46 protein-coding genes are annotated in these 49,872 nt (G+C 40.3%); 32 read left to right on the forward strand and 14 right to left on the reverse strand.

Annotated features, from left to right (window positions below):
• Positions 1-163: 163 nt before the first annotated feature.
• From topA to ASE55_RS07160, 5 genes are all read right to left on the reverse strand, one after another.
• The gene (gene topA / locus ASE55_RS07140) at positions 164-2,758 is read right to left on the reverse strand and encodes a type I DNA topoisomerase (RefSeq protein WP_056217138.1); all 2,595 of its coding nucleotides are present in this window, start codon (positions 2,756-2,758) and stop codon (positions 164-166) included.
• A gap of 49 nt (positions 2,759-2,807) precedes the next feature.
• Positions 2,808-3,956 carry a hypothetical protein gene (locus tag ASE55_RS07145; protein ID WP_128414520.1) on the reverse strand — a complete coding sequence of 383 codons (1,149 nt, stop codon included), beginning with the start codon at positions 3,954-3,956 and terminating at the stop codon, positions 2,808-2,810.
• A 138-nt stretch (positions 3,957-4,094) separates the two neighbouring features.
• Positions 4,095-7,613 carry a T9SS type A sorting domain-containing protein gene (locus ASE55_RS07150; RefSeq protein ID WP_056217145.1) on the reverse strand — a complete coding sequence of 1,173 codons (3,519 nt, stop codon included), beginning with the start codon at positions 7,611-7,613 and terminating at the stop codon, positions 4,095-4,097.
• A 321-nt stretch (positions 7,614-7,934) separates the two neighbouring features.
• Positions 7,935-9,074, reverse strand: coding sequence for an EpsG family protein (locus ASE55_RS07155; RefSeq protein ID WP_056217148.1), 1,140 nt, complete (start codon positions 9,072-9,074; stop codon positions 7,935-7,937).
• 2 nt (positions 9,075-9,076) lie between these two features.
• Entirely contained in the window at positions 9,077-10,078 is a 1,002-nt protein-coding gene (locus tag ASE55_RS07160; protein ID WP_056217151.1) for a hypothetical protein, read from the reverse strand.
• A gap of 176 nt (positions 10,079-10,254) precedes the next feature.
• Between ASE55_RS07160 and ASE55_RS07165 the strand changes: the two genes are divergently transcribed.
• The 24 genes from ASE55_RS07165 to ASE55_RS07280 all read left to right on the forward strand — a co-directional run bounded on the left by ASE55_RS07165 (position 10,255) and on the right by ASE55_RS07280 (position 30,671).
• Complete coding sequence (locus ASE55_RS07165; RefSeq protein WP_056217154.1) at positions 10,255-13,908, forward strand: MMPL family transporter; 3,654 nt, start codon at positions 10,255-10,257, stop codon at positions 13,906-13,908.
• Positions 13,909-13,951: 43 nt separating this feature from the next.
• Positions 13,952-14,866 (forward strand): hypothetical protein, encoded by a 915-nt coding sequence (locus ASE55_RS07170; RefSeq protein ID WP_056217157.1) that lies wholly within the window; start codon positions 13,952-13,954, stop codon positions 14,864-14,866.
• A gap of 1 nt (position 14,867) precedes the next feature.
• Positions 14,868-16,007, forward strand: a complete 1,140-nt coding sequence (locus ASE55_RS07175) for a beta-ketoacyl-ACP synthase III (RefSeq protein ID WP_056217159.1) — start codon at positions 14,868-14,870, stop codon at positions 16,005-16,007.
• On the forward strand, positions 16,007-16,438 hold the full coding sequence (locus ASE55_RS07180) for a hypothetical protein (RefSeq protein ID WP_056217162.1): 432 nt from the start codon (positions 16,007-16,009) through the stop codon (positions 16,436-16,438). The genes ASE55_RS07175 and ASE55_RS07180 overlap by 1 nt, the downstream gene beginning before the upstream one ends.
• Positions 16,439-16,509: 71 nt before the next feature.
• On the forward strand, positions 16,510-16,953 hold the full coding sequence (locus tag ASE55_RS07185) for a hypothetical protein (protein ID WP_056217164.1): 444 nt from the start codon (positions 16,510-16,512) through the stop codon (positions 16,951-16,953).
• A gap of 5 nt (positions 16,954-16,958) precedes the next feature.
• The gene (locus tag ASE55_RS07190; protein WP_056217167.1) at positions 16,959-17,363 is read left to right on the forward strand and encodes a hypothetical protein; all 405 of its coding nucleotides are present in this window, start codon (positions 16,959-16,961) and stop codon (positions 17,361-17,363) included.
• Between the two features lie 151 nt (positions 17,364-17,514).
• A complete protein-coding gene (locus tag ASE55_RS07195; RefSeq protein ID WP_056217170.1) occupies positions 17,515-18,510 on the forward strand; it encodes a BtrH N-terminal domain-containing protein in 996 nt (331 codons plus the stop codon).
• 2 nt (positions 18,511-18,512) lie between these two features.
• A complete protein-coding gene (locus ASE55_RS07200) occupies positions 18,513-19,271 on the forward strand; it encodes an ABC transporter ATP-binding protein (protein WP_056217173.1) in 759 nt (252 codons plus the stop codon).
• Positions 19,258-20,529, forward strand: coding sequence for an ABC transporter permease (locus ASE55_RS07205; protein WP_056217174.1), 1,272 nt, complete (start codon positions 19,258-19,260; stop codon positions 20,527-20,529). The genes ASE55_RS07200 and ASE55_RS07205 overlap by 14 nt, the downstream gene beginning before the upstream one ends.
• Positions 20,504-20,947: an acyl-CoA thioesterase gene (locus ASE55_RS07210; protein WP_056217177.1), complete on the forward strand. Its 444-nt coding sequence runs from the start codon at positions 20,504-20,506 to the stop codon at positions 20,945-20,947. Before ASE55_RS07205 ends, ASE55_RS07210 begins: the two co-directional genes overlap by 26 nt.
• Positions 20,944-22,092 (forward strand): beta-ketoacyl synthase N-terminal-like domain-containing protein, encoded by a 1,149-nt coding sequence (locus ASE55_RS07215; protein ID WP_056217180.1) that lies wholly within the window; start codon positions 20,944-20,946, stop codon positions 22,090-22,092. The genes ASE55_RS07210 and ASE55_RS07215 overlap by 4 nt, the downstream gene beginning before the upstream one ends.
• Before the next feature lie 39 nt (positions 22,093-22,131).
• Positions 22,132-22,383, forward strand: a complete 252-nt coding sequence (locus tag ASE55_RS07220; protein ID WP_056217183.1) for a hypothetical protein — start codon at positions 22,132-22,134, stop codon at positions 22,381-22,383.
• On the forward strand, positions 22,380-22,658 hold the full coding sequence (locus tag ASE55_RS20065) for a type II toxin-antitoxin system RelE/ParE family toxin (RefSeq protein ID WP_128414521.1): 279 nt from the start codon (positions 22,380-22,382) through the stop codon (positions 22,656-22,658). The genes ASE55_RS07220 and ASE55_RS20065 overlap by 4 nt, the downstream gene beginning before the upstream one ends.
• Before the next feature lie 29 nt (positions 22,659-22,687).
• Positions 22,688-23,227, forward strand: a complete 540-nt coding sequence (locus tag ASE55_RS07230; RefSeq protein ID WP_056217189.1) for a hypothetical protein — start codon at positions 22,688-22,690, stop codon at positions 23,225-23,227.
• A gap of 105 nt (positions 23,228-23,332) precedes the next feature.
• The gene (locus ASE55_RS07235; protein WP_027387024.1) at positions 23,333-23,590 is read left to right on the forward strand and encodes a phosphopantetheine-binding protein; all 258 of its coding nucleotides are present in this window, start codon (positions 23,333-23,335) and stop codon (positions 23,588-23,590) included.
• Positions 23,591-23,674: 84 nt separating this feature from the next.
• Positions 23,675-24,874, forward strand: a complete 1,200-nt coding sequence (locus ASE55_RS07240) for a beta-ketoacyl-[acyl-carrier-protein] synthase family protein (protein ID WP_056217190.1) — start codon at positions 23,675-23,677, stop codon at positions 24,872-24,874.
• Positions 24,871-25,932: a beta-ketoacyl synthase N-terminal-like domain-containing protein gene (locus tag ASE55_RS07245; protein ID WP_056217192.1), complete on the forward strand. Its 1,062-nt coding sequence runs from the start codon at positions 24,871-24,873 to the stop codon at positions 25,930-25,932. Before ASE55_RS07240 ends, ASE55_RS07245 begins: the two co-directional genes overlap by 4 nt.
• 102 nt (positions 25,933-26,034) lie before the next feature.
• On the forward strand, positions 26,035-26,790 hold the full coding sequence (locus ASE55_RS07250) for a polysaccharide deacetylase family protein (protein ID WP_056217195.1): 756 nt from the start codon (positions 26,035-26,037) through the stop codon (positions 26,788-26,790).
• Positions 26,783-27,409, forward strand: a complete 627-nt coding sequence (locus tag ASE55_RS07255) for a LolA family protein (RefSeq protein ID WP_056217200.1) — start codon at positions 26,783-26,785, stop codon at positions 27,407-27,409. Before ASE55_RS07250 ends, ASE55_RS07255 begins: the two co-directional genes overlap by 8 nt.
• 49 nt (positions 27,410-27,458) lie before the next feature.
• On the forward strand, positions 27,459-28,010 hold the full coding sequence (locus tag ASE55_RS07260) for a hypothetical protein (protein ID WP_238585011.1): 552 nt from the start codon (positions 27,459-27,461) through the stop codon (positions 28,008-28,010).
• A gap of 4 nt (positions 28,011-28,014) precedes the next feature.
• Positions 28,015-28,620 carry an outer membrane beta-barrel protein gene (locus tag ASE55_RS07265; RefSeq protein WP_056217206.1) on the forward strand — a complete coding sequence of 202 codons (606 nt, stop codon included), beginning with the start codon at positions 28,015-28,017 and terminating at the stop codon, positions 28,618-28,620.
• 2 nt (positions 28,621-28,622) lie between these two features.
• Positions 28,623-29,003 carry a 3-hydroxyacyl-ACP dehydratase gene (locus tag ASE55_RS07270; protein WP_056217207.1) on the forward strand — a complete coding sequence of 127 codons (381 nt, stop codon included), beginning with the start codon at positions 28,623-28,625 and terminating at the stop codon, positions 29,001-29,003.
• Positions 29,000-29,476: a hypothetical protein gene (locus ASE55_RS07275; RefSeq protein ID WP_056217210.1), complete on the forward strand. Its 477-nt coding sequence runs from the start codon at positions 29,000-29,002 to the stop codon at positions 29,474-29,476. The genes ASE55_RS07270 and ASE55_RS07275 overlap by 4 nt, the downstream gene beginning before the upstream one ends.
• A 4-nt stretch (positions 29,477-29,480) precedes the next feature.
• The gene (locus tag ASE55_RS07280) at positions 29,481-30,671 is read left to right on the forward strand and encodes a DUF2062 domain-containing protein (protein WP_056217213.1); all 1,191 of its coding nucleotides are present in this window, start codon (positions 29,481-29,483) and stop codon (positions 30,669-30,671) included.
• Between the two features lie 71 nt (positions 30,672-30,742).
• Here the strand turns inward: ASE55_RS07280 and ASE55_RS07285 are convergent, their stop codons facing one another.
• The 7 genes from ASE55_RS07285 to hutH all read right to left on the reverse strand — a co-directional run bounded on the left by ASE55_RS07285 (position 30,743) and on the right by hutH (position 39,072).
• The gene (locus ASE55_RS07285) at positions 30,743-32,437 is read right to left on the reverse strand and encodes a C45 family autoproteolytic acyltransferase/hydolase (RefSeq protein ID WP_056217216.1); all 1,695 of its coding nucleotides are present in this window, start codon (positions 32,435-32,437) and stop codon (positions 30,743-30,745) included.
• Entirely contained in the window at positions 32,430-33,965 is a 1,536-nt protein-coding gene (locus ASE55_RS07290) for a phytoene desaturase family protein (protein ID WP_056217219.1), read from the reverse strand. The genes ASE55_RS07285 and ASE55_RS07290 overlap by 8 nt, the downstream gene beginning before the upstream one ends.
• A 220-nt stretch (positions 33,966-34,185) precedes the next feature.
• A complete protein-coding gene (locus ASE55_RS07295) occupies positions 34,186-35,070 on the reverse strand; it encodes a lipid A biosynthesis acyltransferase (protein WP_056217223.1) in 885 nt (294 codons plus the stop codon).
• A gap of 99 nt (positions 35,071-35,169) precedes the next feature.
• On the reverse strand, positions 35,170-35,424 hold the full coding sequence (locus ASE55_RS07300; protein WP_056217226.1) for an acyl carrier protein: 255 nt from the start codon (positions 35,422-35,424) through the stop codon (positions 35,170-35,172).
• Positions 35,425-35,427: 3 nt separating this feature from the next.
• Entirely contained in the window at positions 35,428-36,648 is a 1,221-nt protein-coding gene (locus ASE55_RS07305; RefSeq protein ID WP_056217229.1) for a beta-ketoacyl-[acyl-carrier-protein] synthase family protein, read from the reverse strand.
• A 93-nt stretch (positions 36,649-36,741) separates the two neighbouring features.
• Positions 36,742-37,473: a 3-oxoacyl-ACP reductase FabG gene (fabG, locus tag ASE55_RS07310; protein WP_056217232.1), complete on the reverse strand. Its 732-nt coding sequence runs from the start codon at positions 37,471-37,473 to the stop codon at positions 36,742-36,744.
• A 78-nt stretch (positions 37,474-37,551) separates the two neighbouring features.
• Positions 37,552-39,072: a histidine ammonia-lyase gene (gene hutH, locus ASE55_RS07315; RefSeq protein WP_056217235.1), complete on the reverse strand. Its 1,521-nt coding sequence runs from the start codon at positions 39,070-39,072 to the stop codon at positions 37,552-37,554.
• 97 nt (positions 39,073-39,169) lie between these two features.
• Between hutH and ASE55_RS07320 the strand changes: the two genes are divergently transcribed.
• Entirely contained in the window at positions 39,170-40,414 is a 1,245-nt protein-coding gene (locus ASE55_RS07320; protein ID WP_056217238.1) for an NAD(P)/FAD-dependent oxidoreductase, read from the forward strand.
• A 34-nt stretch (positions 40,415-40,448) separates the two neighbouring features.
• Here ASE55_RS07320 and ASE55_RS07325 read toward each other — a convergent pair whose 3' ends face one another.
• Together ASE55_RS07325 and ASE55_RS07330 are read right to left on the reverse strand one after the other, a co-directional pair.
• Positions 40,449-41,054 (reverse strand): hypothetical protein, encoded by a 606-nt coding sequence (locus ASE55_RS07325; protein WP_056217241.1) that lies wholly within the window; start codon positions 41,052-41,054, stop codon positions 40,449-40,451.
• A gap of 77 nt (positions 41,055-41,131) precedes the next feature.
• A complete protein-coding gene (locus tag ASE55_RS07330) occupies positions 41,132-42,424 on the reverse strand; it encodes a phenylacetate--CoA ligase family protein (protein ID WP_056217245.1) in 1,293 nt (430 codons plus the stop codon).
• A gap of 307 nt (positions 42,425-42,731) precedes the next feature.
• Here ASE55_RS07330 and ileS point away from each other — a divergent pair, with 307 nt between their 5' ends.
• The 7 genes from ileS to trpS all read left to right on the forward strand — a co-directional run bounded on the left by ileS (position 42,732) and on the right by trpS (position 49,812).
• Complete coding sequence (gene ileS, locus ASE55_RS07335; RefSeq protein WP_056217249.1) at positions 42,732-46,253, forward strand: isoleucine--tRNA ligase; 3,522 nt, start codon at positions 42,732-42,734, stop codon at positions 46,251-46,253.
• 53 nt (positions 46,254-46,306) lie between these two features.
• On the forward strand, positions 46,307-46,687 hold the full coding sequence (locus ASE55_RS07340; protein WP_056217252.1) for a TraR/DksA family transcriptional regulator: 381 nt from the start codon (positions 46,307-46,309) through the stop codon (positions 46,685-46,687).
• Between the two features lie 85 nt (positions 46,688-46,772).
• Complete coding sequence (locus tag ASE55_RS07345; RefSeq protein WP_056217255.1) at positions 46,773-47,018, forward strand: DUF6576 domain-containing protein; 246 nt, start codon at positions 46,773-46,775, stop codon at positions 47,016-47,018.
• A gap of 19 nt (positions 47,019-47,037) precedes the next feature.
• A complete protein-coding gene (locus tag ASE55_RS07350) occupies positions 47,038-47,226 on the forward strand; it encodes a DUF2683 family protein (RefSeq protein WP_056217259.1) in 189 nt (62 codons plus the stop codon).
• 50 nt (positions 47,227-47,276) lie between these two features.
• Positions 47,277-47,915 (forward strand): lipoprotein signal peptidase, encoded by a 639-nt coding sequence (locus ASE55_RS07355; protein WP_056217261.1) that lies wholly within the window; start codon positions 47,277-47,279, stop codon positions 47,913-47,915.
• A gap of 13 nt (positions 47,916-47,928) precedes the next feature.
• Positions 47,929-48,573 (forward strand): vancomycin high temperature exclusion protein, encoded by a 645-nt coding sequence (locus tag ASE55_RS07360; RefSeq protein ID WP_056217264.1) that lies wholly within the window; start codon positions 47,929-47,931, stop codon positions 48,571-48,573.
• A gap of 270 nt (positions 48,574-48,843) precedes the next feature.
• On the forward strand, positions 48,844-49,812 hold the full coding sequence (gene trpS / locus ASE55_RS07365) for a tryptophan--tRNA ligase (protein ID WP_056217267.1): 969 nt from the start codon (positions 48,844-48,846) through the stop codon (positions 49,810-49,812).
• The last annotated feature ends 60 nt before the right edge of the window (positions 49,813-49,872 follow it).

Below are 49,872 nucleotides of genomic sequence, written 5' to 3' on the forward strand. Positions count from 1 at the left end.
AATAATAGCATCTAAAAACATATCATATATTTTAATTTAAGCTCTGTTGTTTATTTCAACTATCTTAAAGTTTTTGAAAAAAATAAAATGAATATGACAAGTTAAAAAAACAAAACCCCTTCTGAATTTATCAAAAGGGGTTATTATTTAGATTTGAAATCAATTACTTTTTCGCAGCCGGCTTCTTCGCAACCGTTTTTTTCGCAGTTGTCGTTGTTTTTTTCGCAGTTGTCGTTGTCTTTTTAGCAGCAGGTTTCTTAGCGGCAGGTTTTTTCTTCTCTGCAAAAGCTTTCGGATCCTGGTCGGTGATCCATTTTTTAACCTCATCGAGAGAAATTTCTTTCAGTTCTTCGCCTTCATATTTGGTATCATCCGATTTTTTCGGGATTTTAAACATGGCCTTCCCGAATTTGATGAAAGGGCCCCATCTTCCGTTTTCAATGGAGATTTTTTCTTTTTCCCACTGCTGGATATACCGGTTGGCTTCTTTTTCAAGCTTGGCATCAATCAGTTCATTGATGTCGCTTTGAGAAAGATTTTCAAAATCATATTTCTTAGGAACATTCACGAAAATACTTTTGTATTTGATGAAAGGCCCGAATCTTCCCGTTCCTTTAGTTACCGGCTCACCTTTATAGCTGGCAATCGGTGCATCAGCTATTTTCTTTTCATTGATGATTTCCTCCGCACGTTTCTGGTCTACAGACAGCGGATCTTCACCTTTCGGAATACTGATGTAGGTTTCGCCCCATTTCACATAAGGACCGAATCTTCCGACTCCGACTGAAACCGGCTGCCCGTCCACTTCACTCAGGTCAAAAGGCAGCTTAAACAACTCAAGAGCCTCTTCAAACGTAATGGTGGCAATATTCTGTCCGGTCATCAGAGAAGCGAAAACCGGCTTTTCCTCATCATCCGTTTCCCCGATCTGGATCATGGCCCCGAACCTTCCGATTCTGGCATGAACATTTTTACCGGTTTTAGGATCTGTACCCAAAAGCCTTTCGCCGGTGGCGCGGTCTGCATTTTCTTCAACATCTTCAATCCGCGGATGGAATTTCGAGTAGAAATCATTCATCATCTGCTTCCATTTCTGGTCGCCGCTTGCAATTTCGTCAAAACTTTCCTCTACCCTTGCCGTAAAGCCGTAGTCCAGGATTTCTTTGAAATGGTCGGTAAGGAAATCATTCACCACTTCACCGATATCGGTAGGAATGAATTTATTTTTGTCGCCCCCGAACTTTTCTTCAAGGACTTCTTTTTTGATGTTATTTTTTGTCAGGGAAATCTTTACCACCTCTCTGGTCTGAGGTTCAATTTCCCTCTTATCAACATATTCACGGTTCTGGATTGTCTGAATGGTCGGCGCATACGTTGACGGACGCCCGATTCCCAGTTCTTCCAGCTTTCTTACCAGACCGGCTTCCGTATAGCGGGCACTCGGTCTTGTGAACTTTTCTGTTGCGGTGATTCTTTTATAGTCTAAAACTTCCCCTACTTTTACTTTCGGAAGCAGCTTTTCATTGTTTTCTTCATCATCGTCTTCCGCTTTTACGATGCCGTATGCTTTAAGGAACCCGTCAAAGATAATCACTTCACCCTGGGCCTCGAAGTTCTGAGGCAATTTGGCATTCCCGATTTCAATAACGGTTTTTTCAATTTTTGCATTGGCCATCTGGGACGCCAGTGTCCTTCTGTAAATCAACTGGTACAGTTTATTCAGCTGAACATCACCCACACTTTTTACGCTGAAATCCGTAGGGCGGATGGCTTCGTGGGCTTCCTGCGCAGATGAAGATTTTGTAGTATAGTTTCTTGGTGCGGAATATTCTGCCCCGTATTCTGAAGTAATCTGTTTTTTTGCGCCTTCAATGGCTTCCTGGGAAAGGTTTACCGAGTCTGTCCTCATATAGGTAATATACCCTTCTTCGTATAGCCGCTGTGCAATACGCATGGTGTTGGTCACATTATATCCAAGCCTGGATGATGCTTCCTGCTGTAAGGTTGAGGTGGTAAAGGGAGCAGACGCAGAACGTGTTCCCGGTTTTGTCTCAACATTGAGTACTTTGAACTCCGTAGCTTTCGCCAGTTCCAGGAATTTTTCAGCTTCCTCTTCTTTGTTAAAGTCTTTCTTAAGTTTTGCAGAGATTTCCTGCTGGGCCTGGTTCAGAAAGATGCCGTCCAGCTTGAAGCTTGCCTTAGGAACAAATTCACGGATTTCTTTTTCTCTTTCAACGATTAACCTTACGGCAACGGACTGTACCCTTCCTGCTGACAATCCGGGTTTTATTTTTTTCCAGAGCACCGGTGACATTTCAAAACCTACAATCCTGTCCAGTACCCTTCTTGCCTGCTGGGCGTTTACAAGGTTCTGGTCTATATCTCTCGGGTTGTCAATGGCTTTCAGAATGGCATTTTTGGTAATCTCGTGGAAAACAATTCTTTTGCGGTTTTCCGGCTTCAGCTTTAACTCATCTGACAGATGCCAGGCAATAGCCTCCCCTTCACGGTCTTCATCGGAAGCCAGCCATACCATTTCGGCTTTCTTCACGGCGGCTTTCAGTTCCGTTACCAATTTCTTTTTGTCTGCAGAAACCTCGTAATCCGGGCTGAATGTAGCCAGGTCTATTCCCATTCCTTTTTTAGGCAGATCCCTGATATGTCCGAAACTGGATTTTACATCAAAATCTTTCCCTAAATACTTCTGAATAGTTTTTGCCTTGGCCGGTGATTCTACGATTACTAAATTTTTCGACATCCTAAAATTTTTGCAAAAGTAAAGTTTTTTTATCAGATAGATTTTTTTATTACATTTTATTTAGTAATTCAAGGGGTGCAATACATACCCTGTACAAAATCCCCTGGAAGGTAAACCCTTTCCCGGACATCTCTACCCTGTAGATTAAAGAGAAAATAATAATAGCCAGCGTGATATAGAATTTCTTATTAATGACAATCCGCTCAAATCCATACGCAGACCTGCTTTCTTTCAATAATAAAGCAAAAAGCACAATCATCATCATCATATGGATATACATCCATCTTCCCCAATCAATGGCCAGGTAAAACAACGGAAGCGAAAACAGAAAAGCACCAATTAATAAAATAGACAGCACCTTTCGGTTATTTAGAAATTTTAAATAATAGCCCAAATGAAAAATACTGAAAAGTAAACTTATCAGATAAAGTACATATTCGCTCTTATGTTCAATAATATAATCCCTTTCATTGATATTCCAGTAAAAGATCCCGTATACCGGATGAACTCCCCGGTTGGCAAGAATCTGCAGGGACATTCCTTCATTTACATTTTTCCCCAACAATAAAATGAGTAGTGTCGGGATTCCGACGGAAAGAAAATACTTCAGGTATCTTTTATATTCAAATTTTCCTGTTTTCAAATACAGGGCAATGGCAAAGTACGGAACATAAAAAAGCACGACTTCATGCAGTAATGTAGTAACGAAAAGCGCTGCGCAGAAAATGTATTCCCGGTACCTTGTAAGTTTGCCTTTATCCAGGAGATAAGTAAACCAGGTAAACAACAGAAAAACGATAAATTCTTTTTTCCCGACATAGGTTACCGTGTTCAAAAGCCCTACAAAACCAATTGAAGAAAGCAAAAGCGACAGGTACAGCAGATCTGTCATTTTGTAACGGATCAGCTTTGCATACAGCCAGAAAAACCCTGAAATGATGATAAACTGAAAGAAGTAAACAATATAATTAAGACTTAGACCCGTGAGATCCTGTACTAAGAAAAAGAAGCTTCCGGACAAACCCCTTCTTTTGAAACCGCCGTCCTGATAATTGATCAGCCAGTCTGCAAGAATATATCCGTCATCCTTAAAATTATAATAACAGGTAAAAACAAGGGTATAGAGGGCAGTAACCGCAATAAGAAAATAGATAAAAACTTTGATATTAACGTACTTAACAAACTGGGCTGGCCTCATAATGTGTTTTAAGATTGGAACATAAAAAAAGAAATAAAGCAGGTTCAGCTTATTTTCATCATTTTTTGCAAGTTTCAAAAATAATGAATTTCAGCGTAAGTCTGCTTTATTTCCTTTAGCTATTTATTAATACTCAGATTACTCTTTGATAATCTTTACAATCTCTTTTGAATCGTTAATCCTTAATAAATAAGCGCCTGAAATCAGTGAAGAAAGATCGGTTTTCCCGTTTTCAAATTTCCCTGATTTTACCAATTGGCCGGACATGTTGTAAACCTGGTAGTAATATCCGTCATTGCGATCCGGTGTCTTGATATAAAGCTCACTTCTCACCGGATTCGGGAAGAACGAAATTTTTTCCTTAACCGTTTCCTGAATTACTTTCTCACTGAGGACTGCTGAAGGTCTTGCAGTAGGCAAAGCGGTAACCTGCAGCCTTGGAATCACACCTTCTTCATTTCCGAAAGCATCGTATTTAATTTTAACACAACGGCAACTCATTCCGAAATAAGGATCATTGTTATCATGGAAAGCAATCATCCGGTTGGCATTGGATGCGGTATCAAACAATACATTGATAGGCCTTCCGATATAATTACCGTTCAATGCAGCCGTCCAGACTCCCGGATACTGGAAATTAATGGTATTAAAAGTTCCTGCAGCAGGCTGGTTGGCCGTTACGCTTCTGAATCCACGCGATCCGGAATTAGGGTAATTGCCCACTCTGTAGGAAGGATCATTAAAGGTATAGCCGATTGTATAGCTGAACGTAGAACTTCTTCTTACCCTCTGCCCTGCATAATCACTAAGCACGCTGTACGCCGTAGCAACATTCTTATCTTTTTTATACCATGGCGTAAATCCGAAATCCTGTCCGGAAGCAATGGCCACCCCGGTAAGATCAGGAATCCTCCAGCCTTCAGGACACGGATCGAAAGGTGATTTTTCACCTCCTCTTCCCCATCGGTCCGGAGCCAGATTCGGTTCGTTGGCCAGCCAGTCGGTGCCGTTTGTATAAAGCGGTGCCGAACCGTTGTAAGGTGCAAAACTGCTTGGAACCATGTATACCAAAGGATTTCTTACAGAGTAAGAGATTACTTTTGCAATCTTGTCTGATGTTTTATCCGTTGCCAGAACATTAGACGCATTTGCATAGGTATTGTAAGGCACGATATAGCTTCCTCCAAGATCATTATAGGATGCAAAAGAAAGCGTACTGTAAGTGGTGGTTCCGCTTGCCGTTACATTCCCCAGGTACACCGGATAAGAAGCACGGTCATCCGCATACTGGAAAACCGGAATCGGGTCTTTTCTTCCCCACTGGTAATGCATCCCTGTAGATGCTTTGATCTTTGCCAGTTCTGCTGCAGAAGGAGCCAGTGGATTGGCTACTACCGGAAAAGCATCTATAGCACCCAGATTCCGGTCCATAAATTCTGTCTGGAAAATATTATCGGACTTTGGGGTATAATTAACATAATTGGTCACTGAAGAAACCGGCAGCTCTGTGGTATAATTATACGAGCCTACCGCAGTATCCGTTACCCAGATATGCCAGGACCAGTACACCGGATTGGTCACGCTTCCGTTATGCAGCGTTACCACGGCATTCCCGCTTTGATTGGGATTTACGGTAACCGTAATTTTGGAAGAGGCAATAGCACCTAACGAACTTGGAGAAGGGTTTACCACGGTTACGTTATTAATCAGGTTTGTATTGGTAGTCCAGAGAACTTTGGTTTTAAGATTGTTAAAATTAGCCGCATTTAAAATGTCTTTATTATTCAACAGCTGGCTTTGTACAGAAAATGCCTTACTCACCGGAATATCAACGTTAAAAGCCGAAGTATTTTTTACCACCTGGTAAGTATTCGGGTTATCAAGCCCTTCACGGTATTCTGTTTGCGGAAGAAGGTATTCTGTAGGGAAATTATAAGCATTCACTACATATAACGGATCTTTAATGCATCTGCAGCCCGCAGCATCCGTTGTAGGGTTCCCTCCCAAAGGAAAATACCAGTATCTCCCCTGAACGCCCGGATAGTTGGGATCTGCAATATCAGGCTGTCTTTTATCGGGAATCAGAAACAAAGTCCTTGCACTGACTGCCGGAGTCGTATCAAAGTTTCTGGTCATGGTTGCTGTCCAAAGGGTGGTCTGATGCTGATCTGTAAACTGCCCTTGGTGAGCATTGTAAAAAATAGCTCCGGTTCCGGGAAACATTCCCATATTCTGGCCTCCTGCATTGGACAGGTCAAACCCAAAATTAGGATAAAGCTTAAAATTGGTCATAAAGCTTGGCACACCGGAATCTGTAGGTTTTATTTTATGATAGCCGTTGGCTTCAAAAACATTTTTCCCCATATTGGTCCTTACGCCGAATGGTGAGAAATCTACCCTGACATCATCCACATACGATGATGAAGATAAATTGGCGACCAGAACCGAAGGCATTCTCCAGCCGTTCGGGCACGGATCATAGGCAGATTTATCCCGGTAAGGCTGGGCAGCGGCATCAGTATTATAATTGAGGTCTACTTTGCCACGGGAATTGTCTGACCAAAGGTTCAGCTCAGGCAGCTGGCTGTCATTAAGGCCCGGCATCCTCCCGAACCAGTTGACCATAAGGTTTGTATTGTTGTTATAATAGGCAATTCCGGAATTATCATTTTTATTTACATAAATAAGGCTGAGCGGATTTTTTACTGAAAAACGGATATTGTTTGCAATGGTGGCATTAGAAAGTGTAATAAACCTCCTCAGATTATCAAAATTGGTAGCCCCGGTAAAATTTCTTGCCCCCCTGTGACGTACCCGTCCAATGGACCCTGAAACTTCATAAAAGTCATTTCCACGCTGTACCAATGGCGGGATAGGGTCTTTTCTTCCCCACTGGTAAAGCAGTCCGCCATTCCTGTTCCATTCATTTGCAGTAAGTGAACCGCTTACGGCACCGAGGTTCCTGTCCATCCATCCCCATTCTGAATCAGGGATCGTTTCAATGGCGCCGTCTGCTCTTTCCCTTTTTACATTAGGATAACTCTTGTATTTTGAGCCGTTAGAAGGATCATCCGTTACCCAGATGTGCCAGGACCAGTAAATTTCACCGTTTACCCTGAACACAACTACGGCATTTCCTTTTTTAGCTTTGTTGACAGGCACCTTGATTTTTGCATTTTCACCGGCATCCACCACTTCCAGTGCATATCCTGATCCGGATTTTATCAGCCCGTGAACATCTTCCCATAAAACATCTGCGGTAACTTTCCCTGCAGGGATGGCTGCTCCGCCGATATAGCGGTCCTGTGCCCACATGGCATAGGCTTTTCGTACAGGAATATAAAGGCCGTCACCGTTCTGGCTGGGATCAAATATATAACTGTTAGGTGCTTTGGTCCAGTCCGGACCAACAATTTTAGATGTATTTTTTACAACATCAGATGAATCACTGAAACCAATAGAGCTTATACTTTCACTAATAATTTGTTTTTTATCTGCAAATGCAGATGATTTGATTAAAGAATCCGGATTTTTGAAATATGCTTTTTCATGCATCTCAAAATTCCCACTTGTTTTCACTTCCATGCCTTTGGCATAGACCCCTTGCGTAACCCAAAAACAGGATACTGCCGCTAAACTTATGACTGACTTCTTCATGTTTTAAATTTTGTGTATTATAAAAATACAACATTTACACCTTTATCAAAGAAAATCAATTTATTTTATAAATAATTAATGAATAAAATAATTCACACAATAATAAGATAACATAAACAGGATATCATCCCATAAATCTTATTTGACCTTATCATTTTTTTATGAAAACAAAGGGTTTATTAAAAAGTTTACAAAAAATAATAATCAAGATTAACAATTCTTAACATTGGGAAATATTATAGACTGTATAAATAACACAACAGATGAGGGCAGTGTTTGATAAACACTGCCCTCATTATTCTTTAATCTGTTACCGTTTAATTAAGGCAAAACATGATTTTTGTAAAGTTCCCAGGTAAACCTTCCGGCGGTAATATTTCTGAAGCTTGAGAATACGACAAAGTTGAAAATGGTAAGCGCAATAATGAATGAATAAATTGCTTTTTTAGTCCCTTCAGAAGTTACATACATGGCATTCGGGATGATAATATAGGCAAAACCGATAAACGATCCGGCAAGCCTGGAAGAGAAAATAGGGTTACTCCTGAAAATAAAATAAAAGCAAACCCCAATCACTACGTAAGCCCGGTGATATTCATAATAGGGAAACTTTTCTTTCATCTTTTCATCAAAAGTAAAGAGGAAGAACGTAAGGATGGCCATCATTACTTCCGGAATCCCAATGGCTCCGTTCAGCCTTTCGGCAGACTCATCCATATACCCGTTGAAACCTACGGCGAAGGTACTGTCTGATGCAATGCTGTTCATGATGCTTCCGAAGGAACGGTACACTTCAAACGGCGACAGGAATACGGAAATAATGATCATTCCCAGCATCACAAACCTGTTCAAAGGAATCTTCACCAGCCAGTACATAGGCAAGAACACATAACACACAGTATGGATGCCCGCGGCGAGGTAAATACATAAAAGATAGGCGATAAGCTTCCGCTCTTTAATATACCTTATCCCGAAATAGGCTATGAAAGACCCCAGGTTCTGCCTGATCTGCCCGCTTTCCCCGATAAAGAATCCGGGAATAAACAGAAACAGCATGAAGGTAAAAGGGTAAAAAGTATTCTCTTCCGTATACTCCACCTTAAAATAGATAGCCAGGATGGCAATAACAAAAGTGAGTATATAGAAAGGCGCGTTAAAAATATTCAGTAAAAACTTATTGATAAGAACATACAGCCACTCCACTTCCACAGGCTGAGGCCCCTCCAATCCTATCGCTTTCAGGAACAGGGAAATATAAAACTTGGTATCGGAATACACATAAATCCCGCGGTAACTTCCGTAATCCGGACCGACATTATCCCGGAGCCCGGCAATCACCATCAGATACAGACCTAAAAACCAAAGCCATTTTTTATCCACTCTGCCATTGAACACTTCCTGATAGCTGAAAATCATCATATAGATGATCGCAATGATATAATAAGGATGTAATAAATGCATGGTTAGATATAATGTTTTTTAAACTGATAAGAAGCCATTACCATCCCTGTAAGAATGAGCGGCATAAACAACCTTGTTTCCCAGAAAATCCCCACCAAAGCAATCATGATAAGATAAGGAATGGAGAAAAGTAAATATTTCCTGATCATTGTTTTTCCGGTATCATCACAAAATGTATAGCTGAAATAAATCCCCAGTACACCGAACAGCAGCCCTATCAGATTGTATGGGCTCGTTATATTTTTAATCAGATAAATCCCTTCAAAAAATGAAGCATGCTGAGGAATGAGGATCCTCAAAGCCACATACGGAACGATAAAAGCAATGATCAGAAGCACAACCTCTTTAAGAAAGGCAAAGTTTTTATTTTTTATATTTTGAAAGCTGATAAAAACCGCTGCGAAAAATGCAATATTAAGACAGGCCGTTTCTCTGACCAGTGTTGAAATAAAAACAATAATCCCCAAACCGATTAAATCTGCCTTTGCCCTGCGCTCTGCATATTTCAGAGTGAAAAACATTCCCCAGACATAAAAAAAGATGGCAATTAAGTCACAGTTGGTAGGAACATACTGCATGATCACAATGAAAAATACCGCGATCAGATGAACCATTCTCCTTACATTTTCATTGACAAGAAGCGCAACAGGCTTCAGCTTCAAAATAAGATGAAAGACTAATGAGGTAAGAAGAAAAAAGAAAACATTGATGAGAAAAGTGCTGTGATAAAACAGAGAGCCCTGCTTGAGGAGAAAACTTTTTGCAAAAGGCAGGTAATGATTTACTGTAAAAGTTACCGCATCTGTTACATGTATACTCAGGTAATTCGGGATTACCCGGTATGCGTATACGGAAGAGAACATAAAATCCGGTGCTTTTTCCCAGGATTTGATACCGACCACATAGGAAGTTTCAAACCCGTAATAGGAGATAAAGAACAGTAAAAAGGGAAAAATTATTATAAATAAAAATCCGTTTATTTTTTCATCAAAGATTTTAAACATACCAAATCTGAGCTTGTTGGCTCAGTGATTTTTGTTTCATAAAGTATTTCATCAGCCGGGAAGTTTTGCAAAAGTAGATTTTTTTTTCATTTCGCCTAAATATTTTGTTGATTTTCAGTTAAAACTTATCGAACTCTTCACGAAAAAATTAAATTTGCAGCTTGATTTGACATGCGATGCATCGTTTTTTTATTTATTTATATTACCTCATCTCCGGAAACAGACTCCTTTCTGCATTTATTGCAGCAGGGATAGCCGTTTTGTGTTTATTTTTTGCTTCAAAAATCAATTTTGAAGAAGACATTAACCAGATTATTCCCAAAAGCGAAAAGTCTGACCTTACGGCAAAAGTCCTGAAACAGCTTAACTTTTCAGATAAGATTATTGTTATCATCGAAAACAAATCGGCAGAAAACAGTTTCCAGCTCTCAGAAACGGCAGATGCCTTTTTAAATAAGGTTGCACCGCTGCAGAAATACATAGGCTCGGTTCAGGGGAAAGTAAACGATAATGAAATTTCAGAAACCTTTGATTTTGTCAACCAAAACCTCCCGTTATTTTTAAATGAAGAAGATTATCAGGAAATTGAAAGAAAACTTCAGAAAGACAGCATTGCCCGTCAGGTAGAAAACAATTATATCTCTCTGTCTTCACCCACGAGCCTCGTGACCAAAGAATTTATCAGGAAAGACCCTCTGGGAATTACGTTTTTGGGCATTAAGAAACTCAATGCTTTAAACATCAGCAAAGATTTTAAACTTGAAGACAGCTATATCGTTACAAAAGACGGGAAAAACCTCCTGCTTTTCATTGATCCGAAAAATAAAAGCAATGATACCAAAAACAATGAGGTTTTCATCAATCAGTTAAACGAAATAAAAAACGGACTTAACCGTCAGTTTAAAGGCAAAACAGAAATCAGTTACTTCGGTTCTCCGGTAATTGCCGTGGCGAACGCCCAGCAGATTAAAAAAGACATCCAGAATACAGTCATTATTTCCATGACGGTCCTCCTGATTCTCCTGATCTACTATTTCAGGAATATTTTCACTCCGTTTATTGTTTTCCTTCCGACGGTTTTCGCGGTTTTACTTGCTTTGCTGATCTTATATTTCATTAAAGATAAAATCTCGGCGATTTCACTCAGCGTCGGAGCCATCCTTATCGGCATTACCATTGATTATGCCCTGCATATCCTTACGCACTATAAACACAACAACAATATCGAAGGGCTTTATAAGGAGATCACACAGCCTATTATATTAAGCAGTGCTACAACGGCCGTTTCTTTCCTGTGCCTTGTTTTTGTACGTTCCGAAGCATTGAAAGACCTGGGTCTTTTTGCCGCCATCACCGTAATCCTGTCAGCTGTCAGTGCCCTAATTATCGTTCCTCAGCTTTACAAACCGAAAACGCAGGAAAAGAAAGTCAGCACCAATTTCATTGATAAAATAGGATCTTACCCTTACGAAAAAAACAAGCCTTTAATTATCGGATGTTCCGTTATTATCATCGCCTGTCTTTTCGGGTTCAGGCATGTAGGCTTTAATGAAGATATCGGTGACCTGAATTACATCCCAAAAGATTTAAAAATAAGCGAGGCAAAGCTTCAGAAGCTGTCGGACATCACTTCAAAATCCATCTATACTATTTCTTACGGAAATTCTGAAGATGAAGCTTTAACAAGAAACTCCCGGCTGAGCGGGTTCTTGGAAAAAGAAAAAAGAGAAGGCAAAATATTAAGCTACAGTTCTCTGGGGAATGTTGTTCTATCTGAGAAAGACCAGCAAAGAAAAATTGAGCTCTGGCAGAAGTTCTGGGATCCGGGTAAAAAAAGCCGGACCATTTCCGAACTGACCGGTAACGGCAATAAATTCGGGTTCAACAGTTCGGCCTTTGACCGGTTTACTGAAAATTTAAATAAGCCGTACACTACTTTAAGCCTGAAAGACTATGAAAAAGTGAAGGCTTTGCAGATTTCAGAATTTCTAAGCCAGGAAAATGGGTTTTATACCGTTTCAAACGTGGTAAAGGTAGATGAAACAAAAAGAGACGCCTTTATCCGGGATGTTGAAAAAAACCATGATGCGCTGGCCATTGACCGGCAGCAGATGAATGAGAACTTTTTAGGCCTGTTAAAAAGGGATTTTAATACCCTGATCAATTATTCCCTGCTGGCCATTGTTTTAACCATCGTTGTTTTCTTCAGGAATTTTGAACTGACAATCCTCACCATGTTTCCTATTGTTTTAACAGGCGTTGTAACGGCAGGAATCCTCTATTTCTTAGGTTTGGAACTGAATATTTTCAGTACCGTGGTCTGCACACTCGTTTTCGGAGTCGGAGACGATTTCAGCATCTTCCTGACCCAGGCCATGCAGAAGGAACATACCACCGGGAAAAATGAGCTCCCAACCTACAGGACCTCCATTATCCTGGCTGTTTTCACCACCATCTTATCCATCGGATCACTGATTTTTGCGAAGCATCCAGCTCTGCATTCATTAGCTTTGGTTGCTTTAATCGGAATGTTTTCCGTCATCATTATTACCTCTACCTTATACCCGTTCTGGTTCAGGCTGGTGATTACCAACCGGGCAAAGAAAGGGCTTTCCCCTATTACATTCAGGCTATTTATATATTCTGTATTTTCCTTTTTATATTATGGACTGGGAGGCCTGTTCTTTTCTGTCTTTTTAAGTTATTTCACAAAGAATTCCAGAGGGAGAACCCTGAACCTGATCAAATTAATTTTAGCCCGTTTTTTAACTTCCGTGCTGTTTACGAATCTATGGGTAAGGAAAAAGGTCATTAAAAATACAAAAGAGGATTTCAGCAGGCCCGCGGTAATTATTGCAAACCATACTTCTTTTCTGGATACACTGGCCATTTCTATGGCTACCCACAAAGTTGTCTACCTGGTTAATGACTGGGTATACCAGTCGCCGGTTTTCGGAAGAATGGTAAGGGCATTGGGATGCTACCCTGTTTCCCAGGGCATTGAAAACGGAATGAAGCAGTTAAAGGAAAAAGTGGATCAGGGATACTCTCTGGTTGTTTTTCCGGAAGCGGAACGGTCTTACACCAATGAGGTTAAGCGGTTCCATAAAGGGGCATTTTATCTGGCAGAAGAATTCGGTATGGATATCCTGCCGCTTTACATCCACGGAAATGCTGAAGTACTGCCCAAAGGGGATTTTATTATTTATGACGGGGCTATTACGGTAAAAGTCGGCGACCGGATTATGAAAGAAGATGCAGGCTTCGGCAGCAGCTATTCTGAAAGAGCCAAGAAAATCAATGCTTACTACAGGGATGAGTTTGCCAGGCTGAGAGCAGCACTTGAAGACGAAAATTATTTCAGGAAAAAATTATTTTTAAGCTTCCTGTATAAAGATGCAGAAGTGGTAAAAGAAGTAAAAAAGGATTTTAACCTGCACAAATCTGTTTATTTTGAATTGAATAAGCATATTCCGAAGAATGCAAATATTCTGCATGTTGCAGATGATTTCGGGCAGAAGGATGTCCTGCTCACCCTTCAGCAGCCGGGGAGAACGGTGTTCAGTTTTATAAAAGACCTTGAAAAACGGCAGATTGCCAAACAGAACTATCTGGTAAAAAGAAGGAAGATCAGTTATATAAATGATACCGGCGAAATTAAAAAGCAGATTGATGTCTTATTGGTTTCTGATGATCATTTCAGGATTAATGAAATGGCCGGACTTCCTCCAACCGTCATCTTTATCCATACAGATGAAAATGGATTGAACCCTGATGTTTACAGGCTGAAATGGGGTTCCGGATCTTTAAAAATATTTAGTTCTGAATAATAAATATGAAAATCATATTTTTGTACCCGGATAAAAAGAATTAATGAAAAAGAATATACTTGTGCTCTATTATACTCAGACCGGCCAGCTGGAAGATATTGTAAAAAATATTGCCCGGCCGTTTGAGAATAAAAACGAGGAATATGAAGTCACTTATTATAATATCAGGCTGAAAGAGGATTTTCCTTTTCCATGGCCCAGCGACGTGTTTTTTAATACGTTCCCGGAATCCTATCTTCAGATCCCGAGCGAGATTCTTCCGCCTCCGGCTGAGGTGCTGAACAAGAAATTTGATCTGATTTTATTCGGGTACCAGGTCTGGTATTTAACCCCTTCCATCCCTACTATTTCATTCCTGAAAAGCAAGTATGCCGCAGACATCCTTAAAGACACTCCCGTTGTTACCATTTCCGGAACCCGGAATATGTGGATGCTCTCCCAGGAAAAATTAAAAGTATATTTAAAAGATCTGAAAACACAGCTGGTGGGAAACATTGCACTGGTAGACCGCCATGATAATTATACCAGCGTACTGACGATCCTCCGTTGGATGACTACCGGTAAAAAAGAGAAATCAGGAATGCTGCCGGCCGCCGGCGTATCAGAAGAAGAAATTGCAGGCTCCGGAAAATACGGGGAAATCATAGAAAAACATTTTTCACAGGATAATTTTACGGGTCTTCAGCCCGAACTGGTAAAAAACGGAGCCGTGGAAATCAGGCCCTTTCTGGTAAGAGTGGAAAAAGTAGGCAACAAAATCTTCACGGTATGGTCTAACCTTATCATCAGGAAAAAAGAAAAGCGCCCATTGCTCATCAAATTCTTTAAGGTATATTTGATGGCTGCGATCTGGATTATTTCACCCATCGTGTTGGTTCCGCACCTGCTGACCACCCCCCTGTTCTGGTTTAAAAGAAAGAAACAAAGAGAATATTTACAAGGAATTAATTTAAAATAGAATGTACGACGTATTTATAACAAAAGCATCAACATACTTACCCAATGAGCCGGTTTCAAATGACGAAATGGAAACGTATCTTGGTTATATAAACGACACTCCATCTAAAGCAAAGTCTTTGATTTTAAGAAATAATAAAATCACAACGAGGTACTACGCATTGGATAAAAACGGGAAACCCACACATACCAATGCCCAGATCACGGCTAAAGCAGTTGAAATGCTCTTTGATGAAGACTTTTCAAAAGAAAAAATGGAGCTGCTGTCCTGCGGAACCACATCTGCAGACCAGATCCAGCCTTCACACGCCTCTATGGTACACGGAGAGCTGGACTTAGGCAGGTCTATCGAAATCAATACCTCTACCGGGCTTTGTAATTCAGGAATGAATGCTTTCAATTACGGTTTCCTATCTGTAAAAGCAGGCGTAAAACAAAACGCAGTCTGTGTAGGTTCAGAAAGGTTTTCTTCCTGGATGACCGCAGATAAATTCAATCACGAAGCGGAAAACCTAAAACTGCTGGAAGAGAGGCCGATTATTGCCTTCAAAAGGGAATTCCTCAGATGGATGCTTTCTGACGGTGCAGGTGCGCTTCTGTTGGAAAACCAACCGAGAGAAAACAGCACTTCGCTTAAGGTAGAATTCATTGATTTCTATTCCTATGCCCATGAAATTGAAGCATGTATGTATTCGGGCTGTGAAAAGCAGGAAGACGGAAGCCTAAAATCCTGGGCAGATTATCCTTCAGACGAATGGCTGAAAGAATCTATCTTTGCCTTGAAACAGGATACGAAAATCCTGGATCAGTATATTTTGGTAAAGGGGGCTGAAAGCTTAAGGTCTTCTTTTGACAAGCACAACCTGGATCCTGAAAAAATAGACCATGTACTGGCACACATTTCATCAGGGTATTTTAAAGAAGGGCTGAAAGACGAATTTGCTAAAAAAGGAATGGATTTCCCATGGGAAAAATGGTTTTACAACCTTTCCGAAGTAGGAAATATCGGTGCAGGATCCATTTTCATCGCCTTGGAAGAGCTGATGAATTCCGGAAAGCTGAAAAAAGGGGAAAAAGTATTGCTTTGTGTACCTGAAAGCGGAAGGTTCGCTTATTCATGCGCATTATTAACCGTTTGCTAATGGAACGCACACTGCCTGTAAGCGACCGGGATTTTGTGGAAAGCCTGATTCCCCAGCGGACCCCGTTTGTGATGGTCAGCAGCATAGACCATTATACCGAAGACCGGCTGATCTCAGGGTTTCAGATTCAGGAGGAAAATATTTTTGTTCACGACGGGATTTTTCAGGCGTCGGGGCTAATTGAGCATCAGGCGCAAAGCGTTGCTTTACACACCGGTTATAAATTTTATCTGCTGGGAAAAGAAGCCCCGACAGGTTACATTGGTGCCATCAAGTCTTTTGAGGCTTATGCACTGCCGAAAGCCGGGGATATTTTAAAGACAGAAGTTAAAATCCTGAATGAAATCATGGGCGTAACACTGGTAGATGCCGTTACGACACTTAATGATGCAGTGATTGCAAGTTCCCAGATGAAAACAGTGGTAAAATAAATCTTAATTATTTTTGAATTAAATTAAAATCAGTTCAGAAAAACATTGAGATTTAGGATTAAAAAATAAAAATGGAAATCAAAGACGAAAACATCATCAACATCCATAATTTTCTTCCGCACCGGGAACCGATGCTGATGACGGATTATATCCTGGAGTTAACCCAGGAAAAGGTGGTGACTTCTTTTGAAATCTTGGAAGACAATATTTTTGTCCATAATAATCAGTTCGTTGAAGCGGGCCTGATTGAAAATTTAGCCCAGACCTGTTCTTCAATCCTGGGCCAGAGCTTCTTTGAAAACCCTGAAGCAGATACAAAAGTGATCGGTTTTATTACCAATATCAAAAAAATTGAAGTTTTCGCGCTGCCGGAAGTAGGTGACAAGATTATCTCAAAAGCATCCCTGATTTCCCAGTTTGAAAACATCTGCCATATTTTCTGTGAGACCTTTAATCATAACGAATTACTGATCCGGGCTGATATTAACCTGTTCATTCAAGAAATAAAGCACTGATAATAATGAAAAAACAAGATCTCCCCCAGGATGAAAGCAATATGAAATCAGCCAACATGACGGAAGTCCTGTATGTAACTGATGAAAATGATAACTATACCACGGCCAACAGCATTGGATGGGACGCTAAAAAAGCAGCACTGGATGAATCTATGGAGCTGATCCATGAAAGGATTGAAGAAGCAAAACAGAATGTTGCCGACAATAAGGTAAGTCCGGTTATCTATTTTATGGAACTCAATAAAATGGACCTGCAGGTTTTGGCAGCTTATGTCGGGATGTGGCAGTGGCGTGTTAAAAGGCACACAAAACCTAAGGTATTTAAGACACTAAGCGAATCTGTACTGAAAAAATATGCCGATACATTCGGGATTTCAGTAGATGAATTAAAAAACTTCAGCGGAAAATAAATAAAAGATGCTTCAAAGCCATTCTTATTGCCGTTTGTTCTGGCGAGAAGAATCCATGAGGCAGTTTTTAACATGATTAACCGCCAGGAAGACAGAGCTGTGAATGAATAAATGAATTCATTTGGCTTATAAAAAAAACCAAGAGTTACGAATGAAAATTAATTTTGAACACCACCAGACTGCGCATTGCGAGAACGGTGTCGCCTCTAATTTACTGCTTAACAAAGGCCTGAAACTCAGTGAACCTATGATTTTCGGAATCGGTTCTGGACTGTTCTTTGTATACCTCCCTTTTTTAAAAGTAAACTTCGCTCCCGGGTTCAGCTACCGCCCTATGCCGGGTGCTATTTTCAGCAAAGCGGCAAAGCGTCTGGGGATTAAAATAAAAAGAGTAAAATTTTCCGATCCTCAGGAAGCTCAGAAAGCCCTGGAAAAAAATCTTGAAAACAATATCCCGACAGGGCTGCAGGTAGGGGTTTTCAATCTCACCTACTTTCCTGAAGAATATAAATTTCATTTCAATGCCCACAATCTGGTCGTGTACGGAAAAGAAGACGGTAAGTTTTTAATCAGTGATCCTGTAATGGATTATGTGACTTCCCTCTCCGAAGCGGAACTGGAAAAAGTAAGGTATGCCAAAGGTGCACTTCCCCCGAAAGGCCATATGTACTACCCAATCTATATTCCGGAAAACGTAAATCTGGAGGAAGCTATTAAAAAAGGGATTAAAGATACCTGTAAAAATATGCTTGCCCCGGTACCGATTATCGGAGTAAAAGCGATACGCTGGGTCGCCAAAAACATCCCGAAATGGGCTGAAAAGAAAGGGACAAAAACCACCAACCACTATCTGGGACAGCTGATCAGGATGCAGGAGGAAATCGGGACCGGCGGCGGAGGCTTCAGGTTTATCTATGGTGCATTTTTACAGGAAGCGGCCGTAATCCTCAAAAACGACCAATTGAAAGAACTTTCCAAAGAAATTACCGCAATCGGCGACCTTTGGAGGGATTTTGCCGTAGATATTGCAAGGGTATACAAAAACAGGAACTCGAAAAGCGATATTTATAACAACCTTTCAAAATCAATGCTTCATATTGCAGATCTGGAAGAAGCTTTTTATAAAAAACTGAGAAAAGCAATCTGATCATGGCAGAACACAGCATTGAGATTAAAAATTTATATAAAAAATATAAAAACGCAGAAGATTTTTCCGTCAATGACATCTCCCTGAACATTGGAAAAAATGAAATCTACGGAATCCTCGGACCGAACGGAGCCGGGAAAACAACTTTGATTTCCATGCTTTCGGGACTGATAAAACCCACTTCAGGAAGTTTTACAATCAACGGCTTATCATTACATAAGGACGGGTTTAAACTGAAACAGATCATCGGTATTGTTCCGCAGGAATATGCACTCTATCCTACCCTGACCGCTAAAGAAAACCTGATGTATTTCGGGAGCCTCTACGGATTAAGCCATAAACAATTAAAAAGCAAAATTGATGAATCCCTGGAAATCATGGGCCTTTCTAAATTTGCTGACAAAAAATTAGAACAGTTCTCAGGAGGAATGAAGCGCCGGTGCAATTTAATTGCAGCTACCCTACACACCCCGCAGGTCCTGTTTCTGGACGAACCTACGGTAGGTGTGGACGTCCAGTCTAAAAAAGTAATCATCAGTTACCTCCAGAATCTGAATAAAAAGGGGACGTGCATTATTTATACTTCGCACCACCTTTCGGAGGCAGAGGAATTCTGTACCCAGATTGCCATTATCGATCATGGAAAAATTCACGCTACCGGAACACCGGAAGAACTGGTGACCCGGATTTCCCATGCTGAAAACCTGGAAGACGTTTTCATTTCATTAACCGGAAAAGAATTAAGAGATGTTGTTGTATAAACTGTGGAGAAGCTTCATTAAGGAAATCCTTTTGCTGAAAAGGGATATCGGAGGGATTGTCATTATTTTCGTGATGCCTTTGCTGCTCATTGTAACCATTACCCTGATTCAGGATTCTACCTTTAAAAATCTGGAGGGCACAAAAATCCCGGTTATTTTTATTGATAATGACAAATCTGAAATTTCAAAAAGCATTAAGCAGGAACTTGAGAACAGTAAAGTTTTCGAGCTGATAAGCAGGAATAATGAAAAATCTGCCCGGGATGCCGTTTTTTCAGGAGATTACCAGATGGCGATTGTCATCCCGGAAAATTTAACGAAAGATTTAAACTTAAATATCGATTCTAAAGTACAGGCCATTGTAAGCTCATTCGGATTAGAGCCTGATTCTGCCTCTGCAAAGAAAAAAATTATTATAAAAGCCAAAGACATCCATTTGTACTTTGATCCCGCAACCAATATCGGCTTTAAAAACAATGTGATGAACTCGATCAATAAAATGATTTTTGAAATCGAGAACAAAAAAATTTACAAAGCATTCCAGGACCAGCTGGGAACAACAGAAAATCTTGAGGAAAGCAAAAATTTAATCGGGTTTAAAGAGATTACTCCTAAAAAAGATAAAATGGACCTGATGCCGAATTCCGTTCAGCACAACGTTCCGGCGTGGGCCCTGTTCGCCATCTTTTTTATTGTTGTGCCTTTGTCTATTAATTTAGTTAAAGAAAAAAGCCAGGGAACAAGTGTAAGGGCAAGAATCAGCCCGACTCCTTATTTCGTGCATATTTTAGGGAAAACATTTACCTATCTGATTATCTGTGTCATCCAGTTCTTGCTGATGGTGGCCGTAGGGATTTATCTCTTCCCGTATATGGATCTGCCGCAGTTTGATGTCACCGGAAAGATGTTTCCTTTGATTGTGGTTACCATTTTTGCAGGATTGGCAGCCATCGGTTTCGGTGTTTTATTAGGTACCATTGCGAACACACAGGAACAGTCGGCTCCGTTTGGGGCGACTTCAGTGGTTGTTTTGGCCGCTATCGGAGGAATCTGGGTACCTGTATTCTTAATGCCTGAGTTCATGCAGAATGTTGCAAAGCTTTCCCCGATGAACTGGGGGCTGAATGCATATTACGACATTATTTTAAGGAACAGCGGAATCGGCGGTATTGCCACCGAGCTTATTTCCTTATTTTTATTTTATATAGCCATGGTTGCTGTTTCATTACTTTATGAAAGAAAACAAAATGCAGTCTGAAGAAAAAAAGTTAAGCTGTACGGAAGAAGTACGGGTAAGGTTCAACGAGACAGATCCGCTGGGAATTGTCTGGCACGGGCATTATATTGTTTATTTTGAAGACGGCAGGGAAGCCTTCGGGAGGCAGCACGGCCTTACCTATCTTGATATTCAAAAAGCCGGATATGTTACACCGATTGTAAAAAGTACCTGTGAACATTTTCTTCCGTTAAAATACGGGGAAACATTCCGTGTGGTTACTACTTTTGTAAATTCAAACGCCGCAAAACTGATGTACAGATACGAGCTTTTCAATAATGATAATACGCTGGTATGCCGCGGGGAAACCATTCAGGTCTTCCTGGATGCTGATAATAATCTATGCCTGTACAATCCTGAATTTTTTCAGGCCTGGAAAGATAAAATGGGGCTGTCATGATGAAGGATATTTATATTACAGACTATAACTGTGTCACGCCTTTGGGCTTTGATGTCCAATCCAACTGGCACGCCCTGCTGGAAGGGAAATCGGGTGTAGCTTTACATAAAATCATAGAAAACCATGATGCGTTTTATGCTTCTATGGTTGATACTCAAAGTCTGGAAAAAGAATTTAACAGCGTCTTCAACGGGTTTCACCATGACAGCTCAGATTTCACGAGACTGGAAAAAATGTTCCTGCTGAGCCTGAAACCGCTGACTGAAAGACATAACATCACAGAGGAAACGGCATTTATTTTATCAACAACCAAAGGCAACATCAGCCTGTTAAAAAATCAGAATACTTTACCCGAAGGTGTTTACCTTTCCGATCTTGCCAAGAAAATTGCTGATTTTTTCGGATTTAAAACAAAACCGATTGTAATTTCCAATGCCTGTGTTTCAGGTGTAATGGCCATTGCCGTTGCTAAAAATATGATCCTGGCCGGAAGATACAACGATGCTTTTATTGTTGCCGGAGACGAGATTTCAGAATTTGTGATTTCGGGGTTCAATTCTTTTCAGGCAATCGGAACAGATCCCTGCAAACCTTATGATAAAGACCGCAACGGAATCAATCTCGGTGAAGCTACCGCTGCAGTATACATCACTTCCGGATTATACCAGAATGAAAAATTCAGGTTTAAAGTTTCCGGAGATTCTGCCATCAATGATGCCAACCATATTTCCGGGCCATCAAGAACCGGTGACGGATTGTTCGCAAGCATTAGAAATGCGATGACCGAAGCCAAAGTTTCAGCAGAAGAGATTGATTTTATTTCTGCCCACGGAACGGCCACTTTATATAATGATGAAATGGAATCCATTGCCTTTAACAGAATGGGATTACAGCATATTCCTTTAAACAGCATGAAAGGCTATTACGGGCACTGTTTAGGGGCTTCCGGACTTTTGGAAAGTATTATTTCTATGGAAAGTTCAATTCACGGGACGTTAATTCCATCGAAAAATTTTAAAGAAGTAGGAATTTCCCAGCCGTTGAATATTATTACCGAAAACCGGCCTGCAGAAATCAGATATATCCTGAAAACAGCTTCAGGTTTTGGCGGCTGTAATGCGGCGGTTGTTTTGGAGAAAACATAAAATAATTTTGTAATTTTGATAGAATTAAAGTTTTAGGAAATGCAGTCTACTTCAGAAATAAGGAAGAAAATCCACGAATATAGAGAGGACGCCGATGAACGTATTCTTCGTATTTTCAATGTGATAATTGATGCGGAAGAGAAAAATCCCGATTTAGCATCTTCAGATTACCCTCAGGTTCCGGATTATGTTTATGACAAAATAAAGGAAGAACGCGGAAAATATCTGAACGGAGAATTAAAAACATCGTCCTGGGAAGAAATAAAGGAAAGACTGATGAAAAAATTATGATTTATCATCTATCTCTATCTGCAAATGCTGAAACTGATTTAATTGAATCTGCTTTATGGTATAGAAGCCATAAGAGTGGACTTGGTAAAAAATTCATACAGCAGGCTGAGTTATATTTTTTAAGAATTCAAAATAATCCATTCCATTTTCCTGCTAAAAAAAGAAATTTTAGCGAAGCCTTTATACGAAAATTCTCCTACGTGATCATTCATGAAATTATAGAAAGTGAAAATGTCGTTTTCTCTGTTTTCAACACCTCTCAAAATCCTCAGTGAAAACCTTAGTACGACCTCAAAACCCATCAATGAAGAAAACAGATACCTGCACCATAGAAAATTCAGAAATAACTGTCAACGGACAAACTGTTTTTGAAAGCCCGTCCGGAAATTTTTCAGATTTTGCCAAAGAAGCTTACAAAAATCTGCAATTGAATTATCCGAAGTTTCACAAAATGGATAACCTGAGCAAGCTGGCCTTTCTTGCTTCTGAAATGATTTTAAAAGATGAAGACCACACCGGGACAGCTTTGGTTTTCGGCAACCGGTCCTCCAGTTTGGATACGGATTTCAAATATCAGGAAAGCATCAATGTCCGGGAAAACTATTTCCCGAGCCCTGCCGTTTTTGTGTATACTTTACCGAATATCTGTGTAGGCGAGATCAGTATCAGGCATAAAATGCAGACGGAAAATGCCTTTTTTGTACTGGATGAATATGATGAAGGATTCTTAACGGACTATGCAGCACAGATCCTGCATTCCGGGAAGGCTGAAAAGGTATTATGCGGCTGGGTAGAATTGTATCAGGAAAGTTATAAAGCTTTTGTATATTTGCTGACTACGTAATTTAACAATATAAAAAATTATCGGGTTACCGATTTTAATAATACTGACAACTATTGTCATATTGCTAAACAGGTACATTGATACGTTATAAATGAAATTTATTTTATGGAAAATTTAAGAGAAGAATTAAAGCACAAAATTATTGAAGTCCTTAACCTTGAAGACGTTGCAGTAGAAGAAATCAAAGATACGGATCCGTTGTTCGGAGGAGGTCTCGGCCTTGATTCTATCGACGCTCTTGAATTAATTGTTCTTCTTGACAAAGAATATGGAATTAAACTGGCCGATCCTAAAAAAGGAAAAGAAATCTTCACTTCGATAGACACCATGGCGAAGTTTATTGAAGACAACCGAACGAAATAATTATTCAATTGAGCAATATACCAATTTGACAGGTTCCAATATTGATACATCGTTAAATTGATACATTGTTATACTATAAATAGAATGAGTCACAAAATTGCCATTACCGGGATGGGTATCATTTCTTCCATCGGAAACAATGTGGAGGAAAACCTGAACTCGTTAATAACCGGGAAACACGGGATTTCAGACATTGAACTGTTTGAGACCCGCCATGCAGGGCACATTAAGACAGGCGAGATAAAACGTTCTAATAAAGAGCTGATGCAGGAACTTCAGTTAGACGGAAGCAGCAATGCCACGAGAACCGCTTTATTAGGAATGACTGCCGCCAGGGAAGCAGTAGAAAGTGCCGGGATTTCAGATATCAACGAATTCAGAACCGGCTTGATTTCCTCTACCAGTGTAGGCGGAATGGACATCACTGAAAAATATTTCTACCGATACGAGGATTTCCCTGAACAGCAGAAATATATCGACGCCCATGACGCCGGAAACTCCTCACTGATGATTGCCAGTTACCTGGAATTAAAAGGTATGGTTTCCACCATCAGTACGGCCTGCTCTTCAGCTGCCAATGCCATTATGATGGGGGCAAAACTCATTAAAAACGGTATTCTGGACCGTGTGATTGTCGGTGGAACCGATGCCCTTTCAAAATTTACACTGAACGGTTTCAATACCCTGATGATCCTTACAGATTCTTACAATACCCCTTTTGACAATGACCGGAAGGGCCTGAATCTCGGTGAAGCAGCAGCTTATATCGTCCTGGAATCTGATGAACTTGTACAGAAACAGAATAAAAAAGTCTTAGGTTATCTTTCCGGCTATGGAAATGCAAACGATGCACACCACCAGACCGCTTCTTCGGAAGACGGACAGGGTGCATTCCTGGCAATGGAAAAAGCCCTGAAAGTCTCAGGCCTGGAAAAAGAACAAATTGATTATATCAACGTTCACGGAACGGCAACCCCGAATAATGATTTATCGGAAGGGATTGCGATGATCAGGATCTTCGGCGAGAACCGGGTTCCGGAATTCAGCTCTACAAAAGCATTTACCGGCCACACGCTGGCTGCGGCGGCTGGAATTGAAGCCGTATACTCATTACTTGCCATTCAAAACAATGTCATTTTCCCAAATTTGAATTTTAAGACAAAAATGCAGGAATTCGACCTGACTCCTGTTACTGAATTGAAAAAGAAGAGTATCAGCCATGTGCTTTCCAACTCATTCGGTTTTGGAGGAAACTGTTCAACTTTAATTTTTTCAGAATCATGAGCGGAGTTTACATCAACAGTGCTGCCTGTATCTCAGCCCAGGACACTTTAAATCCTGATTTTTTCCGGAATTTAACGCCGGAGAATTCAGTTCAGGTTTTAAAGGCGGTGGAACCCAATTATAAGGAATTCATTCCGCCGGCCGCGATCAGGAGAATGTCCAGAACGGTAAAAATGAGTTCTGTAGCCTCTCACTACGCTTTGAAAGAAGCAGGAATTGACAATCCCGATGCAATTATTGTGGGAACAGGAATCGGCTGTGCACAGGATTCTGAAAGATTCCTGAAAAACGTCCTGAATAACAATGAAGAGTTTCTTACCCCTACGTTCTTTATTCAGTCTACCCATAATACGGTGGCCGGGCAGATTGCGTTAGGCCTGAAATGCCATGCTTACAATTTTACGTATGTAAATCCTTCTTCGTCACTGGAATTTTCATTTCTGGATGCAAAGCTGCAGATCAATGACGGCGAGGCCTCAACGGTTCTGGCAGGTTCTACGGATGAACAGACCGACAGGGTTATGGAACTGTACAAATTAAAGAACATTATTAAGCAAGAAGAAAACCTTCCGGTTGATTACTTAAATTCCACAACCCATGGAGTCATTTGGGGCGAGGGAGCAAGCTTTTTTGTTTTAGGGAAAGATAAAACAGAAACATCTTACGCTGAATTAAAAGATATCGGGATCATCAATACACTGGATGCAGAAGGCACTCAAAAATTTATTAAAGATTTTTTAACGAAAAACAATGTAGTCCCTGATGAGGTTGATGCTGTTGTTTTAGGTTTCAGCGGGGATGCGAAAACTGATCTTTATTATACCAAAGCAGCGGAATTATTTGAAAACTCGGCATTGCTGTATTACAAGCACCTGAGTGGCGAATTCAATACTGCAAGCGGTTTTTCAACGTTTATGGCCTGCCATATTCTAAAAAACCAGGAAATTCCGGAAGTCATGACGATCAATGCGGTAAAAAAAGACGGAATTAAAAATATCATGTTGTATAATCATTTAAACGGAAATGATCACAGCCTGGTTTTATTGGAAAGGGTTTAGATCCAACTCAATAGGCAATTGAAACTTCTTCATAAATTTCGGACTGGTTAATATTTCACATCCATACAGAAAGTTTAAAATTCAATTCATAAAAAATACAAAATGAAGCATTACCCGTTTATTTTATTTTATCTTTTCTGCAATGCTTTTATTTACGCATTTCAGGCAAGCCTGTGGGTCTATGTATTCTGCTTTCTGATGTTTTGTTTTGTGATCGTCTGGGGTTCTTTTGATATTCAACTGGGATATTTTGTTAACAGCATTACGCATAAAAGAACAAAGCTCAGGGAAGTGGCCTTAACTTTTGATGATGGCCCGACTGCATTGACCCCAAGATTTTTAGACCTTTTAAAAGAGCATGATGTAAAAGCTACCTTCTTCTGCATCGGGAAACAGATTCAACAATATCCTGAGACCTTCCGGAGAATTATTGATGAAGGCCACAGCATCGGGAACCATACCCTCTCCCATGCCCGCAATACCGGGTTTTTATCTGCACCGGAAATGGTAAAAGAAATTGAAGCGTGTGACGAAATAATATCCAAAACCGGAAACATCAAAACCGGTTTATACCGGCCTCCGTTTGGGGTAACCAACCCGAATATTGCCAAAGCCATAAAAAAAACAGGTAAGATAAGCATCGGTTGGAATGTGCGCTCTCTGGACACGGTAACGGAAGATGAGAAAAAAATCTACCGGAAAGTTACAAAAGGCTTAAAAAAAGGAAGCATCATTCTGCTTCACGACACTTCGGAAAAAACGTACAATGTCTTAGTGGATTTATTGCTATTTTTGAAGGATCAAAAGTATTCAGCCTTTACCGTGGATTCAATAATTAAATCTAAAAATAATGATTAAGCATATTGCATTCGGAGCATTTTTATTAATATCAGGCTTATTTTTTGCCCAGAACACGGCGATGTCAGCAGCTGAAGCAAAAGCATTTGTTTCCCGGATTTCATCTGAAACCAAAGGAATAAAAACCCTGCAGAGCGATTTTACCCAGACCAAGAAAATGGATTTCCTGGATAAAAGCATTGTCACGTACGGAAAAATGACGCTAAAAACACCGAATATGCTGAGCTGGAAATACACAAAGCCTTACCAGTACAGCATTGTTTTCAGGGACAATAAAATTTTCATCAATGACCAAGGTAAAAAGTCTTCTGTGGATGCAAAAAGCAAAACATTTGAAAAGATCAATAAACTGATTGTAGGAAGTTCAAACGGACAGATGTTCAATGACCCGGAGTTTTCCGTAGCCTATTTTAAGAACGGGACTTCCAACCTGGCAAGATTCACCCCGAAATCTTCACAGCTGCTGAAATACATTAAGCAGATCGAACTTCATTTCCCTAAAAACCAGTCGGCCGTTTCGCAGGTGAATATGACGGAGGCTTCAGGAGATACAACCAATATCATGTTCAAAAATACCAAAATCAATGCGCCGGTTTCTGCTTCAGATTTCAGTTTATAGCCTGATCCTTTTGTTTTGTTTTTCCTGTACAACCTACCGGATAAACAATGTGAATACAATTCCCAATACTGAAAAAACCGTTGAAAACCTGTACTTTTCTTCTCGGGAAGACTATGTCTATAAATGCCGGATGGATATTTATAAAAACCACGTAAGCGGCATCCTGATAATTAAGAAGCTTACTGAACAGACGCACCGCGTGGTGTTAACTTCAGATTTCGGAAATAAATTAATTGATTTTGAAATTTCAGGAGACAACTTTAAACTTAATTACGTTCTTCCGGATCTTGATAAAAAAATCGTTATCAACTTCCTGAAAAATGACTTTCAGGAACTTTTAAGAAGACAATATCCCGTAACCGAAACTTTTGAAAACGAAAATTCTAAAATTTACCTTTCAAAGACTGATAGAAAAGCCTATTACCTTTTCTTCAGCAAAGAAAACGGCTTACTGCAACAAATGGTTTACACAAAAAACAACAGGGAAAAAATCGATTTTACTTTTGATGCAAAAAAACATATCTTCGCGGACAGCTTACATCTTCAGCATAAAGATTTTAAAATCACGATCAAACTAAACCAGATCACCGAAACAGAATAACAGCATGAAAAAAATCTCCTTTTTACTCATCCTCTTCCTATCAGCCCTGTCTTTCGGGCAGGTCACTTTTAGTCCCGGAATCCGTGGAGGGGTAAACTTTGCGAAATTCACGGAGACAGACGGCGGATTTTATAACTGGTTTGAGAATGACGAAAAGTGGGAAGATCAGGAGCGAATCACAACAAGCTATATTACAGATTTTTATATGGGTATTTACGGCAACATAAGGATATCAAAAGTATACGCTTTGCAGCCGGAAATCAATTATTCCCGACAGGGCTCGATCATGAAAACAAGTGACCGTGAAATTAAATCCAAACTTTCTTTTATTTCGCTGCAGGCTGTCAATAAATTCCATCTCCGGAAATTCAACCTTCAGGCGGGTATGAGCATCGATTTCCTTATTGACGACCGAAACTTTTATCCGTATAATAAAAACAAAACAGATCTCGGGTTTATTGTGGGCGCAGGATATGACGTCACAAACCGTTTCGGGATTGAAGCCCGGTTCAAAAAAGGGCTTGTCTCCCAGATAAAAACCACGAGCGAAGATCATACAAACGTGCTTTTCCAGGCAGGCGTTTATTATACATTTAACATGAAAAAATAATTATGCAGACCATTCTTACAGACTTTTACCATTTAAACTCATCCGAAAAAACAGAGAACGGAAGCTTCATTGCCCATATTTCGCTGAACAAAGATCATGATATCTTTAAAGGGCATTTTCCGGGCAATCCTGTAACACCGGGCGTTTGTATGATGCAGATTGTAAAAGAACTGACGGAAGAATGTACCGGTAAAAGATTATTTCTGAAATCGGCCTCCAACGTAAAATTCATGGCGATTATCAATCCTTACGAAACCCCTGAGCTGAAACTTCAACTGGACATTAACGAAGATGAAGATCATGTTAAGGTAAAGAATACCACGTCTTTTGGCGGGACTATTGCATTAAAAATGTCAGTTAACTATCAAAAATTGTCATCATGAAGCTTATTTTCTCGTTACTTACCGCTTTGTTTCTTTTCTTCCAGTCGGGTCTTGAACCTTTGAGAAACGGCTATGCCAAAGCAAACTCATCGAATGCAAGTACAGAAGCTTTCATCGCCCTGGCTGAAAAGACATCCGGCTCTGATCCTGTGATACAGGGCTATAAAGCGGCTGCACAGATTATGAAAGCGAAAGTGGCCAAAACCAACAGGAAAGCAATTGTAAAATCCGGAGCCACAAGCCTGGAAAGCGTTATCAAAGCTCATCCTTCTGATATTGAGCTGAGGGTAATCCGGTTAAGCATCCAGGAAAACATCCCGAAAATTGTAGGATACAGGGGAAGCCTGAAGGAAGATAAAACCTATATTCTTAACAATTACGGAAAACAAAGCGCTGCGCTGAAAAATTATATCAAAAGATTTGCGGCACAGTCCAAGACGATTACGCCTCAGGAGCGGGCAGCATTAAAATAAAATAATGATCCGGACCCGTGCTGAAGTACAACAGGCGATTTCTGAAAAGAAAATCTGTGTTTTAATTCCGACCTACAATAACGCAAAAACCCTGAACCGGGTTATTAATGGTGTATTGGAATACACTGATGCCATCATTGTGATAAATGACGGATCCACCGATGACACACCTCAGCTTTTAAACAGTTACTCTCAGATTACAACAGTTAGCCTACCCGAAAACAAAGGGAAAGGAAATGCTCTTAAAACAGGTTTCAGGAAAGCTGAAGAATCCGGTTATGATTATGCCATAACCATTGATTCGGATGGCCAGCATTATCCTGACGACATCCCGGTTTTTATAGAGGCACTGCTGAATGAGCAGGAGGATGTTCTGCTTATCGGGAACAGGAATATGTCTCAGGACGGCATTCCGAAAAAAAGCAGCTTTGGCAACCGGTTCTCCAATTTCTGGTTCTGGTTTGAAACAGGAATCAGGCTTGAAGATACACAATCCGGCTACCGGCTCTACCCTCTGCACAGAATCCCTAAGAAATATTTTACGCCGAAATTTGAATTTGAGATTGAAATTATTGTAAGGACAGCATGGAGGCACGTTCCGGTAAAAAATGTTCCGGTGAAGGTATTATATGATCCTGCGGAGAGGGTCTCGCATTTCCGGCCGTTCAAAGATTTTACAAGGATCAGCATTCTCAATACCATCCTGGTCGCTATCACTTTGGTTTACATTATCCCGAGGAATTTTATACATAATTTTAAAAAGAAAAGCTTTAAGAGATTTATTAAGGAAGATGTACTGCAGAGCGACGGAAGCAACCGTACAAAGGCATTTTCCATTGCACTGGGTGTATTTATCGGGTTTTCGCCTTTCTGGGGATTCCATACGCTTCTGGTGATCTCACTTTCCATATTGTTCAAGCTGAATAAAGTTCTGGCTTTTGTATCTTCCAATGTGAGCTTACCGCCGTTTATCCCTTTTATCATTGCTGCTTCACTGTTTTTAGGTTCGCCTTTTGTAGAAGGGAACAGCAACATCCTGAGCCAGAACCTGAATTTTGAACTGATAAAAAACAACCTCGTGCAGTATATCATCGGAAGCATGATTTTAGCAACGGTCATGTCTGCTGTTTCATGGATTGCCGTTTTTATTTTCCTGAACAAGGTGAATCCTGAAAATAACCAAACGTTAAAGTAAGTTTTTTATATTCATCGTATCTGGTGGAAATCTATTTAGAATTAAGCCTGAGCAGGCATAAAGAACGATCCTTACCTCAGCTTTTTTAATGTTTTCCTTACATATTCTTCAACATTTTCCTTATCCGGGACTGTGGTAATTTCCTTAGCTAACGCTTTTTCAAATTCGGCTTTTGCTTTGGAGTATTCTTTTTGATTAAAATAGTACTTTCCGGCCTGATAATAAACCAGCCAGAAATCAGAATTTAATGACTGATAATGTGCAATAACTTCTTCAGAAAGTCTTTTTCCTTTATCATCAGCAGCATCTTCAATCCGGGAACTCAGCTTTCTGTATTCTTCATAATTTTTAAATTCCTGAGAATCTGCAAAAGGATCTTTCGCAATAGTTAAATCTGACCTGGAAAACGTACCGTTCTTTAATCTTTTATCAGAAAAAATTTCATTGAGGTCATAACACACAAATTCACCGAGCTGATAAGGATCCGATGAAACCCACGCCAGCTTTTTCTGAGGTGAAAAAATTACGGCATGATGTGCCAGGAGCTGGTTAATCGCTTTCTCATTGCCGTAGCCGATCTTCTCACCTTTCAGCCCGAATTTATCCCTCAGGACCGAAGCCATTTTCTCAGGATTCAGTTTTCTGTTTTTCTGTAAAAGCTCCTGAAGCTTTTCATAACGGTATTCCGAGTGGCTTTCTATTTTATGTTTCCGGTTCCTTTTATCATTTTCATATGCCTCAGACTGAAAATGATTGGTACAGAACACCTTACCTGAATTCTGAACCCTGTAGACCCCGAAATGATCCGGAGAAACTTCAATTACCACGGCATTTTTATCATTTGCGCTTCCAACCATGATGGATTCGGATACAAAAACTTTCCTTTTTTTCGCAATGGCTATTGCTTCATCAATGGTTGCTGCATATTGCAGAATCTCTCTGGTGACCAGAGAAATCGGTGTCTTGGCGGCTAACGGGATTTTTGATTTTCCGGCATTAATCGTTACCGTTATCCCCTCTTTATTCATCCCTGAAACCACGCCGATCATTCCCGGCCAGCTTACCGACATATAAGGGATTCCGTTTTCCGGTTCCACAAATTCGATTACTTTATTTTTAGCAAAGTCATCCCCTGCGTAAAAATCGAAATTACGCCCGATCAGCAAATCACCGTCTTCGGTATTTTCATTCCAGACCGCCAGCGAAGTGCAGCCTACCATCATCAGGTCCTGCATGGCATGGCCGATATCATGGGCACCGTGAAGATACAGAGTACGAAGGTATTGGGGAGCGATAAAATTGTACCGGTCTGATGAATACCGGGATAATCCGTATAACTCCGCCTGAAAATCTCCGCGGACATTCAGATACATTTTCCGGTTATACCATTTCAGGAAATCCCGCAATAAGTTTTGTTTAAACTTTGACGGTACCAGACTTTCCACTTTTGAAAAAAAAATTTCTTCCTGCTTCTGCATTAAGCCCTGAGTCAGTGCACCATTGTTATAACCCAGCTGCAAAGGATTCCCTCTGATGTACAGTTCCCAGAGCTGCTGCTTATTTTTGGTCAGGTAGTTCTGCTTAAAGCTGAATGTGGAATCATTAATTTTATCAACCTTAGGAATTTCCAGAGCATACGGTTGTACATCAGGAATATGCCGTATGGATTTCTTTATCCCGCATGATGTAAGATGAATGATAATCAGTGCGTAAAATAATGCTTTTATCGTATGCTTTAGGCTAAAGTGCCGGTTGGTGTTATTCACTTTTATTTTTATTAAGCATTTGTGTTAACCGATCATCCATCACTTCCTTGCCCAGAATTTCAGCGCAGGTATTGAAAGCACCGATGGTACAGCCTAAAATCCCGTGCATATTTACGGACTGTCCTGTAAGAAAAAGGTTATCAATCTTGGTCCGCGGAGAAACCATTGTTTTTAAAGGGTTTTCCGAGCTTTTGATGTAACCGTACATATTGCCTTCAAAGCTTCCGATGTAATCCCGGTAAGACAAGGGTGAAGAAGTGTACATCCGCTTTACGGACTTTCTTAAATCCGGAATTTTTTTCTCTAACGCACTCAGCATTTTTTCTGCTTTTTCTGCCTTAAACCTGTCGTATAATATTCCCCTTTCCTGATCTTCCGTTACGGTATTAACGGTTTTTTCCCATTCTTTCACCTCATCGAAATCCATGTAGGAAATAGCGGTCAGACTCTCTGCAAACCCGGGATGGTGCCCGGATGGCGTGCAGGAAAGCATATACGTTTCCGGCCAGGAGTTTTTATCGTAGTGATATGCATTCCAGACCTGTTCCTGTGATGAAAAATGATAGATATTGTAATTGAAATTAGAAATGGTCTGAGGCTTTAACACAAAGTAAACGCTGAAACATGAGGAAACGGGCTCCCAGCTTAAAACCCTGTTCAGAAACGATTTTTTCAGGTGTTCCTCGCCAATCAGCCGGATCATTGAACGGATTTCAATATTGGAAATAAACTGTTTCGCCGAATATGCTTTTCCTGCTTTTGTTTCAACCCCTGTTATGCGATGATGATGATCAAAAATTAATCGGGAAACTTCAGCATGTTTATGGACTTCAGCACCGTGCTGCCGCAGCTTCCTGATCAGCAGTTTTGAAATCCGGCTTCCTCCGTTTATGCATTTATAAGCACTCTGGATATAAGAATTTACCGTTAAGGCATGGACGTAAAACGGGACATTTTCAGAATTGCCCGCGTATAAAAAATTGGATCCCAGCAATACCGCCTGCAGTTTTCTGTCTGAAATAAGCGACTCAATGAACCTTTTGGTATTTAAGTGGAGGATTTCTTCATTATACCGGTCTTTGCCCACTACATTATACCTCGGGAACTGGTTACAGACCCGCTGGATCTCTTCACAGTAATTTTCAAGATTATCCCTTTCTTCAGGAAAATAGGCTGACAGCTGCTCAACAAAGTTTTTATAGCCCTGGGCGTGAGGATATTGAGTTTCATCGTCCCCGAAAGTAATTTTATCATAGCCGTCTTCATCCATTTTCTGAAGCTCCAGATCATCCATGATTTCCAGATAGGAAAAAAAACGTTGGAGATTCTGCCCTTCGGAAAGTCCGCCGAGATAATGCACGCCGGTATCGAAAATCAGCTTGTCCCGGGAAAAGGTCTGCAGATTCCCGCCATACTGGTTGTTTTTTTCCAGCACACAGACTTTCAGGCCTTCCCTGGCCAGAATAAGAGCCGAAACGAGCCCGCCCAATCCGCTGCCGATTACCAGTATGTCAAATTCTTTTTTCAAGGAATGTGTTTTCTTTTATAGTTGAGAAATCAATCGGGAATTAAATTATACAGTCCTTTATACTGCTTAAAGCATCCGGCTTACCGCATATCTCTTTTAAATAACAAAAACGATTTGGATACCAATAGGTTACCAATGAAAAATTATGGGCTGATTATAATTCTGTTCCTGATTTTCTGAGTTTTACATATTAGTTTTTCAGGAAGTAAAAGTAGGAAATTTAATCAATATCATCCCAAAAATCAAAGTAATTGAACCATTGAAGGGGATATTTCCTGATCATGGATTCAAGATTTTGGGTATACGAGTGTAAAAGGCCCTGCGCATCGCGCTTTTTAACATCCTGTGCAACTCTTGCATACAAGTGGTAATGAAGATTTTTTTCTTTCATCACATACACGTACACTACCGGAGCACCCAACCTCGAAGCAATCAGAAAAGGGCCGGCAGGAAACTTTGCACTTTTGCCGAGCAGGTCTCCTTCCAGATATTTTGAGCCTTCGAAATAGCGGTCGCCGGTAAAACAGATCAGTTCATTTTTAGATAATGCCTCATGGATATCGAAAATATGGGACATATCTTCTTTTACATAGATGAATTTGATGTTGCTTTTCTTAACGGAAACGCGTTCAAGGTATTCTTTGATAACCGTTACTTCCTGGTCTGTTGTTACCAGGTTAATCTGGCAGTCAAAATCGATATCTGCAAAAAAGTGTTCCGCTATTTCAAAATTCCCGATATGTGCACTGATCAGGACGCCGCCTTTTTTTTCTGCCAGAAGGTTTCTGAGGTTTTCAATACCGTCAAATTCATAGGTGTATTTATCTCTTAACCCGGCAGAGATTGCGGTTTTGTCAATCAGGACCTTGCCGAAAGTAAAGTAACTCCTGAATACTGAAATTCTTGTTTTGCGGGAACTGTAATTGAGGCGGTTTCTAAAGTAATGTGAAATATACCGGTTGCTCTTTTTCTCGAACAGGAAATAATAGGCAGCCACAAAGTAAAGTACGGCATATGAACTCTTTACCCCGATATTTCTAATGCACCACACGAATATCTTGTATCCTAAAATAGTCCCTTTAGATTTACCTTTCCACTTGTTCATAGTATCAATTCAGCAATGTATCAGTTGACTTAAAATAAGAGCATCAGACCGTTAATCAGTCTATTGGATGTTTAATTCAGAGTAAATTTTTATCGATAGTTATGCGTTTTTTTCAGTGATTTTATTTTCAATGGTTGAATAGAAATCTTCAAAAGTAATGATCTGCTTAAAATCAGCCTCGCCCAGCTTCACTCCGAAATTAGATTCGATGACCACTACCAGATCAATATAATCCAGGCTGTCTAAGCCCAGCGTTTTTTTAAAATTAGCCTCATTGCTGATTTCATCGCCGTCAACTTCAAATTCATTAACCAAAAAGTCGTTGGCCAGCGCAACAATTTTTTCCCTTTCCATGTTTTATTTAAATTTTTTAACGATTAATGCAGAGTTGGTTCCCCCAAATCCAAAAGAATTGGACAAAAATACATCAATTTTTTGACTTTTTGTTTCAGCAACCAGATTTATCTTTTTAGCCTCATCGTCAGGGTTTTCCAGATTGATATTCGGTGCGATGAAATCATTCTGCATCATCAGGATTGAATAGATCACTTCGCTTGCCCCTGCCATCCAGCATTCGTGGCCGGTCATGGATTTTGTAGAGCTTACCGGAACCCCGCCACCAAAAATTTCATAAATCGCCCTGGCCTCATTGGCATCACCGAGCGGCGTGGAGGTTGCATGGGCATTAATGTAATCAATGTCTTCCGCTGTTAATCCGGACTGCTTTAAAGCCCGTTCCATGGCTAATGCAGGACCGTCCACATTAGGAGTGGAAATATGGCCTCCGTTTGAGGAGAACCCGTACCCTACAATTTCGGCAATAATATGTGCACCTCTTTTCTGAGCAGACTCCAGGCTTTCAACAATCAGGGATGCGGCCCCGCCGCTTGGGATCAGTCCGTCCCTTCCGGAATCGAAAGGCCTTGAGGCTTTTGCAGGCTCATCTTCCCGAACCGAAAAAACGCCCAGCCCGTCAAAGCTGGCCATGGAATATTTATTGGTTTCCTGTGCCCCGCCGCAAATAATCATCTCCTGAAAGCCGTTCTTTATCATCATGTAAGCCAGGCCTAATGAGTGGGAACCGCTTGCGCAGGCTGCACTGATGGTGAGATTAATCCCCGTCAGTTTAAAAATGGTGGAAAGGTTCATGGTCACCGTAGAGTTCATGGATTTAAAAATCGCTCCCGAACCTATTAAAGTGGTATCTTTTTTTTCTCTTGCAATGTCAATGGATTCTACCACGGCCTGCGAAACACTGTCGTTTCCGTATAAAATCCCGACTTCATTATGATCCAGGAAATCCTGGTCTATATCTGCCTGCTGTAATGCATCCAGCGTGGCGACATACGCATACTCGCTTTCTTCGCCCATGCTTACGCGCTGCCTTCTGTTCAGAAGGTTTTTCAGGTCCGGTTTCGGAACTACGCCGGTAAGCCCTGACCTGAAGCCGAATTCTTTTCTTTCATCCACCAGAACAATCCCGGACTTCCCCTGATAAAGAGATTCTTTTACCTCTTCCAAAGAAGTCCCGATGCAGGAATAAATTCCCATTCCGGTAATTACAACCCTGTTTTCCATGTCATTAAATTTAACAATGTATCAGTATAACAATGTAACAATAATTTTAATCGGTACACTTGTAAATTGTTATATTGCTACATTATTTCACTATTACGAATAAATTCCTCCGTTAATATTAATTACTTCCCCTGTAATATAAGATGATTTTTTAGAAGCCAGGAACGCTACGAGATCTGCTACTTCTTCAGCTTCCCCGAACCGGTTAACAGGGATCATTGCTTTTAATTCATCTTCATTAAATTCCTGGGTCATATCCGTCCTGATAAAACCAGGTGCTACAGCGTTTACTGTGATGTTTCTTTTCGCCACTTCCTGTGCCAGAGCTTTTGTAGCGCCTACCAAAGCCCCTTTCGCTGCAGAATAGTTGGTCTGGCCTGCCGTTCCTTTCACTCCGGATACGGAAACCATGTTGATGATCCTGCCGTATTTGTTACGTAGCAGTTTTTGGATAAAGAAATTGGTTACATTAAAGAATCCGTTCAGGCTGGTGTTGATTACTGCATTCCAGTCTTCACTCGGCATCCACATAAATAAACCGTCCCTGGTAATCCCTGCATTATTTACGATCACCTCCACCACATCATCAGGATGGGCCTCCTGCCATTGTGTTAAAACCTTTTGGGTCTCCTCTGCATTTCCTACATCGAACTTAAGAATTTCCCCGGTAGAACCCAATTCTTCAACTTTAGCCAGTGTTTCTCTTGCCGCCGCTTCATTTGAAGTATAGTTGATCAGGATATGATATTTTTTATCTTCCGCGAGTTTTATACAGATGGCACTTCCGATTCCTCTTGAGCCGCCTGTTATGATTGCACATTTCATGTGTTCTGTTTGTTTTTAGTTTTTGCGTTTTTTCCCAGTCTTAAATTACTCAGTTAAGACCATTCATCAGAGGAAAAGTTACAGCGATTTTAAATAATTCTTCACTTCTTCCAGATAAGGATACATCACCATATCATCTGAAAAAGCCGGAATAATTTTCCTTACTTCGTCATACAGCTCTTTGGTCGCAGACGAGATCTTATCCTGATACCCAAGATACTCAATAGCCTGGACAATGGTAATTGCCTCAATAGTCAATACTTCAAAGGCGTTATCAATCACTTTTCTGCAGATTACGGCTGCATTGGTTCCCATGCTTACAATATCCTGATTGTCATTATTGTTAGGAATGCTGTGAACATACATCGGGTTAGACAGCATCTGGTTTTCAGCCGTTGTAGAGGTCGCCGTGAACTGTACACCCTGCATCCCGAAATTAAATCCCAGCTTGCCTAAATTGACAAAAGGAGGAAAAATTTCATTGATCTTGGCATTTAAAAGGTAGTTCAGCTGCCTTTCTGCCAGCATGGTCAATTTTGTTACCACGATTTTCAGCTTGTCCATTTCCAGAGAAATATAATCTCCGTGGAAATTACCGCCATGATAAACGTGCTGGTCTTCAACATTGATAATCGGGTTGTCATTTGCTGAATTAATCTCATTCTCAAGCACTTTCTCCGTATATTCCAGTGTATCCAAGACAGGTCCTAAGATCTGCGGGACACACCTCAGGGAATAATATTCCTGAACTTTTTCTTTGAATACTTTTTCCTGCTCTTCAAAACGGGTGTATAAATGATCTGCTCTTTTTCTGATCAGCTGGCTGTCTGCTAAATGTTCGCGCATTTTTGCGGCAATTTTCCGCTGCCCTTCATGAAGCTTTGTCCCGTTCAGTACTTCAGAAAAGTGATCATCGTACGCCTGAACAATTTCATTGATGGCACAGGACAGTTTAACGGAAATATCCGTCAGCTGATTCGCTTTATGGGCATTGACCATACCGATTCCTGACATTACGGAAGTCCCGTTCATTAAGGCAAGTCCTTCACGGATCTCCACCTGGATCGGCTGCAGGTTCTCGGTCTCAAAAACCGTTTTGGTTAATTTCCTTTCTCCTTTATAAAAAACTTCTCCTTCACCAATTAAAACCAAAGCAAGGTGGGCAAGCTGAACCAGGTCTCCGCTGGCTCCCACGCCTCCATGCTCAAAAATCAACGGTGTAATATCCCTGTTTATTAATTCTTTAAGCAAAATAACTACGGAAGGATGAACGCCTGAATTCCCAAGAGACAAAGTGTTCAGCCTTGCCAGCATAGAAGCCTTGACTTCTGCTGCAGGAAGAGGGTTTCCCATTCCGGAAGAATGACTCCTTATTAGATTATACTGAAGCTGGTGCGTATCTTCATCACTGATTTTGAACTGAGCCATTGGCCCGAAACCTGTGTTCACACCATATATTACTTTATTTTTTGAAAATTCCTTCAAAAACTGAAAACTTTTATCCACTCTTTCCAGAAGGGTTTCATCCAGTTCTATTTTCTCATTTTCAATGATGACCTTTTTGAAGTCGCTCAGTTCTAAAAAGTTATTTATTCTCATTAATTAAAGTAATAGTAAGATAATTTTGTAATTATTAATTAATTGTCATTAATTTTGCGGCAAAGATAGAAGTTATTATTAAAATAAAAAACCAAAGATGAGCAAAGAATTTGTTGATGTTCTCGTAATCGGGGCAGGGCCTTCCGGATGCGTATCTTCTTCATATTTAAAGAAGAACAATATCAACGTAAAAGTGGTCGAAAAAACAAAATTCCCGAGACTTGTGGTAGGCGAAAGCTTAATTCCTAGGGTGATGGACCATTTTGAAGAAGCCGGACTTTTGCCTGCTCTGGATAAAATGGGTTTTGAAAAAAAGCTGGGCGCTCGTTTTTTACGCGGCAATGAGGTCTGCATTTTTGATTTCAGCAACAAATTCGGTGAAGGCTGGAACTGGACCTGGCAGGTACCGAGAGCTGATTTTGACAATACCCTGGCTCAGGAAGTCATTAAAAAAGGCATTGACCTTGAATTTGAAACTGAAGTTACCGCGATCCGGTTCAACGGAACGGATTCTATCACCACCGTAAAAAATAAAGACGGTGAAACAAAGGAGATCCATGCAAAGTTCGTCATCGATTCCAGCGGATACGGACGGGTTCTGCCGCGTCTTTTAGATTTAGAAAAACCTTCAAAATTATCGCCCCATTCTGCAATTTTCGCCCATGTAGAAGACATCAACAGAGAGGAAGGGACGGAAGGCACTTTGATTTCTTTTGATATTATTGAAACGGAAGTCTGGCTTTGGGTAATCCCCTTCTCCAACGGAAATACCAGCGTAGGAATTGTTGGCCCTACAGAATATATTGATCAACTATCTGAAAACGGAGATACTGCGGAAGCACTGAAAAAAGCCATTTCCCTTTCCGATTATTATGTACAGCGTTTCGGGGATGTGGATTTTCTTTTTGAACCGAAGCACCTGAAAGATTATTCCTGTTCGGTGAAAAGCTTATTCGGGGACGGGTTTGCCCTTACTGGAAATGCGTCTGAATTCCTTGACCCGGTTTTCTCTTCGGGAATGGCTTTTGCCACGGAATCCGGGATGCTGGCCGCCAAACTGGCTCTCCGGCAGCTGAACGGTGAGAAAATAAACTGGCAGACGGAATATTCCGATTATATTTTGTACGGAGTGGATGTATTTACTACTTATGTAAAGGAATGGTACACCGGTAATTTACAGGAATTATTTTTCCACCAGCCGGAAAATCCTGATGTCAAAAGAAAAATATGCGCCGTTTTGGCAGGCTATGTCTGGGATAAAAAGAATACGTTTGTACGGATACATGATACCGCGATAAAAAATCTTGCGGAATTTATTAAAACCGAGAAACTGCACTCATAAAAAAAACGGCCTGAGATTTTCAGGCCGTTTCCTGTTATTTCACAGCTTCTTTAATTTCTCTTCCGAGGTATTTTCCAATAGATTCATACGCACCGGCAACTCTGCCGTATTCCATAACAAATTCTTTGTTGTTAACATATTTATCAAATTTATTAAGCTCAACCTCAGCTAAAACAACGGATGGATTATTGGTTTCTATCAATTTTATCTTACCGCTTATCTCTGCCGTCATAACAACCATTCCGCCGTGCCAGCCCGGAAATACCCAGTCTGTTTCCAGTAACAGGGTATATTTTGCATGACTTTCTTTTTTAAAGGTTATGTTTTTATACGATCTATTTAAGCCTTTTACAAAATAATTGATGTATTCCTCATTTTTAAATCTCTGCCACTCTCCGTTCCACTTCTGCCATCCCGCTTCTCCCCTTTTGGGATTGGCTAAAAGATCCCTCTTCCTGTTTTTAAGATACTGAGCTTCTGTAAAATTTTCTTTCATCATTAAGACATTATCAAATTTCAATTCCACATTTACTTCAGTCTGATCTTTTAAAGTCTTAAAATCTCCTGAAATGACTGTCATCTTCTGAGCATTAATAGCCGCAGCAATAATCAAAAAAAACATCAGAAATAATTTTTTCATAATTTAAATTTAAGTCTGCTAATATATTACAAAAAAGCAGCTCAAAAGAACTGCTGACATTACGTTTTATATAAATCTTATCTTAAATCTACAAAGTTAATTGGTTTTCTGCTGTTCGGGTTAAACACAGTTTTAGACAGCATATCAAAATCCACGATTTCAATTTTCGGGCTTACCCTTAATTTTGCCCGGAAGTGATCCCGCACTTCATTAACAAAATTCTCAGAATCGCTGTTTGTGCTTATTTTAATGATAATTTCATCCAGTCCGATTTCATTTGACTGAATAACCATCTGATAACACAGGATATTATTAAAATCATTAAGAATGTCATTCATCGCAGGCGGATACAGTGTTGTTCCTTTATATTTGATCATCTGCTGCTTTCGCCCGATAACAGGGCCTAGCCTCATTGTATTTCTTCCGCATAAACAGGGCTCATAATGGGCCTGCACAATATCCCCGGTTTTGAATCTTAATAAAGGAAGGGCTTCTACACCTAAGGTTGTGATCGTCAGTTCGCCGCTTTCTCCTTGCTGAACGGGATTTCCATGGTCATCAAGAATTTCCGTAATAATAAGTTCAGGATGCTGATGTCCTCCAACCTGATGTTCACATTCTGTAAAAGCGGTGCTCATTTCCGTGGATGCGTAGGTGGAGAATAATTTAATATTCCATTTTTCCTTGATCTTTTGCGAAAGAATATTATCCGTAAAATCCTGGTTTTTGATACTTTCCCCGATACAGACTGCCCCGTATACACTGGAATTCTGATAATCCAGCCCATGTTTTTCAGCGTAATCAATCATTTTTAACAGGAACGACGGAACCGTGATCAGGTATTTGGGCTTGTATCTGAAAATAGAATCCCACTGCAGTTCCGGAATCCCGGGCCCCATCCTGACAACACTTGCCCCCATTTTTCTTAATCCTAAAAAATAAGCCAGACCGGCCATGAACCGCTTGTCAATGGTAGTGATCATCTGCACCACATCCCCTTTTTGAATTCCGGCACAGGCAAAAGAAACCGCTTCGTTGTAAGCCAGCCTTTCAAGATCGTTATCTGACAGCCCGAATGTTACCGGATCGCCCAGGGTTCCTGAAGTAGTACTGTAATCCACAATTTTGTCTGACGTAACACAGAAAAAATCATCATTGTTCTGCTGGATGTCATTTTTTGTAGTGGTCGGAATTTTCTGTAGGTCTTCCAGCGTCAGAATATCAGCAACCGTAATTTTGTTTTCTTCAAATAATTTCCGGTAAAACGGTGAATGGGTTTCAAGATACACCAGAAGTTCCCGGAGTTTTTGCTCCTGAAACTTTTTTATTTCGTGAATATCTGATTGTTCGATAGACGGATAGAATTCCAATGGTTTTATTTTAAAGGGCAAATTTATTTAATTAAAATTAAAAGATCAGGTTTCGTGTATGATTTGTTTAGAAGAGAATTTCCTGCAAATTTTCACAGATGATTATGCTTTAAAGTAAGTTGTTATCTGGAAAGAGGTTTTAAAAAATCAGTTGTCCATCATCAGAAATTCACAAATATTGCATTTCAAAATCTCCATTCCTCGACCAAATTTTTCATCCCAACCGTCAAAATAAAACATATCTTATAAACCGGTAAATTTTAGTAAATTTGCCAACTTAATGAATCAACGATATTGATATAGTACCATGAGCCAATTTAAAGAATACAAAAGCCTCAACCTTATTGACGTAGCCGAGAATGTAGCCGAATTCTGGAAACAGAATAAAACGTTTAATAAAAGTGTTGAGATTCGTGATGGGCAGCCAGAGTTTGTTTTTTATGAAGGTCCGCCTTCCGCAAACGGTATGCCCGGAATTCACCACGTTATGGCCAGAGCATTAAAGGATATTTTCTGTCGTTACCAGACCCAGAACGGGAAGCAGGTTTTCCGTAAAGCAGGCTGGGATACCCACGGACTTCCTGTAGAGCTTGGTGTGGAAAAAGAATTAGGAATTACGAAAGAAGATATTGGCAAAAAAATTTCTATTGAAGATTATAACAAAGCCTGCCGTGAAGCGGTCATGCGATATACCGATGTCTGGAACAACCTGACCGAGAAAATCGGGTATTGGGTTGACCTTGAAGATCCGTATATCACATACAAATCAAAATACATGGAGACGGTATGGTGGCTGCTGAAGCAGTTGTATGACAAAGGGTTACTGTACAAGGGCTATACCATCCAGCCGTATTCCCCGAAAGCGGGAACCGGACTTTCTTCACACGAAGTTAACCAGCCCGGAGCCTACCGTGATGTTTCTGACACAACCATTGTTGCGCAGTTCAAAACATTGCCGGAAACACTGCCTTCATTTTTACAGGGGTTTGGAGATGTCCATTTCTTAGCGTGGACGACTACTCCGTGGACGTTGCCATCCAACACAGCTTTAACCGTAGGCCCTAAAATCGATTATGTTTTAGTAAAAACCTTCAATCAGTATACTTTTGAGCCTATTAATGTAGTTTTAGCAAAAAATTTAGTTGAAAAACAATTCCGAAAACCATATGTAAATATTTCATCTGATTTTCATTTAAATCAATATTTAAATGAAAGTAATAGTTTAGAAGGATATCGTGACAGAATTGAAAATGAAATCATAGATTTAGAAAAGTCTTCGATAACTAATTTTGACATTAATTCCATAGCAAAAGATAGATTAAAATTCTTAGCTAATGAAATTAAAACCATTCCTTATCAAATCTTAGCAGAATTCAAAGGTGCTGATTTGGTTGGAATTAAATATGAGCAGTTACTGCCGTATGCTTTACCTTACCAAAACCCGGAACATGCATTCAGAGTCATTTCAGGGGATTTTGTGACGACAGAAGACGGAACAGGAATCGTTCACACGGCACCGACTTTTGGAGCTGATGACGCGAAAGTGGCTAAAGAAGCAACGCCGGAAGTTCCGCCCATGCTGGTCTTAAACGAAAACGGAAACCCGGTTCCACTGGTAGATTTACAGGGAAAATTCACTACTCACATGGGAGATTTTGCCGGTAAATATGTGAAAAACGAATATTATGAGGCAGGCACAGCACCCGAAAAGTCTGTGGATGTTGAAATCGCCATCCGTTTAAAAGAAGAAAACAAAGCGTTCAAAGTAGAGAAATACGTTCACAGTTACCCGCACAGCTGGAGAACTGATGAGCCGTTATTATATTATCCGCTGGATTCATGGTTTGTGAAAATGACTGCCGTGAAAGACAGACTGGTTAATTTAAACAAGGAAATTAACTGGAAACCGAAAGCTACGGGAGAAGGCCGTTTCGCCAACTGGCTTGAAAATGTAAACGACTGGAACCTTTCCCGTTCAAGATACTGGGGAATCCCGTTGCCGATCTGGAGGACTGAAGATCTGAAAGAAGAAAAAATCATCGGTTCCGTAGAAGAACTGTACAACGAAATTGAAAAATCTGTTGAAGCAGGACTGATGAAAGAAAATCCGTTTAAGGATTTCATCATCGGAGATATGTCTGAGCAGAATTATGCTTTGGTAGACCTGCACAAAAATATAGTCGACAAAGTGATCCTGGTTTCGGATTCAGGAAGGGAAATGAAGCGTGAGAGCGATCTGATTGATGTTTGGTTTGATTCAGGTTCAATGCCATATGCCCAGCTGCATTATCCTTTTGAGAATAAAGAATTAATTGATAACCATAAGGCTTTCCCTGCAGATTTCATTGCAGAAGGTGTTGACCAGACCCGTGGATGGTTCTATACACTCCACGCAATCGGAACGGCAGTTTTTGATTCGGTGGCTTATAAAAATGTAATGAGCAACGGACTTGTTTTGGATAAAAACGGGGTGAAAATGTCAAAATCCAAAGGTAATGGGATTGATCCGTTTGAAACATTAGCCGTGTACGGACCGGATGCCACACGCTGGTACATGGTTTCAAATGCCAACCCGTGGGAAAACCTGAAATTCGATATCGAAGGAATTGATGAAACCAGAAGAAAATTCTTCGGAACGCTTTACAATACCTATTCATTCTTTGCTTTGTATGCCAATGTTGACGGATTCAATTATTCTGAAAAAGATGTTGAAAACAGGCCTGAAATCGATAGATGGATTCTTTCTGAACTGAACCTCTTGATCAAGGAAGTAAAAGCATTCTACGAAGATTACGAGCCGACAAGAGTGGCAAGAGCCATCAATACGTTTGTAAACGACAATTTAAGCAACTGGTATGTAAGATTATGCAGAAGACGTTTCTGGAAAGGAGATTATTCTGAAGACAAAATCTCGGCTTACCAGACTTTATATACCTGCCTGGAAACGGTGGCCAAATTATCGGCACCTATTGCTCCGTTCTTTATGGATCAGCTGTACCAGGATTTAAATAAAGTCAGCGGAAAAGAGACCCATGAATCCATCCACTTAACGGATTTCCCGGTTGCTGATGAAAGCCTGATCGATCAGGACCTGGTTGAAAAAACACATCTGGCGCAGAACATCACGAGTATGGTTTTCTCCCTGAGAAAGAAAGAAAATGTAAAAGTACGCCAGCCGTTGCAGAAAGTACTGATCCCGGTTTTAGATGCTAAAACGCAGGAACAGATTTTAGCGGTTTCAGAATTAATTAAACAAGAAGTTAACGTTAAGGAACTGCAGCTGATCAATGCTGAAGAAGCATCCCATCTGATTGTTAAACAGATAAAACCTAACTTCAAAACTTTAGGTTCGAGGCTTGGAAAAGATATGAAAACGGTTGGCAGTGAAATCACTAACCTTTCTGCAGAGCAGATTTCATCTTTGGAAAAAGAAGGCAGCGTTGTGATTCAGGGATATGAAATTACGGTTAACGATGTGGAAATCTCAACTAAAGACATCCCGGGATGGACAGTAACGTCCGACGGGAAAACAACTGTGGCATTAGATTTGACGCTGACAGATGAGTTAAAATCTGAAGGAGTTGCAAGGGAATTCATCAACAGGATCCAGAATCTCAGAAAAGAAAAAGATTTTGATTTGACGGACCGCATTACCATTTCTGTGGAAGAAAATTCTCCGTTCTTAAATGACATTAAGAAAAATGAAGAATATATTTCATCAGAGGTCTTGTCAAATAAAATAGAAATTGTATCTTCACTTTTAAATTTTAACGAAATCGAGATTGATGAGGTTAATTTTAAGATAAATGTTGAAAAAATTAACATATAGTTGGTATTTTTAACACCCCCATTTCATAATTTTATTAAAAAAGAGAAACGAATATGTCAGACGAAAGAGTAAGATATAGCGATACTGATTTACAGGAATTTAAGGCTATCATTAAGGAAAAAATAGAAAAAGCGGAAAATGATCTGAAACTGATCAGAGAAAGCTTTATCAACGACCAGAATAACGGAACTGATGATACTTCCCCTACTTTTAAAGCGTTTGAGGAAGGAGCGGAAACATTGAGCAAAGAGCAGAATTCTATTTTAGCAGGAAGACAGGAGAAGTTTTTACGTGACCTGAAAAATGCTCTGATAAGAATTGAAAACAAAACCTACGGTGTGTGCAGGGTAACCGGTAAGCTGATCCCTAAAGAAAGACTGCTGGCTGTACCTCATGCTACACTGAGTATTGAAGCGAAGAATATGCAGAAATAACCATCAGGTTAATTACAATACATTGGGTTTATAACGTATTTATTTTATGAAATACTTTATAAACCTGATTTTTTAATATATACCCATGAGCGAATTTTTGGTCTTAGCGGTTATCATTATAGTGGTATTGGTATTTTTTAACAGGGAACAGCTGAAAAACAGGTTCTTCCCGGATAAAAAGAAAAACTATACCCTGGATGACCGGTTTAATGAAGATAAACGGGAACGGGAAAAAGAAATTGACAGGCTTCTCAGCAAGATGGGCAAAAACGGGATAAACGATTTGTCTTCCAAAGACCGGAAACGGCTTGATGAACTGTCTAAAAAATAAATAATTTAAAGCAAATACAATGGAATCTATAATAGTCCACACAAAAAATGCAATGGAACTTAATGCTTTGAAAAGTGTTTTGAAAGATATGAATATTGAGTTCGAGAAATTCCATACCAAAATGCATCATAACAATAAGACGATTAAGAAAGTAATCGATAAGAAAAACGAAAAAATAGGAAAACCTTTTAAACCGAAAGGACTGTAATAAAGTCGCACGGCGATTTTATATGACTGTTAAATAATCCAATTCTTCCTATGAAAAAGATATTACTTGTAACCTTTCTTATTTTATTGATTGATCAGGCTTCAAAGATTTACATAAAAACACATTTCGGACTGGGAGACAGCGTTTCTGTTGTGCCTGGCTTTAAGCTTACCTTTGTAGAAAACCCGGGGATGGCTTACGGGCTTCATTTCGGCGGGGTGATTGGAAAATATTTCCTGGTAATCGTCAGGATTTTCCTGATCGGAGGAATGGTGTATCTTTTTAAGAAATGGCTGGAAAGAGGCGAATCCAATTACCTGCTGATTCCTATGGCCATGATTTTTGCGGGGGCCATCGGTAATTTAATAGACGGAATGTTTTACGGGATGATCTTTGACAGCGGAACCGTTTATGATGCCAGCATCGACCGTTGGATTGACTATGACGGAATTTCAAAATTAACTTCTTTCGGCCATGGTTATTCCACTTTTATGAGGGGATGCGTGGTTGACATGTTCCATTTCCCGTTGGTAGACTGGAACGTGCCTGAAAGCTGGCCTTTGATAGGCGGAAAACACATAGAATTTTTTAAATATATTTTTAATGTAGCAGATTCTGCCATTACCGTAGGCGCAGTACTGTTGCTGGCCTTCAGAAAAAAAGCCTTTCCGAACGGACTGGAATTTTAAATATACACACAAGATGAAAAAATTTCTTAAAAACATTTTTACCTTTTTCCTGCTTCTTTTTGTAGCAGGAATTATTTTTATCCTCTGGGCGAATTACAGCATGAAGGCAGACACGGAAGACTTGATGTCTTACCAGACTGCTGAGGCCCCTGAAACCAAAACGGGTTTGCTGCTTGGAACAAGCAGGACGCTGGATAACGGCCAGCCTAATGCTTATTTTGACAATCGGATCGAGGCAGCATGGGAACTCTACAAAAGCGGCAAAATACAGTATATTATTGCCAGCGGCGACAACAGCAGGAAAGATTACAACGAACCCGAAGACATGCAGCAGGCCCTGATCAGTAAAGGCATTCCTGAAGATCATATCTTCATGGATTTTGCCGGATTCAGGACGCTGGATTCCGTGGTAAGGGCCAAAGAGATTTTCGGACAGCAGAAGATCATTATTATTTCGCAGAAGTTCCACAATGAAAGAGCTGTATTCCTGGCCCGTCAGAATGACATTGATGCGTTCGGGTTCAATGCAGCGGATGTAAATAAATATGCAGGCTTTAAGACCAATGTCCGGGAATACCTGGCCAAATCAAAAGCATATCTTGATCTTCTTCTGGGTGTAGAGCCGAAATTCGGAGGTAAAAAGATTTTAATTCCTTGATTTGATTAACCCGGATTTCTTAACGCAGAGTTTATTTAATCATAAACAGCTTAAGTGAGCCAGGAAGAATCAACAAGTTGATTTGATGAAGCAATATCTCAAGTTTCGGGCAGCATTTATTTGCCTTTGCCTTCTAAAAATAAAGCAGCTTTATTATAAATCTGTATGTTTAAAAATACCTGCGTAAATCAGCCCCGGAACTTTATGATACTTTAAACCTATTCCCGTAAATTTGAAGTTCATTAATTTTTTAAAATAAATTTAAAACAAATGTCAAGAATTCTTACCGGCATTCAAGCCACCGGAACACCACACCTCGGAAACCTGTTGGGTGCAATTATTCCTGCGATCGAATTATCGAAACAGGAAGGAAATGAATCATTTTTATTTATCGCAAACCTTCATTCCTTAACCCAGATTAAAGACGCGAAAGAACTGAAACAGAATACCTATGAAATTGCTGCGGCTTGGCTTGCCTGCGGCCTGGATACTGAAAAAACTTTTTTTTACAGACAGAGTGACATCCCTGAAACCTGTGAACTTTCTTGGCATTTATCCTGTTTTTTTCCGTATCAGCGACTTACCTTAGCCCATTCCTTCAAAGATAAGGCAGACCGGCTTCAGGATGTGAATGCAGGCCTGTTTACCTACCCGATCCTGATGGCTGCGGATATCCTGCTGTACGACGCGGAAATTGTCCCTGTGGGCAAAGACCAGCTGCAACACCTGGAAATTGCGCGTGATGTGGCTTCCAGATTCAATAACCAGATGGGTGAAGTATTTGTACTGCCACAGTCTGAGCTTCAGGAAGACACCAAATATGTCCCGGGAATTGACGGTCATAAAATGTCCAAATCCAGAGGCAATATCATCAATATTTTCCTGCCAGAGAAAGAGCTGAAAAAACAGGTGATGAGTATTGAAACGGATTCCAAGTCCCTGGAAGAACCTAAAGACCCGGAAACCGATAAGACCTTTGCAATTTATCAGCTGGTTGCAACACCTGAACAGTCTGAAACGCTTCGGGAAAAATATTTAGCCGGAAACTTCGGGTACGGCCATGCGAAAAAAGAGCTTCTGGACCTGATCCTGGTAAGGTTTGAGAAAGAAAGAGAACTGTTCACCTATTACATGAATAACCTGGAAGAACTGGAAGCAAAACTTCAGGAAGGCGCCGTGAAAACAAGAGCAATTGCTACGGAAACCATGAAAAGAGTAAGGGAAAGCCTGGGGATTTAATCCTTATCAAACTTGCCTTTTCTAATATAGAGTTTCGGCGGCCTCGTTTTTAACGAGGCC

Source organism: Chryseobacterium sp. Leaf201, assembly GCF_001421435.1.
Taxonomy (GTDB): Bacteria; Bacteroidota; Bacteroidia; order Flavobacteriales; family Weeksellaceae; genus Chryseobacterium.

What these genes read in the sequence shown, in the direction of transcription:
- topA (WP_056217138.1), bottom strand. Translation starts at nt 2,758, where the DNA reads ATGTCGAAAAATTTAGTAATCGTAGAATCACCGGCCAAGGCAAAAACT.
- ASE55_RS07145 (WP_128414520.1), bottom strand. Translation starts at nt 3,956, where the DNA reads ATGAGGCCAGCCCAGTTTGTTAAGTACGTTAATATCAAAGTTTTTATC.
- ASE55_RS07150 (WP_056217145.1), bottom strand. Translation starts at nt 7,613, where the DNA reads ATGAAGAAGTCAGTCATAAGTTTAGCGGCAGTATCCTGTTTTTGGGTT.
- ASE55_RS07155 (WP_056217148.1), bottom strand. Translation starts at nt 9,074, where the DNA reads ATGCATTTATTACATCCTTATTATATCATTGCGATCATCTATATGATG.
- ASE55_RS07160 (WP_056217151.1), bottom strand. Translation starts at nt 10,078, where the DNA reads ATGTTTAAAATCTTTGATGAAAAAATAAACGGATTTTTATTTATAATA.
- ASE55_RS07165 (WP_056217154.1), top strand. Translation starts at nt 10,255, where the DNA reads ATGCATCGTTTTTTTATTTATTTATATTACCTCATCTCCGGAAACAGA.
- ASE55_RS07170 (WP_056217157.1), top strand. Translation starts at nt 13,952, where the DNA reads ATGAAAAAGAATATACTTGTGCTCTATTATACTCAGACCGGCCAGCTG.
- ASE55_RS07175 (WP_056217159.1), top strand. Translation starts at nt 14,868, where the DNA reads ATGTACGACGTATTTATAACAAAAGCATCAACATACTTACCCAATGAG.
- ASE55_RS07180 (WP_056217162.1), top strand. Translation starts at nt 16,007, where the DNA reads ATGGAACGCACACTGCCTGTAAGCGACCGGGATTTTGTGGAAAGCCTG.
- ASE55_RS07185 (WP_056217164.1), top strand. Translation starts at nt 16,510, where the DNA reads ATGGAAATCAAAGACGAAAACATCATCAACATCCATAATTTTCTTCCG.
- ASE55_RS07190 (WP_056217167.1), top strand. Translation starts at nt 16,959, where the DNA reads ATGAAAAAACAAGATCTCCCCCAGGATGAAAGCAATATGAAATCAGCC.
- ASE55_RS07195 (WP_056217170.1), top strand. Translation starts at nt 17,515, where the DNA reads ATGAAAATTAATTTTGAACACCACCAGACTGCGCATTGCGAGAACGGT.
- ASE55_RS07200 (WP_056217173.1), top strand. Translation starts at nt 18,513, where the DNA reads ATGGCAGAACACAGCATTGAGATTAAAAATTTATATAAAAAATATAAA.
- ASE55_RS07205 (WP_056217174.1), top strand. Translation starts at nt 19,258, where the DNA reads ATGTTGTTGTATAAACTGTGGAGAAGCTTCATTAAGGAAATCCTTTTG.
- ASE55_RS07210 (WP_056217177.1), top strand. Translation starts at nt 20,504, where the DNA reads ATGAAAGAAAACAAAATGCAGTCTGAAGAAAAAAAGTTAAGCTGTACG.
- ASE55_RS07215 (WP_056217180.1), top strand. Translation starts at nt 20,944, where the DNA reads ATGATGAAGGATATTTATATTACAGACTATAACTGTGTCACGCCTTTG.
- ASE55_RS07220 (WP_056217183.1), top strand. Translation starts at nt 22,132, where the DNA reads ATGCAGTCTACTTCAGAAATAAGGAAGAAAATCCACGAATATAGAGAG.
- ASE55_RS20065 (WP_128414521.1), top strand. Translation starts at nt 22,380, where the DNA reads ATGATTTATCATCTATCTCTATCTGCAAATGCTGAAACTGATTTAATT.
- ASE55_RS07230 (WP_056217189.1), top strand. Translation starts at nt 22,688, where the DNA reads ATGAAGAAAACAGATACCTGCACCATAGAAAATTCAGAAATAACTGTC.
- ASE55_RS07235 (WP_027387024.1), top strand. Translation starts at nt 23,333, where the DNA reads ATGGAAAATTTAAGAGAAGAATTAAAGCACAAAATTATTGAAGTCCTT.
- ASE55_RS07240 (WP_056217190.1), top strand. Translation starts at nt 23,675, where the DNA reads ATGAGTCACAAAATTGCCATTACCGGGATGGGTATCATTTCTTCCATC.
- ASE55_RS07245 (WP_056217192.1), top strand. Translation starts at nt 24,871, where the DNA reads ATGAGCGGAGTTTACATCAACAGTGCTGCCTGTATCTCAGCCCAGGAC.
- ASE55_RS07250 (WP_056217195.1), top strand. Translation starts at nt 26,035, where the DNA reads ATGAAGCATTACCCGTTTATTTTATTTTATCTTTTCTGCAATGCTTTT.
- ASE55_RS07255 (WP_056217200.1), top strand. Translation starts at nt 26,783, where the DNA reads ATGATTAAGCATATTGCATTCGGAGCATTTTTATTAATATCAGGCTTA.
- ASE55_RS07265 (WP_056217206.1), top strand. Translation starts at nt 28,015, where the DNA reads ATGAAAAAAATCTCCTTTTTACTCATCCTCTTCCTATCAGCCCTGTCT.
- ASE55_RS07270 (WP_056217207.1), top strand. Translation starts at nt 28,623, where the DNA reads ATGCAGACCATTCTTACAGACTTTTACCATTTAAACTCATCCGAAAAA.
- ASE55_RS07275 (WP_056217210.1), top strand. Translation starts at nt 29,000, where the DNA reads ATGAAGCTTATTTTCTCGTTACTTACCGCTTTGTTTCTTTTCTTCCAG.
- ASE55_RS07280 (WP_056217213.1), top strand. Translation starts at nt 29,481, where the DNA reads ATGATCCGGACCCGTGCTGAAGTACAACAGGCGATTTCTGAAAAGAAA.
- ASE55_RS07295 (WP_056217223.1), bottom strand. Translation starts at nt 35,070, where the DNA reads ATGAACAAGTGGAAAGGTAAATCTAAAGGGACTATTTTAGGATACAAG.
- ASE55_RS07300 (WP_056217226.1), bottom strand. Translation starts at nt 35,424, where the DNA reads ATGGAAAGGGAAAAAATTGTTGCGCTGGCCAACGACTTTTTGGTTAAT.
- ASE55_RS07305 (WP_056217229.1), bottom strand. Translation starts at nt 36,648, where the DNA reads ATGGAAAACAGGGTTGTAATTACCGGAATGGGAATTTATTCCTGCATC.
- fabG (WP_056217232.1), bottom strand. Translation starts at nt 37,473, where the DNA reads ATGAAATGTGCAATCATAACAGGCGGCTCAAGAGGAATCGGAAGTGCC.
- hutH (WP_056217235.1), bottom strand. Translation starts at nt 39,072, where the DNA reads ATGAGAATAAATAACTTTTTAGAACTGAGCGACTTCAAAAAGGTCATC.
- ASE55_RS07320 (WP_056217238.1), top strand. Translation starts at nt 39,170, where the DNA reads ATGAGCAAAGAATTTGTTGATGTTCTCGTAATCGGGGCAGGGCCTTCC.
- ASE55_RS07325 (WP_056217241.1), bottom strand. Translation starts at nt 41,054, where the DNA reads ATGAAAAAATTATTTCTGATGTTTTTTTTGATTATTGCTGCGGCTATT.
- ileS (WP_056217249.1), top strand. Translation starts at nt 42,732, where the DNA reads ATGAGCCAATTTAAAGAATACAAAAGCCTCAACCTTATTGACGTAGCC.
- ASE55_RS07340 (WP_056217252.1), top strand. Translation starts at nt 46,307, where the DNA reads ATGTCAGACGAAAGAGTAAGATATAGCGATACTGATTTACAGGAATTT.
- ASE55_RS07345 (WP_056217255.1), top strand. Translation starts at nt 46,773, where the DNA reads ATGAGCGAATTTTTGGTCTTAGCGGTTATCATTATAGTGGTATTGGTA.
- ASE55_RS07350 (WP_056217259.1), top strand. Translation starts at nt 47,038, where the DNA reads ATGGAATCTATAATAGTCCACACAAAAAATGCAATGGAACTTAATGCT.
- ASE55_RS07355 (WP_056217261.1), top strand. Translation starts at nt 47,277, where the DNA reads ATGAAAAAGATATTACTTGTAACCTTTCTTATTTTATTGATTGATCAG.
- ASE55_RS07360 (WP_056217264.1), top strand. Translation starts at nt 47,929, where the DNA reads ATGAAAAAATTTCTTAAAAACATTTTTACCTTTTTCCTGCTTCTTTTT.
- trpS (WP_056217267.1), top strand. Translation starts at nt 48,844, where the DNA reads ATGTCAAGAATTCTTACCGGCATTCAAGCCACCGGAACACCACACCTC.